The 57,671-nt window shown below is 44.1% G+C and carries 50 protein-coding genes and 3 pseudogenes (1 of these 53 running past the window's edge); 26 read left to right on the top strand and 27 right to left on the bottom strand.

Translation table 11 applies throughout. The annotated features are described in order from the left end of the window. From lon to bolA, 5 genes are all read right to left on the bottom strand, one after another. On the bottom strand, positions 1–376 hold the 5' end (the start) of the coding sequence (gene lon, locus ABLA76_RS05760; protein ID WP_348987208.1) for an endopeptidase La. It extends 1,979 nt beyond the left edge of the window; the window shows 376 of its 2,355 coding nt (coding positions 1–376); the start codon lies at positions 374–376; the stop codon falls past the left edge of the window. A gap of 208 nt (positions 377–584) precedes the next feature. Then, a complete protein-coding gene (clpX, locus tag ABLA76_RS05755; protein ID WP_348987207.1) occupies positions 585–1,856 on the bottom strand; it encodes an ATP-dependent protease ATP-binding subunit ClpX in 1,272 nt (423 codons plus the stop codon). Positions 1,857–1,996: 140 nt separating this feature from the next. Then, a complete protein-coding gene (gene clpP / locus ABLA76_RS05750; protein WP_047766819.1) occupies positions 1,997–2,620 on the bottom strand; it encodes an ATP-dependent Clp endopeptidase proteolytic subunit ClpP in 624 nt (207 codons plus the stop codon). A gap of 271 nt (positions 2,621–2,891) precedes the next feature. Beyond that, on the bottom strand, positions 2,892–4,196 hold the full coding sequence (gene tig, locus ABLA76_RS05745; protein ID WP_348987206.1) for a trigger factor: 1,305 nt from the start codon (positions 4,194–4,196) through the stop codon (positions 2,892–2,894). A gap of 391 nt (positions 4,197–4,587) precedes the next feature. Next, a complete protein-coding gene (gene bolA, locus ABLA76_RS05740; protein ID WP_348987205.1) occupies positions 4,588–4,911 on the bottom strand; it encodes a transcriptional regulator BolA in 324 nt (107 codons plus the stop codon). A gap of 249 nt (positions 4,912–5,160) precedes the next feature. Between bolA and ABLA76_RS05735 the strand changes: the two genes are divergently transcribed. From ABLA76_RS05735 to ABLA76_RS05695, 9 genes are all read left to right on the top strand, one after another. Next, the gene (locus ABLA76_RS05735; protein ID WP_047766825.1) at positions 5,161–5,739 is read left to right on the top strand and encodes a lipoprotein; all 579 of its coding nucleotides are present in this window, start codon (positions 5,161–5,163) and stop codon (positions 5,737–5,739) included. Positions 5,740–5,810: 71 nt separating this feature from the next. Beyond that, entirely contained in the window at positions 5,811–7,340 is a 1,530-nt protein-coding gene (ampG, locus tag ABLA76_RS05730; protein ID WP_348987204.1) for a muropeptide MFS transporter AmpG, read from the top strand. 256 nt (positions 7,341–7,596) lie between these two features. Then, positions 7,597–8,364, top strand: a complete 768-nt coding sequence (locus ABLA76_RS05725; RefSeq protein ID WP_348987203.1) for an outer membrane protein OmpK — start codon at positions 7,597–7,599, stop codon at positions 8,362–8,364. A gap of 350 nt (positions 8,365–8,714) precedes the next feature. Further along, positions 8,715–9,680, top strand: a complete 966-nt coding sequence (gene cyoA / locus ABLA76_RS05720; RefSeq protein WP_348987202.1) for a cytochrome o ubiquinol oxidase subunit II — start codon at positions 8,715–8,717, stop codon at positions 9,678–9,680. A gap of 4 nt (positions 9,681–9,684) precedes the next feature. Next, positions 9,685–11,667 carry a cytochrome o ubiquinol oxidase subunit I gene (gene cyoB, locus ABLA76_RS05715; RefSeq protein WP_047766832.1) on the top strand — a complete coding sequence of 661 codons (1,983 nt, stop codon included), beginning with the start codon at positions 9,685–9,687 and terminating at the stop codon, positions 11,665–11,667. Next, positions 11,667–12,278: a cytochrome o ubiquinol oxidase subunit III gene (locus ABLA76_RS05710; protein WP_047766834.1), complete on the top strand. Its 612-nt coding sequence runs from the start codon at positions 11,667–11,669 to the stop codon at positions 12,276–12,278. Before cyoB ends, ABLA76_RS05710 begins: the two co-directional genes overlap by 1 nt. Continuing rightward, on the top strand, positions 12,278–12,610 hold the full coding sequence (locus ABLA76_RS05705) for a cytochrome o ubiquinol oxidase subunit IV (protein WP_047766836.1): 333 nt from the start codon (positions 12,278–12,280) through the stop codon (positions 12,608–12,610). The genes ABLA76_RS05710 and ABLA76_RS05705 overlap by 1 nt, the downstream gene beginning before the upstream one ends. Positions 12,611–12,622: 12 nt before the next feature. Further along, entirely contained in the window at positions 12,623–13,507 is an 885-nt protein-coding gene (cyoE, locus tag ABLA76_RS05700) for a heme o synthase (protein ID WP_348987201.1), read from the top strand. Positions 13,508–13,649: 142 nt separating this feature from the next. Beyond that, a complete protein-coding gene (locus ABLA76_RS05695; protein ID WP_285809821.1) occupies positions 13,650–15,017 on the top strand; it encodes an MFS transporter in 1,368 nt (455 codons plus the stop codon). A 79-nt stretch (positions 15,018–15,096) separates the two neighbouring features. Here the strand turns inward: ABLA76_RS05695 and ABLA76_RS05690 are convergent, their stop codons facing one another. Next, positions 15,097–15,588: a YajQ family cyclic di-GMP-binding protein gene (locus ABLA76_RS05690; protein WP_348987200.1), complete on the bottom strand. Its 492-nt coding sequence runs from the start codon at positions 15,586–15,588 to the stop codon at positions 15,097–15,099. Positions 15,589–15,714: 126 nt separating this feature from the next. Between ABLA76_RS05690 and panE the strand changes: the two genes are divergently transcribed. Next, positions 15,715–16,656, top strand: a complete 942-nt coding sequence (gene panE, locus ABLA76_RS05685) for a 2-dehydropantoate 2-reductase (RefSeq protein ID WP_348987199.1) — start codon at positions 15,715–15,717, stop codon at positions 16,654–16,656. Continuing rightward, positions 16,607–16,708: pseudogene (locus ABLA76_RS05680) on the top strand (DJ-1 family protein); the annotation flags it as partial. The gene panE and the pseudogene ABLA76_RS05680, both read left to right, overlap by 50 nt. 172 nt (positions 16,709–16,880) lie before the next feature. Here ABLA76_RS05680 and thiI read toward each other — a convergent pair. Beyond that, on the bottom strand, positions 16,881–18,329 hold the full coding sequence (gene thiI / locus ABLA76_RS05675; protein WP_047766846.1) for a tRNA uracil 4-sulfurtransferase ThiI: 1,449 nt from the start codon (positions 18,327–18,329) through the stop codon (positions 16,881–16,883). Positions 18,330–18,581: 252 nt separating this feature from the next. Here thiI and xseB point away from each other — a divergent pair, with 252 nt between their 5' ends. From xseB to dxs, 3 genes are all read left to right on the top strand, one after another. Beyond that, complete coding sequence (gene xseB, locus ABLA76_RS05670; RefSeq protein WP_285809818.1) at positions 18,582–18,839, top strand: exodeoxyribonuclease VII small subunit; 258 nt, start codon at positions 18,582–18,584, stop codon at positions 18,837–18,839. A gap of 4 nt (positions 18,840–18,843) precedes the next feature. Beyond that, the gene (ispA, locus tag ABLA76_RS05665) at positions 18,844–19,761 is read left to right on the top strand and encodes a (2E,6E)-farnesyl diphosphate synthase (protein WP_348987198.1); all 918 of its coding nucleotides are present in this window, start codon (positions 18,844–18,846) and stop codon (positions 19,759–19,761) included. A gap of 108 nt (positions 19,762–19,869) precedes the next feature. After that, the gene (dxs, locus tag ABLA76_RS05660) at positions 19,870–21,735 is read left to right on the top strand and encodes a 1-deoxy-D-xylulose-5-phosphate synthase (protein ID WP_348987197.1); all 1,866 of its coding nucleotides are present in this window, start codon (positions 19,870–19,872) and stop codon (positions 21,733–21,735) included. A gap of 85 nt (positions 21,736–21,820) precedes the next feature. Here the strand turns inward: dxs and ABLA76_RS05655 are convergent. Continuing rightward, positions 21,821–21,913, bottom strand: a pseudogene (locus ABLA76_RS05655) (IS1 family transposase); the annotation flags it as partial. Between the two features lie 314 nt (positions 21,914–22,227). On the opposite strand from ABLA76_RS05655, the gene ABLA76_RS05650 reads away from it, so the two are divergent. From ABLA76_RS05650 to pcp, 3 genes are read left to right on the top strand one after another with little or no spacing between them, the layout of a single operon-like run. Beyond that, positions 22,228–22,956 (top strand): DUF969 domain-containing protein, encoded by a 729-nt coding sequence (locus ABLA76_RS05650; RefSeq protein ID WP_348987196.1) that lies wholly within the window; start codon positions 22,228–22,230, stop codon positions 22,954–22,956. Beyond that, complete coding sequence (locus ABLA76_RS05645) at positions 22,953–23,972, top strand: DUF979 domain-containing protein (protein ID WP_348987256.1); 1,020 nt, start codon at positions 22,953–22,955, stop codon at positions 23,970–23,972. The genes ABLA76_RS05650 and ABLA76_RS05645 overlap by 4 nt, the downstream gene beginning before the upstream one ends. Before the next feature lie 20 nt (positions 23,973–23,992). Beyond that, positions 23,993–24,652 (top strand): pyroglutamyl-peptidase I, encoded by a 660-nt coding sequence (gene pcp, locus ABLA76_RS05640; RefSeq protein ID WP_348987195.1) that lies wholly within the window; start codon positions 23,993–23,995, stop codon positions 24,650–24,652. 47 nt (positions 24,653–24,699) lie between these two features. Here pcp and pgpA read toward each other — a convergent pair whose 3' ends face one another. The 11 genes from pgpA to queA form a co-directional block, all read right to left on the bottom strand. Then, on the bottom strand, positions 24,700–25,191 hold the full coding sequence (gene pgpA / locus ABLA76_RS05635) for a phosphatidylglycerophosphatase A (protein WP_348987194.1): 492 nt from the start codon (positions 25,189–25,191) through the stop codon (positions 24,700–24,702). Then, positions 25,184–26,230: a thiamine-phosphate kinase gene (thiL, locus tag ABLA76_RS05630; protein ID WP_348987193.1), complete on the bottom strand. Its 1,047-nt coding sequence runs from the start codon at positions 26,228–26,230 to the stop codon at positions 25,184–25,186. Before thiL ends, pgpA begins: the two co-directional genes overlap by 8 nt. A 100-nt stretch (positions 26,231–26,330) precedes the next feature. Then, on the bottom strand, positions 26,331–26,747 hold the full coding sequence (gene nusB / locus ABLA76_RS05625; RefSeq protein WP_348987192.1) for a transcription antitermination factor NusB: 417 nt from the start codon (positions 26,745–26,747) through the stop codon (positions 26,331–26,333). A gap of 29 nt (positions 26,748–26,776) precedes the next feature. Continuing rightward, complete coding sequence (gene ribE, locus ABLA76_RS05620; RefSeq protein ID WP_348987191.1) at positions 26,777–27,247, bottom strand: 6,7-dimethyl-8-ribityllumazine synthase; 471 nt, start codon at positions 27,245–27,247, stop codon at positions 26,777–26,779. A gap of 87 nt (positions 27,248–27,334) precedes the next feature. Further along, positions 27,335–28,441, bottom strand: coding sequence for a bifunctional diaminohydroxyphosphoribosylaminopyrimidine deaminase/5-amino-6-(5-phosphoribosylamino)uracil reductase RibD (gene ribD, locus ABLA76_RS05615; protein ID WP_348987190.1), 1,107 nt, complete (start codon positions 28,439–28,441; stop codon positions 27,335–27,337). Between the two features lie 43 nt (positions 28,442–28,484). After that, positions 28,485–28,934, bottom strand: coding sequence for a transcriptional regulator NrdR (gene nrdR / locus ABLA76_RS05610; protein WP_047766864.1), 450 nt, complete (start codon positions 28,932–28,934; stop codon positions 28,485–28,487). Positions 28,935–29,055: 121 nt separating this feature from the next. Then, the gene (secF, locus tag ABLA76_RS05605) at positions 29,056–30,024 is read right to left on the bottom strand and encodes a protein translocase subunit SecF (RefSeq protein ID WP_348987189.1); all 969 of its coding nucleotides are present in this window, start codon (positions 30,022–30,024) and stop codon (positions 29,056–29,058) included. Positions 30,025–30,034: 10 nt separating this feature from the next. Then, positions 30,035–31,882 (bottom strand): protein translocase subunit SecD, encoded by a 1,848-nt coding sequence (secD, locus tag ABLA76_RS05600; protein WP_348987188.1) that lies wholly within the window; start codon positions 31,880–31,882, stop codon positions 30,035–30,037. Positions 31,883–31,910: 28 nt separating this feature from the next. Then, positions 31,911–32,249: a preprotein translocase subunit YajC gene (yajC, locus tag ABLA76_RS05595; protein WP_348987187.1), complete on the bottom strand. Its 339-nt coding sequence runs from the start codon at positions 32,247–32,249 to the stop codon at positions 31,911–31,913. A gap of 123 nt (positions 32,250–32,372) precedes the next feature. Further along, positions 32,373–33,497: a tRNA guanosine(34) transglycosylase Tgt gene (gene tgt / locus ABLA76_RS05590; protein WP_348987186.1), complete on the bottom strand. Its 1,125-nt coding sequence runs from the start codon at positions 33,495–33,497 to the stop codon at positions 32,373–32,375. 143 nt (positions 33,498–33,640) lie between these two features. Then, complete coding sequence (gene queA / locus ABLA76_RS05585) at positions 33,641–34,714, bottom strand: tRNA preQ1(34) S-adenosylmethionine ribosyltransferase-isomerase QueA (protein WP_047766873.1); 1,074 nt, start codon at positions 34,712–34,714, stop codon at positions 33,641–33,643. A gap of 104 nt (positions 34,715–34,818) precedes the next feature. On the opposite strand from queA, the gene ABLA76_RS05580 reads away from it, so the two are divergent. From ABLA76_RS05580 to ggt, 3 genes are all read left to right on the top strand, one after another. Beyond that, positions 34,819–35,406: an ACP phosphodiesterase gene (locus tag ABLA76_RS05580; protein WP_348987185.1), complete on the top strand. Its 588-nt coding sequence runs from the start codon at positions 34,819–34,821 to the stop codon at positions 35,404–35,406. 182 nt (positions 35,407–35,588) lie between these two features. Further along, the gene (locus ABLA76_RS05575; protein WP_285809495.1) at positions 35,589–36,191 is read left to right on the top strand and encodes a peroxiredoxin C; all 603 of its coding nucleotides are present in this window, start codon (positions 35,589–35,591) and stop codon (positions 36,189–36,191) included. Positions 36,192–36,427: 236 nt separating this feature from the next. After that, complete coding sequence (ggt, locus tag ABLA76_RS05570; protein WP_348987184.1) at positions 36,428–38,188, top strand: gamma-glutamyltransferase; 1,761 nt, start codon at positions 36,428–36,430, stop codon at positions 38,186–38,188. 100 nt (positions 38,189–38,288) lie between these two features. On the opposite strand, the gene brnQ is transcribed toward ggt, so the two are convergent. The 3 genes from brnQ to phoB all read right to left on the bottom strand — a co-directional run bounded on the left by brnQ (position 38,289) and on the right by phoB (position 42,019). Continuing rightward, the gene (gene brnQ, locus ABLA76_RS05565; RefSeq protein WP_348987183.1) at positions 38,289–39,629 is read right to left on the bottom strand and encodes a branched-chain amino acid transport system II carrier protein; all 1,341 of its coding nucleotides are present in this window, start codon (positions 39,627–39,629) and stop codon (positions 38,289–38,291) included. A 355-nt stretch (positions 39,630–39,984) separates the two neighbouring features. Further along, a complete protein-coding gene (phoR, locus tag ABLA76_RS05560; RefSeq protein ID WP_348987182.1) occupies positions 39,985–41,310 on the bottom strand; it encodes a phosphate regulon sensor histidine kinase PhoR in 1,326 nt (441 codons plus the stop codon). 19 nt (positions 41,311–41,329) lie between these two features. Further along, positions 41,330–42,019, bottom strand: a complete 690-nt coding sequence (gene phoB, locus ABLA76_RS05555) for a phosphate regulon transcriptional regulator PhoB (RefSeq protein WP_348987181.1) — start codon at positions 42,017–42,019, stop codon at positions 41,330–41,332. Positions 42,020–42,288: 269 nt separating this feature from the next. On the opposite strand from phoB, the gene sbcD reads away from it, so the two are divergent. Then, positions 42,289–43,506 (top strand): exonuclease subunit SbcD, encoded by a 1,218-nt coding sequence (gene sbcD / locus ABLA76_RS05550; protein WP_348987180.1) that lies wholly within the window; start codon positions 42,289–42,291, stop codon positions 43,504–43,506. A gap of 17 nt (positions 43,507–43,523) precedes the next feature. Beyond that, positions 43,524–47,204, top strand: a complete 3,681-nt coding sequence (locus ABLA76_RS05545) for an AAA family ATPase (RefSeq protein ID WP_348987179.1) — start codon at positions 43,524–43,526, stop codon at positions 47,202–47,204. Positions 47,205–47,408: 204 nt separating this feature from the next. Here ABLA76_RS05545 and ABLA76_RS05540 read toward each other — a convergent pair whose 3' ends face one another. The 3 genes from ABLA76_RS05540 to ABLA76_RS05530 all read right to left on the bottom strand — a co-directional run bounded on the left by ABLA76_RS05540 (position 47,409) and on the right by ABLA76_RS05530 (position 53,274). Next, a complete protein-coding gene (locus ABLA76_RS05540) occupies positions 47,409–49,031 on the bottom strand; it encodes an ABC transporter substrate-binding protein (protein WP_348987178.1) in 1,623 nt (540 codons plus the stop codon). Positions 49,032–49,305: 274 nt separating this feature from the next. Continuing rightward, positions 49,306–50,940, bottom strand: a complete 1,635-nt coding sequence (locus ABLA76_RS05535; protein WP_348987177.1) for an ABC transporter substrate-binding protein — start codon at positions 50,938–50,940, stop codon at positions 49,306–49,308. Positions 50,941–51,318: 378 nt separating this feature from the next. After that, a complete protein-coding gene (locus tag ABLA76_RS05530) occupies positions 51,319–53,274 on the bottom strand; it encodes a bifunctional 2',3'-cyclic-nucleotide 2'-phosphodiesterase/3'-nucleotidase (RefSeq protein WP_348987176.1) in 1,956 nt (651 codons plus the stop codon). Between the two features lie 319 nt (positions 53,275–53,593). Between ABLA76_RS05530 and rdgC the strand changes: the two genes are divergently transcribed. After that, positions 53,594–54,505 (top strand): recombination-associated protein RdgC, encoded by a 912-nt coding sequence (gene rdgC / locus ABLA76_RS05525; RefSeq protein WP_348987175.1) that lies wholly within the window; start codon positions 53,594–53,596, stop codon positions 54,503–54,505. 45 nt (positions 54,506–54,550) lie between these two features. Here the strand turns inward: rdgC and ABLA76_RS05520 are convergent, their stop codons facing one another. Further along, the gene (locus ABLA76_RS05520) at positions 54,551–55,699 is read right to left on the bottom strand and encodes a porin (RefSeq protein WP_348987174.1); all 1,149 of its coding nucleotides are present in this window, start codon (positions 55,697–55,699) and stop codon (positions 54,551–54,553) included. Between the two features lie 317 nt (positions 55,700–56,016). Here ABLA76_RS05520 and ABLA76_RS05515 point away from each other — a divergent pair, with 317 nt between their 5' ends. Both ABLA76_RS05515 and ABLA76_RS05510 read left to right on the top strand, forming a co-directional pair. After that, a complete protein-coding gene (locus ABLA76_RS05515) occupies positions 56,017–56,139 on the top strand; it encodes a hypothetical protein (RefSeq protein ID WP_348987173.1) in 123 nt (40 codons plus the stop codon). A gap of 203 nt (positions 56,140–56,342) precedes the next feature. Next, positions 56,343–56,969, top strand: coding sequence for a TetR/AcrR family transcriptional regulator (locus ABLA76_RS05510; RefSeq protein ID WP_348987172.1), 627 nt, complete (start codon positions 56,343–56,345; stop codon positions 56,967–56,969). A gap of 98 nt (positions 56,970–57,067) precedes the next feature. Here the strand turns inward: ABLA76_RS05510 and ABLA76_RS05505 are convergent, their stop codons facing one another. Beyond that, positions 57,068–57,382, bottom strand: coding sequence for a hypothetical protein (locus ABLA76_RS05505; RefSeq protein ID WP_235428273.1), 315 nt, complete (start codon positions 57,380–57,382; stop codon positions 57,068–57,070). Between the two features lie 71 nt (positions 57,383–57,453). Between ABLA76_RS05505 and ABLA76_RS05500 the strand changes: the two are divergent. Continuing rightward, positions 57,454–57,671, top strand: a pseudogene (locus ABLA76_RS05500) (type II toxin-antitoxin system RelE/ParE family toxin); the annotation flags it as partial.

Raw genomic sequence — 57,671 nt, 5'->3', positions numbered from 1 at the left:
CACGTTCATCAACGTCAGGGGATTCAGAGTATTCAACTTGTGCATAGAAATATTCACCATTATCCGTCAACGTGGTAATGCGAGCACGCTGCAAGCCTTCAACCAGAACTTTTACTGTGCCATCTGGTAACTTTAACATCTGTAAAACAGAAGCCACTGTACCTACGGAGAAAAGATCATTGACTCCCGGCTCATCAGTAGATGCTTCTTTTTGCGCGACCAACATGACTTGTTTGTCATGCTCCATTGCTGCTTCCAGGCAATGAATCGACTTCTCACGCCCAACAAACAGAGGGATCACCATATGTGGATAAACCACGACATCGCGCAAAGGCAATACAGGGATTTCTATGCGTTCAGAACGCTCAGGATTCATAGAGCTCTCTCTTCGTTTAGCTTTCGCCAGTTTTAGGAATCTCGTGAAACACGGTTTTCACGAGTTTCACTTCAAAGAATATAAAATATATGGGGACAGGAATCTTACATTCAATAGCCTATATCGGCAAAAAACAAAATGAGGGAGAACCCCTCATTTGTTTTTTTCAATGCGTATTGATAATCGGTGCTTCCTATACCCCATTTCTTCACTCACCAGAAACTTGGGCATCCGGCTTGCTATATATCAATAATGGTGCGGAGTTATCTTCAACAACCGCTTCATCAACGACAACTTTCTCTACATGTTCCATTGATGGCAGATCGTACATTGTATCCAATAAAACATCCTCAACAATTGAACGAAGACCACGAGCACCCGTTTTACGTGCCATTGCTTTTTTCGCTATGGCAGTCAATGCTTCTTTTCTGAATTCCAGTTCAACACCCTCAAGGTTAAACAGGGCCTGATACTGTTTGGTCAGCGCGTTTTTCGGTTCCTGTAGGATCTGGATCAGTGCTTCTTCATTAAGTTCGGTCAGCGTTGCCACAACGGGCAGACGACCAATGAATTCAGGAATTAACCCAAATTTAATCAAATCTTCCGGTTCAACCTCAGACAGCAATTCACCTTCTGTGGCTTTCTCTGATTCACCCCTAACTGTAGCACTAAAACCAATACCTGAACTGACATTCAAACGCTGGCTGACAACTTTATCCAAGCTGGCAAACGCACCGCCGCAGATAAACAGAATTTTGGACGTATCAACTTGCAAGAATTCCTGCTGTGGATGCTTACGACCACCTTGAGGAGGAACCGCTGCTACAGTGCCTTCAATCAGTTTCAACAGGGCCTGCTGAACCCCTTCTCCTGACACATCGCGAGTAATTGATGGGTTATCAGATTTACGGGAAATTTTATCAATTTCATCAATATACACGATACCACGCTGTGCTTTCTGCACATCGTAATCACATTTTTGCAGCAGTTTCTGGATAATATTTTCTACATCTTCCCCGACATAACCCGCTTCGGTTAATGTCGTGGCGTCAGCCATAGTAAACGGAACGTCTAAATAGCGAGCTAATGTCTCTGCTAACAACGTCTTACCACTACCTGTCGGGCCAATCAACAGAATATTACTTTTGCCGAGTTCCACACCGTTCGTGGCGTCACCATTACGCAATCTCTTGTAATGGTTATAGACCGCAACTGCTAACACTTTTTTCGCTGTTTCTTGGCCGATAACATAATCATCCAGATGTTGGCGAATTTCATGAGGAGTCGGCAATGCGCTACGCTCACGATGTGGTACTAGCTCTTTAATTTCTTCGCGAATGATATCGTTACATAAATCGACACATTCATCGCAGATATACACTGACGGGCCGGCTATTAATTTCCGTACTTCATGTTGGCTTTTCCCGCAGAAAGAGCAATACAGCAGCTTTCCTGAACCGTCTTTGCGCTTATCTGTCATCAGTCAACCTCACTTTATGAACTGTTATCCCAGTTTGTCTGGCATAACAGAAAAAACGCTATTACTCCGGCTAGTTTGGCGTCAACATCAAGAAACGCTTAGAGAAAAGGCTAGCATCGGAGTAATAAATTAATTAATAATTAGCTGCGCTGGGTGAATATACTATCAACCAACCCGTATTCTACGGACTCTTCGGCTGACAAGAAACGATCGCGTTCTGTATCCTTAACGATCTTCTCAAGTGGCTGTCCGGTATGTTTCGCCATCAATTCGTTCATCCGCGCTTTCACCTTGATGATTTCCTGCGCATGGATCTCAATATCAGTCGCCTGTCCCTGGAAACCACCTAATGGCTGGTGAATCATAACTCTGGAATTTGGCAGACAGAAACGCTTCCCTTCTGCTCCAGCGGTCAGCAGGAATGCTCCCATTGAACAGGCCTGCCCCATACAAATAGTACTCACATCGGGTTTGATAAACTGCATCGTGTCATAAATAGACATGCCTGCCGTAATAACCCCACCTGGTGAGTTAATATATAAATGAATATCTTTTTCTGGATTTTCTGCTTCCAAGAATAGCATTTGGGCAACGATCAAGTTCGCCATATGATCTTCAACAGGCCCAGTCAGAAAAATAATACGATCCTTTAATAAGCGGGAGAAAATATCAAATGCACGCTCACCACGTGCTGTTTGTTCAACCACCATCGGCACCAAAGACATGTTAGGTGCATATTGATCTTGCTTGCCACTGTATGACATTTCCGTCTCCTAATAGAACTCACGCGGGTGCCATTCATAACTGATTCTACTTGAGATAAGCGATGATGACCATGATCCAAAGTTACCTAACAAGGGGCTTTTCCCCTTCTAAAAAGTAGTAAGCTCTTACATAATAGTAAGAAAGGATATGAGGTTAAATCTGTTTTTTTCAAGAACAATAAAAAAACCCGCAAGCATAGCCTGCGGGTTTACTTCGATTCACTTCATTGAGAGTGAGGTTTCATCATCTCAGGCATTCAATAAATGAAACTTATGCCAATTGATTTTGATTCATCAGTTCATTGAAGCCAGCTTCTTTTTCAGAAACTTTCGCTTTACTCAGAACAAATTCAACAGCCTGCTCTTCCAGAGCAATGTTGCGAATGTTGTTCATCATTTCGTTATTTTTGCTGTAGTATTCTACAACTTCTTTTGGATCTTCATAAGCGGCTGCCGTCTCTTCGATCAACGCAGTAACGCGATCTTCTTCGACTTTCAGCTCATTGCTGCTGATAACTTCGCCTAACAGCAAGCCAACAACAACACGGCGTTTAGCCTGCTCTTCGAACAGTTCACGTGGCAGTTCCAGAGCTTGTGTTTCGCTACCGCCAAAACGTTGAGCAGCCTGACGACGCAGTACATCAATTTCACCATCAACAACCGCCGCAGGAACTTCAATGTCGTTAGCCTTAACCAAACCGTCCAGAATCTGAGTTTTGATGTTGTTACGAACAGCATTTTTCAGTTCACGTTCCATGTTCTTGCGAACTTCGGCACGTAAACCGTCAACAGTACTATCAGCAATACCAAAACGCTTGATGAACTCTTCAGTCAGCTCTGGCAGTTCACGCTGTTCAACTTTTTTCAAGTTGATCACGAACTTTGCAGCTTTACCTTTCAGATTTTCTGCATGGTAATCTTCTGGGAAAGTCACATCGATAGTAAATTCTTCGCCTGCTTTGTGCCCAACGATACCCTCTTCAAAACCTGGGATCATACGGCCCTGGCCCATTGCCAGAACGAAATCAGTTGATTTACCGCCTTCGAATTCTTCACCCTCAACGGAGCCAGTGAAATCAACAGTGACACGATCTTCCGCAGCCGCTGCTTCATCGGTTTCTTTCCAATCTGCCTGCTGTTTACGCAGCGTGTTCAACATGTTGTCAACGTCTGCATCTTTTACTTCAACAACAGGTTTTTCAACTTCAATTTCTTCTAAACCTTTCAGTTCAATTTCTGGATAAACTTCAAATTCAACTGCGTAAGTGAAGTCTTCACCTTCTTTAAACTGTTCAGGTTTGTAGCTTGGTGCGCCTGCCGGAGTGATTTTCTGCTCAATGATCGCATTGATGAAATTGCGCTGCATCAGATCACCCAGAACATCCTGAAGAACAGAAGCGCCATAACGCTGCTTAACGATCTTCATTGGCACTTTGCCCTTACGAAAGCCATCGATACGGACTTTCTTTGCTACATTAACCAGTTCACTGTCAACTGCTTTTTCGATATCGGCAGCAGGAACGGTGATTGACACACGACGCCCAAGGCCTTGAGTGGTTTCAACAGAAACTTGCATCTTGTTACCTCAAAAAAATCATAGTGCTCGGTCAACTTCAGAATGGCTGCAAGGCTTAAAACAAGCGGATTGCAGTACTCTTTAAGAACCGGGGCGGTCGCATTTAAAAACCGAGTATCCCTGTGATCAGAAGCGTCCCGAAACCATTCTAAAAATTTAGACGCAGCATTATAGCGGCGCAGACAGTATGAGTCGAGAATTGCAGACAAAAGCATGCATGATTCGTTAACTTATGTGATAAGCGTTGCTCAATGGCTACGTCATAATATTGTTTATGATGAGACTGTTATGCAATATGCATATAAAAAAATACAGCCCGAAGGCTGCTAGCTAAAATTAAAGCGAGATGAATAAAATAGAGACAAACAAGCTATGAAATTAACTCGAAAAATCACAAGTTTGATGTCGTCGTACTTCCACCGCGACATGCCGGAGAAGCCAGAACAGTGTCTGCTAGTTCTGCCCACTCCTTTTCCGTATAAGTATGAAGTGCCAAAGCATGTACACCTTCCTCTAATTCTTTAGCCAAGACGCTATATATTGAGCGGTGGCGACTCAACATTCTTTGTTCAACAAATTCATTGCTTATGATAATAATTTTAAAATGGCTTTCAGAACCCGCTGGCACATTGTGACGATAACTTTCATCGGTCACTTCCAGATGAGAAGGCTGAAATGCCGCCTGTAACTTTGTTTCTATTTCTTGACGAACCATCCCATTCTCCTAAATCACCAAAGGTTATTTATCAACCATATTATTGATTTTAGATTATTTCCCGTGATTTATAACATCGGGGTAATCAAATCTCCTTAACAGAATTTACGTCAGGTATTTCTCACGATATTTCAAACCATGTTTCAATCATCAGGGATATGCCGCTACCCATGGCGATGCTATGATTACAGCGGTTTAAACTATCAGTATTAATATTGAATATCCGAATCTTGAATTGAGAAAACCCACATGCTAAAGAAAATATTTATTCCATTGATTACGCTTTTCTTTTTATCTGGCTGTGCAGACTCAGGCAACACATTAGCCATTCAACCTAAAATTACTCTGCCACCAGCAGATCCAACCATGAAAGCGATTACCGTCAGTATTAGTGGGGTCGACCATCGTCAATCTCAAGCCCTGGCCCAAATTAATCGTAATGCGCGATTAGTTACCTTGGTTCCTTCCCGTGATGTACGCTTCTTACTACAAGAAGCGCTGGAAAAACAAATGGTGGCTCGCGGCTATATGATTGGCTCTCCCGCTAATGCCAATTTGCAGGTCGTAGTCAATCAACTCTACGCCAATGTGAAAGAAGGCAGTCTTCGTCATGATATTTCAGCCAAAGCTGAAATTTCTATCATTGCTTATGCTCAAGACGGTAGTCAACAAATCAAAAACTATCGTACCAGCTACAATGCTCAGGGACCATTGGCAGCAACAAACACAAAAATTGCTGATGCAGTCAATACTGTCTTATCTGATGTGATCGCAGACATGGCTCAGGATGCGTCAATCAGCACCTTTATCAAACAAAACGTCCACTAACAGGATAATAAACAAACTTTCTGCCTAATTCTGACAAAATTAGATTGTATGCGGAAAGTTTTGGGAGGCCCATGACTAACCACCGTTATTTAAACCTATCTGCGTTACGCAACTATCGAACCCTTCTGTTACTGGGCTTTGCCTCAGGTCTGCCTCTTGCGCTCACGGCTGGAACGTTACAAGCATGGATGACTGTCGAAAATGTCGATATCCGAACTATCGGTTTTTTCACTTTGGTTGGTCAAGCCTATGTTTTTAAGTTTCTCTGGGCACCCGCAATGGATCGGTATACCCCGTCCTTTTTAGGACGCCGACGGGGGTGGATGCTCACAACTCAACTTTTATTGATAGTCAGTATTGCCGCAATGGGGTTTCTTCAACCTTCCCAACACTTATGGTGGCTTGCTGCATTAGCTGTTGCTGTCGCATTCTTCTCCGCTTCCCAAGATACTATTTTTGACGCCTATAAAACCGACTTATTGTCACAAGAAGAACGCGGATCAGGTGCCGCCGTTTCCGTACTGGGTTATCGGTTGGCTATGCTGGCTTCTGGTGGATTTGCCTTACTGCTTGCCACCTATATCGGCTGGCAAAATATGTATTGGGTTATGGCAGGCCTGATGCTGATTAGTGTTTATGCCACGTTTACCGCCAAAGAACCGGAAATTAATACAGCACCGCCAAAAACATTACGTCAGGCAGTACTCGAACCCTTGTTTGACTTTTTCGGCCGCAACAATGCCTGGATTATCCTGCTGCTGATTGTACTGTACAAACTGACAGATGCTTTTGCTCTCTCACTCAGCACCCCTTTCCTGATTCGGGGTGTTGGTTTCAATCCAGTCGAAGTCGGCATGATCAATAAAACCCTCGGACTCACCGCAACCATTATCGGCGCATTGTACGGTGGTTATTTGATGCATAGGATGAGCCTGTTCCGTGCCCTGATGATCTTTGGCATTCTTCAAACCATTTCAAATTTGGGTTATTGGATACTTGCTGTTACACCTAAAGACATCTATGTAATGGGAGCGGCGATTTTTCTGGAAAATATCTGTGGTGGCATGGGAACAGCCGCTTTTGTTGCCCTGCTAATGACCTTGTGTAACAAATCATTTTCAGCAACACAGTTCGCGTTACTTTCTGCATTATCAGCAGTTGGCCGCGTTTATGTTGGCCCTGTAGCGGGATGGTTTGCCGAAGCCTATGGCTGGTCAACGTTCTACTTATTTTCTGTTGTTATCGGATTACCGGGGCTTGTGTTGTTGTTCGCTTGTCGTAAGACACTGGCTTATTCTGAGAAAAATGATAGTTTTATTCCCCGAACACTATTCAAGAATACTTATAAATTTACTTTTATTATCATGGCATTATCTGCTCTGATGTTTGTAACTTGGTTAATTATCAGCAGCATACTGTTTATCATCATTCATTTAGTGTCTCTGATATACACTATATCGCCGGAATATATTCTATATCTGCATAAAATCAGTGAGTGGATATCCCCACTGTTATCCTGGAGCATAATCATAGGAATTTTAGGCCTTCTTTCAGGAGGAATATTGGATTATTTGGCATTAAAGAAAAGTAAGCTCACCTAATCTACTGTCACCACTTAATACCTTTTTTACATCTACCAGCAACAGCAGATTGACAAAATTCAGCCGGTTGTTGCTGGTTTACATAGTGACAAACTTCACAAGAAGAGTAAAAACTCACAATTATGTGGCCTGAACAACATCTTTTTCAGGGTGAAATTATTTATATTTGAACTAACAAATATTATTATTTGGGCGCATATTATTTCGAACTATTCGAAATATCGTTCACCATCTTAAAACCATATAAAGGGAATTTATGAAAAGACGTATTTTGACACTCACCGCAATTGCCGCAACCTTAGTTTCTGCTTCAGCCTGCGCGGAATACCAGTGGGGGTTTGGCAATGTCAGCATGAACTACCTTGATTGGAGCAAACATACTACTCATAAAACCGGACAAACCTCACATAAGGATGATTTTGCTTATTTAGAACTGGAAGGTGGAGCAGGATTTAGCTGGGGCGAACTCTATGGTTTCGCTGATTTAGAAAATCCTTTCAACAGTAAAACAGCCCAACCAGGTGATAACCAACGTTACACTTTCAAGACAACGGGTCGTTTCTATCTAGGCGATACGGGTTTCAACCTTTATGGTCATGTTTATGGAACCTATTCTTTACCAGGCAAAGCGAACGGTGGAAACTTCCATGAAGTTAATACCCTCTATGGATTAGGCTATAATGCTAATATTGCTGGCCTATGGTTCAAACCTTTTGTTGCACTGCACTATGTTGACCAAACTTTCTATTCAGGCAATAACGGTTATGTTGTGGGCTGGGTTGCAGGATACGATTTCAACCTTTGGGAACAAAAATTCAGCGTGACAAACTGGAATGAAATTGAATTGAACCGCAATGAACGCTACGGTAACGGCGGACGCGAGGGTATCAATGGCGCTGTTGCGTTATGGTGGACTCCACATCCTTCTTTTACAACTGGAGTTCAATATCGCTATGCGGATAACAAACTGGGAGAAGATTTCTTGCAGGATGGTATTGTTTATAGTGTGAAATATAACTTCTAATAATTAGTTTAATCGATGAGCAGCTTGGTGTTGCTCATCGAAATCAATAAATCATAGTTATCTCTCCGATAACAAGGCATATTTCCGAATTTTTTCTGTGGTTTTCATCAAGGCTTTTCCTTTTAAAATAGAGAGTTATTTGAAATTAATTGTCTATTTTGATTTCTTAATTAAGATAACTAACCGAAATTAACGTTTTGTTAAATTTAGAATCACATGTGATCCCTCTAACATAAAAAGCCTACAAGCCAACCTGCTTCTATTACAATTGTTTACACTCCGGTAACCTTACCGTAGAATGCCCGCACTGATGAAACGACAATAAAGCTTTTGTTATCTGGGGTCGATCAATGAGACTTATGAAATACAAAAAAACTATTGGGTTATCGTCATTACTCGCAGCCACCTTAATGCTAAGTGGTTGTGATATGGTATTGATGAATCCCAAAGGGGCGATCGGCGTCGAACAAAAAACGCTGATACTAACAGCGTTTGGTTTGATGCTGATCGTTGTTATACCGGCTATTGTAATGGCAGTTATTTTTGCCTTACGTTACCGGGAAGCCAATAAATCTGCAACTTATCGTCCAAACTGGGCACACTCAAATAAAATTGAGCTTGTCGTTTGGACTGTGCCTATCCTGATTATCATCACCCTGGCGACGATTACATGGAAAACAACACATGAACTCGATCCCTATAAGCCATTGGATAGTGATGTCAAACCGGTGACGATTGAAGTTATTTCCCTTGACTGGAAATGGCTGTTCATCTATCCCGATCAGGGTATCGCAACTGTAAACGAAATCGTATTCCCTAAAAATGTTCCAATTAACTTCAAAATCACCTCAGACTCTGTGATGAATTCTTTCTTCATCCCACAGTTAGGTGGGCAGATTTATGCAATGGCGGGCATGCAGACAAAATTGCACCTGATTGCTAACTCTGCGGGTAAATACGATGGATTTTCAGCAAGTTACAGTGGTCATGGCTTCTCAGGCATGAAATTCACTGCAACCGCGACTGATGATCGTGCAGGTTTTGAAGAGTGGGTACAGAAAGTGAAAGCATCACCGAAAACCCTGGATACCGTACAAGCGTTCAATGAGTTGGCTAAACCTAGCCAAAACAATCCCGTTGAATACTTCTCAAGCGTGAAACCAAAACTGTTCCAAGAGACTATCGCCAAATTCATGGGTGACATGGGTCATGGTGGCATGCATGGTATGGCTGCTCACGGCAAAACAGAACATGGTGAAGCTGCGGGTCATAATATGAATATGAGTCAGCCGGCTCATTCAGGTGTTGAGGAATAAAAGCATGTGGGGAAAATTAACACTGGATGCGGTCCCATTACATGAACCCATTATTGTGGTGACATTACTTGGGATCTTGCTTGGGGGACTGGCAGTTGTTGGTTCCTTGACTTATTTCCGTAAATGGAAATGGCTTTGGAGTGAATGGTTAACCAGCGTTGACCATAAAAAAATTGGTGTCATGTACATCGTCGTTGCCATGGTGATGATGCTCCGTGGTTTCGCTGACGCCATCATGATGCGTGGACAGCAAGCCTTAGCTTCCGCTGGTGAAGCCGGTTTCCTGCCCCCGCACCATTATGATCAGATCTTCACCGCTCACGGCGTTATCATGATCTTCTTTATGGCGATGCCTTTCGTTGTCGGTCTGATGAACATTGTTGTTCCTCTGCAAATCGGCGCACGCGACGTTGCATTCCCATTCTTGAACTCTTTGAGCTTCTGGTTATTTGTTGTCGGTGTCGTATTGATCAACCTCTCTCTGGGAGTCGGTGAGTTTGCACAAACCGGTTGGTTGGCATACCCGCCTCTATCTGGTCTGGAGTACAACCCGGGAGTCGGTGTTGATTACTGGATATGGAGCCTTCAGCTCTCTGGTGTCGGTACATTGCTGACCGGTGTCAACTTCTTTGTGACCATCCTGCGTATGCGTGCACCAGGTATGTCCATGATGAAAATGCCCGTCTTCACTTGGGCTTCACTGTGCACCAACATCCTGATTATTGCTGCGTTCCCAATCCTGACAGTCACCATCGCGTTGCTAACCCTGGATCGTTATCTGGGCACCCATTTCTTTACCAACGATATGGGCGGCAACATGATGATGTACATCAACCTGATCTGGGCTTGGGGCCATCCTGAAGTTTACATACTGGTTCTACCTGTCTTCGGTATTTTCTCCGAAGTCACTGCAACCTTCTCGAAAAAACGCCTGTTTGGTTATACCTCACTGGTGTGGGCAACAATCGTTATTACCATCCTGTCGTTCATCGTATGGTTGCACCACTTCTTTACCATGGGTTCCGGCGCGAACGTTAACGCCTTCTTTGGTATCGCCACAATGATTATCTCCATCCCAACCGGGGTTAAGATCTTCAACTGGCTGTTCACTATGTACCGTGGTCGTATTGAATTCAAAACCCCAATGCTATGGACTGTTGGCTTCCTGGTCACCTTCTCTATTGGTGGTATGACAGGTGTTCTGCTGGCCGTACCTGGTGCAAACTTCGTACTGCATAACAGCCTGTTCCTGATCGCTCACTTCCATAACGTTATCATCGGTGGTGTGGTATTCGGCTGCTTCGCCGGTACAACTTACTGGTTCCCGAAAGCATTTGGTTTCACGCTGAATGAAAAATGGGGTGTCCGTGCATTCTGGTTCTGGATCACGGGTTTCTTCGTTGCCTTTATGCCTCTGTATGCACTGGGCTTCATGGGCATGACCCGTCGCTTGAGCCAAGATATCAACCCAGAATTCCATCCTTTGCTGGTGGTTGCAGCAGGCGGTGTTGTTCTTATCGCTCTTGGTATTCTGTGTCAGGTTATCCAGTTCTACGTCAGTATCCGTGACCGTGAGCAGAACCGTGATCTGACCGGTGATCCATGGGGTGCTCGTACTCTGGAATGGTCAACTTCATCTCCGCCGCCGTTCTATAACTTTGCGGAAGTTCCACACATCCAGACTCGTGATGCGTGGTGGGATATGAAAGAAAAAGGGACTGAATATAAGCGTCCTGCTAAATATGAAGAAATTCATATGCCTAAAAATACCGGTGCAGGTGTGATCATCAGTGCTTTCTGTCTGACCTTAGGCTTTGCTTTGATCTGGCATATCTGGTGGATGGCTATTGCAAGTTTCGCGGGCATCATCATCAGTTGCATCGTGAAAAGTTTTGACGAAGACGTTGATTATTACGTTCCTGTAGCTGAAATCGAAAAAGTTGAAAATCAGCGTTATGAAGATCTGAGAAAGGCAGGTGTGAAATAATGTCGACTCAAACCCTTAACAACACAGCCGCCCATGATACTCATGGGCACCACGATACAGGAGCCAACAAAATATTTGGCTTCTGGGTCTACCTGATGAGTGACTTGATTCTGTTTGCAAGTCTGTTCGCTACCTATGCCGTGTTAGTTAACGGCACTGCGGGTGGCCCATCTGGTAAAGATATTTTTGAGCTGCCATTTGTACTGGTAGAAACCTTCTTGCTGCTATTTAGTAGTATCACTTATGGTTTCGCCATGCTGGGCGTGAACAAAGGTAAAGCGGGTCAGGCTAATTTGTGGCTATTCATTACCTTCCTGTTTGGCCTTGGCTTCGTTTCAATGGAAGTTTATGAATTCCATAAACTGATCACAGAAGGCTTTGGCCCTGATCGTAGTGCGTTCCTGTCTGCCTTCTTCGCACTGGTTGCCACTCACGGTCTGCACGTGACCATCGGTCTGATTTGGATCGTTATCATGATGGTTCAAGTTTCACGCCGCGGCCTGACTGATGTGAACCGTGTGCGTCTGAACTGCCTGAGTCTGTTCTGGCACTTCCTTGACGTTGTCTGGATTTGTGTATTCACTGTCGTTTATCTGATGGGAGCTATGTAATGAGTCATCCAAATACTTCTCATTCCGGCGCAAGCCACGGTAGCTTCAAAACCTATCTAATGGGTTTTGTTCTGTCAGTCATACTGACCGTGATCCCATTCTGGATGGTAATGGATGGCACTACTTCACACAGCACAATTCTGGTGACAGTAGTCGCTATGGCTGTTATTCAGATTTTTGTTCATTTCATCTGCTTCCTGCACATGAATACATCATCTGAAGAGCGTTGGAACCTCGTTGCCTTAATATTCACATTACTGGTCATCGCTATCGTTGTTGTTGGCTCCCTGTGGATTATGTACAACCTGAACATCAATATGATGGTTGATTAAGGGTTGATTTGAATGATTAAGCAATACCTGCAAGTGACCAAACCAGGAATTATTTTCGGAAATCTAATTTCTGCGATTGGTGGTTTTCTACTCGCTTCCAAGGGCGTAATAGATTACCCCTTGTTCTTTGCAACGATGGTCGGGGTATCGCTGGTGGTAGCATCAGGTTGTGTATTCAACAACTATATCGACCGCGATATTGACCGTATCATGGAAAGAACGAAAGAAAGAGTCCTTGTGAAAGGGCTTATCGATCCGAAAATCAGCCTGATTTATGCCTCAGTGTTAGGTATTGTTGGCATAGTGCTGCTTTATGTAGCAACCAATGTCTTAGCAATGCAGTTAGCTCTCATCGGGTTTATCGTTTATGTTGGGGTTTATAGCCTCTACATGAAAAGAAAATCTGTTTATGGCACGCTGGTTGGTAGCTTGTCAGGCGCAGCCCCGCCCGTGATTGGTTACTGTGCAGTAACAGGGCATTTTGATACAGGCGCGTTGATCTTATTGCTGATCTTCAGCCTGTGGCAAATGCCCCACTCTTATGCCATTGCTATTTTTCGGTTCAAAGATTATCAGGCGGCCAACATTCCAGTATTACCCGTGATTAAAGGAATTTCCGTCGCGAAAAACCACATCACGCTGTATATTCTGGCCTTTATGGTTGCCACTTTGATGCTGACCATCAGTGGTTATGCGGGTTATAAATATCTTATTGTCGCTGCCGCAGTGAGCATCTGGTGGTTGGGTATGGCATTATCAGGGTATAAAACCTCTAATGACCGTATTTGGGCCCGTAAGTTATTTCTGTTTTCTATCGTCGCTATCATGTCATTAAGCGTCATGATGTCTGTAGATTCAACAGCATCTCCAGAAAACCTACTGACTTACGTCTGGTAATATTTAAGATGGCAGGGTAAACCCTGCCATCTTTTTCCTTTCTTTTATCTCTATTCAATGACAACTTATTCGGTGACAAACGCTTTTTTTTCGTTTGCTCTCACCTAATTGAAATGTCATACCAGATTTTTTTGAGGTATCCATGAACGATAATAAAATGACTCCGCTTGAACTTCGGGCAACATGGGGCTTAGGTTCTGTTTTCTCCCTGCGCATGTTAGGCATGTTCATGGTTCTGCCTGTTCTGACGACCTATGGTTTAGCGTTACGTGATGCGACTGAAGCGCTTATTGGAATTGCCATTGGCATCTACGGCTTAACACAGGCAATATTTCAGATCCCATTCGGGCTTCTTTCAGACAAAATTGGCAGAAAACCTTTAATCATCGGTGGACTTCTTATCTTTGCATTAGGCAGTGTTATTGCCGCTTTAAGCGACTCTATTTGGGGAATTATTATCGGGCGAGCCTTGCAAGGTACGGGAGCAATCTCTGCTGCTATCATGGCATTAATTTCAGACCTGACTCGTGAGCAGAACAGAACAAAAGCAATGGCATTTATCGGCATTAGCTTTGGCATTACATTCGCTTTTGCCATTGTCGTCGGCCCTATTATCACCCACCAAATCGGTTTAAATGGTCTCTTTGGAGCAATTGCAATCTTGGCTTGCTGCGGGATACTTATCACACTATTTGCTGTACCAAATACACATAAGCATTTATTAAATCGTGAGTCAGGTATCGCACGCGGCAGCTTCAAACGTGTACTTTTCGATCCCCAACTCATCAAACTCAATTTTGGTATTCTCTGCCTGCATACCTTATTGATGTCGAGCTTTGTTGCCCTTCCCCTTATTATGGAAAAAGTAGGTTTTCCGCCACAACAACACTGGAAAGTCTATTTAATTACTACACTTATCTCTTTTGTCGCCGTTTTACCTTTCATTATTTACGCAGAAACAAAACGTCGCATGAAGCAGGTATTTTTGCTGTGTATCGCTATGCTATTCATCGCTGAAGCTGTTTTATGGTTTCAGGGATCGCATCTTTGGGGGATCTTTGCAGGCATTCAAATTTTCTTCCTTGCATTTAATATCATGGAAGCTATCTTGCCTTCACTCATCAGCAAAGAAGCCCCTGCGGGTTACAAAGGCACGGCCATGGGCGTTTACTCGACCAGTCAATTCCTTGGCGTGGCTTTGGGCGGTTTCCTTGGGGGAATACTTTACGAATGGCAAGGTGCATCACTCGTCTTTATGGGAGGCATCGCGCTGACCGCACTCTGGTTTATTATCAGCCTGACCTTACAGCAACCCCCCTATGTCAGCAGCATCAGGCTCATTTTGCCAGAACAACTCAGCAACCCTGGGGTTTTGGAGAAAAAGATATTGGCGCAAGCGGGTGTAAAAGAGATTGTCATAGCACCAGAAGAACACAGTGCGTATATCAAAGTCGATACTAAACTAACCAATCGCAACCAGTTAGAACAACTTGTATTATCCCATCAATAGCTGGGGTATTTATAACAAGTACGGTGTTGCCAAACACCGTACTATGATTAATTATTCACGATTAGGATAATGACGGAAACTAATCGCGGAAATTAGTAAACTGGAAAGGCTGCCCCAATTCTGCACCACGAACCAATGCCATGACACTTTGCAAATCATCGCGAGCCTTACCTGTTACCCGCACTTGCTCACCCTGAATTTGGGCCTGTACCTTCAACTTACTGTCTTTAATTAGCTTCACAATCTTTTTCGCTAACGGCGTATCAATACCTTGCAGTAAGGTCGCTTCTACACTGTACGTTTTGCCGCTATGAACCATATTTTCAGGAATATTGATGACAGAACCATCAATTCCGCGTTTAGCAAACTTTTCACGCAGAATATCAACGAGTTGGTTCACCTGAAAATCAGACTCACTGGCAATTTTGATCGATTCATTTTTTTCGTTTAATTCAAAACTCGCGGGGACGTTACGAAAATCCCAACGATTACTTAACTCACGCTGTGCATTTTCCACTGCATTACGCACTTCTTGTATATCAACTTCAGAAACAATATCAAATGATGGCATTACCCGTCACCTCCAGCTAATCAATAAATCGGCATGATAACCGCTTTCCATTATTGGCAAAAGCTCTATACTCGGGAAGCTCAACAATCTTTTTGCGATTATCCTATGTTCAGATCAGGAAGAAATATGAAAATAACTGTTCTTGGCTGTGGTGCTATAGGTAAACTTTGGCTTGCCGCCTTATCCCAACAGAACCATAGTGTTCAGGGATGGCTAAGGGTCCCACAGCCTGTTATTTCCGTCCAGATCGAAAACTTTAATGGTCAGGCTTTTAATCAACAGTTTCCTGCCAATGACGAGAAACACCTTGCTGAAAGCAAACTACTTCTCGTTTGTTTAAAAGCGTGGCAAGTCTCTGACGCAGTCAATCACCTTGCTGACAAACTGTCTCCCCATTGCCCAATCCTGTTATTGCATAATGGTATGGGAACCCAGGAAGAATTTGCACCTCTGCCCAACCCCATTTTACTTGGCGTAACAACACATGGAGCCTATCGAAAAAATAACATCGTGTACTATAAGTCACATGGGATGACTCATATTGGTGCCATCACAGCCAATACCACCAAACTTAGCGCTCTGGCCGATATTTTACACTGCGCCTTGCCCGATGTAGCATGGCACAATGAAATACAGGCTATCAGTTGGATGAAACTTGCCGTCAACTGTGTCATTAATCCTCTCACCGTCATCTATGACTGTAAAAATGGTGACTTGCAGCATCACCGGGCACAAATACAGGCATTATGTGACGAAATTTATCAGGTTATGAAACATGACAATATTCATACCACCAAACAAACCCTGATCGATTACGTCATGAACGTGATCGAGCAAACCGCTGAGAATTATTCATCCATGCTGCAAGATATACGGGCACAGCGACATACAGAAATAGACTACATCACCGGTTATTTAATACGTCGAGCCCATACTCACGGTTTGTCTGTCACCGAAAATACCACTGTTTATCATTATATTAAGCGCAAAGAGGAAGAATATGAGCACCTCAGCCCTTATTTGTCTCGCTCACGGCAGCGAAGAGATCGAAGCTGTTACGACGATTGATTTACTCGTTCGGGCGGGAATTCCTGTTACCGTAGCCAGTGCAGAAACTGATTGAATTGTTGAAAGAAAAAGCTGCAGAAGTTGCTGCGCAACTCGTTTTACCTCCCGGCATTAATCATTACCAAAACATCCAATAATCAGCTCGCCCTATAAAGGGGAAGAAGATACGACATAGGCTGCTTATCGGATCGATTCCGTAAGCAGCCTTGTGCCTTAAGGGCAAATTAAGGTCGATACACCTTAACATTGCCGAAGCCTTGTTCACGCAGATAAAGTGCCTGTAAACGGCTCATCACACCACGCTCACAATACAGCAGATAAGTTTTTTCTTTCGGCAAATCACCAAACTGGGTGCCCAGTTTATAGAAAGGCAATGACTGAATTTCAATACCTTCTATATTTAACGGACGATTATCCTGTTCATCGGGAGAACGGATATCCAATAACACATCATTAGGGGAAAGTGCAGATACCATTTCCACTTCCACCACTTGCTCACTGGATTGCTCTGCAATCTGGCGGATATCCAGATTCTGGGCTTCACTCACCACGCGTTCTAAGATGTCAAAGTCAAAATTGTTTTCTTCTGCTTCAATTTTGGCTTTAACGGCTTTCACTGTCGGGCTTTTCGAGATAACCCCACAAAATTCCGGCATCGTACGGGCAAAATCTTCGGTGCCAATCTCACGAGCCAGCTTAATAATGTGCTCTTTATCATGGGAAATCAGGGGGCGGAGGATCAACGTATCTGAAACATTGTCAATCAATCTTAAATTCGTCAAAGTCTGGCTGGATACCTGCCCCAGGGCTTCACCGGTTACAATTGCCTGCACACCGTAGCGTTCTGCAACTTTGGAAGCCGCTCTGACCATCATTCTTTTCAGCACAACCCCCATCTGTCCGTCATCAACTTTTTCCAGAATTTCAGCCACGACAGGTTCAAAATTCACAGCAACGAAACGGACCTTATGTGAGCTGCCAAACCGGTTCCACAAATAATGGGCAACCTGCTTTACGCCAATTTCATGGGCTGCGCCACCAAGATTAAAGAAACAGTAATGCACACGGCAGCCACGACGCATCAACATATAGCTGGAAACGCCGGAATCAAATCCACCGGAAATCAATGACAGTACATCTTCCTGCGTACCGATAGGAAATCCACCAATCCCTTCATGACGGGCTTTCACCAGAATCAGCTTATCCTGATCAATTTCCAGATTCACGGTGACATCAGGCTTGGTCAGTTTCACCTTGGCTGATTCAATATGCTGGTTCAAGCCGCCACCAACATAGCGCTCAACTTCATTGGAAGTAAAACTGTGTTTACCACGGCGCTTTACGCGAACACAAAATGTTTTACCATTCAGTAAATGCCCGTAAGTTTCGTAGGTTTGTTCAAAGATATGATGCAGATCACGAAAATCCCGCTCTTCTACTTGCAGGATATGGTGAATGCCTGGAATGCGTGTCAGTGCGTCACAAATTTCCGCACCGAGGTTATCATCCTTAACCCGAACTTCGATATTATCCCAATGGCGAACCACAGCAATGCCTTCTCCGAAGGTTTTCAGCACATTGCGGATATTGCTGGCAAGAATTTTAATAAAGCGCAACCGGACAGTCTGGCTCTTAATTGTAATTTCTGGGAATAATTTAATGATAAACTTCATAGTAAGATATAGTAGTCATTCAATGTTGAACTATCATCAACAATAGCAATGATTGTTCTTAAGTGTTCAGTTGGATAGGGCGCAGAGTATAACACCATCTGGCTTATCACCTGTAAAAAATCGACTGCAAAAACCGACTATAAAAAAATAGTGGTAACACATGATTTATTTTTCTTGGTGTAGTAGGGTACTCTGCAATTCTGTAACGAACTTGCTTTGCTAATTCGTTAAATAACCATATGTTAAGTCATTATGTCTAAAGCAAATCAAACATCAACAACCGAACACATGCCAACATTCGAGACCTCTCTTAAAGAGCTGGAGGACATTGTTATTCGGCTGGAATCCGGGGAACTCCCATTAGAAGATGCGTTGAATGAATTTGAACGTGGTATTCAACTTGCAAGACAAGGACAGAAAACGCTTCAACAGGCAGAACAACGAGTGCAAATTTTACTGAACCATGATGCACAGTCGCCTCTTGATGAATTTTCGTCCGATGCTGAGTAAATTTATGTCTGAACAATATAATGTTCCTTTTGAAGAAAGACTGCGCACTTGTCAGCAACATATTAATGACAAACTGATGGCAATATTTTCTTCATTGCCCTTTTTAAACAGCCCATTAGGTACAGCAATGCAATATGGTGCAGTACTGGGTGGAAAACGGCTACGGCCATTTTTAATTTACAGCGTGGGAGAAATGTTTGGTCTCCCTAAAAAGAGTCTGGATGCCGCCGCCCTCTCGATAGAGTGCATTCATGCCTATTCATTGATCCATGATGATTTACCCGCAATGGATAACGACGATTTACGCCGTGGGCAACCTACCTGTCATCTCAAATTTGGTGAAAGTCAGGCGATTTTAGCGGGTGATGCATTACAATCACTGGCCTTTGAAATTCTGGCAAAACAGGATATGCCCAGTGTGTCCCTATCCGATCGCCTTGCGATGATCGCTGAACTGGCAAGTGCCAGTGGCTTTGCCGGCATGTGTGGTGGGCAGTCGCTGGATTTGGCGGCAGAAGGTAAACAGATCGATCTTGCTTCACTGGAACAGATCCACCAACATAAAACCGGTGCATTAATACGTTCAGCCGTCCGATTAGGCGCTTATAGTGCAGGACAACGTGGCCGTGAAGTGCTGCCGTTACTGGAGCTATATGCCCAAGCCATCGGCCTGGCATTTCAGGTACATGACGATATTTTGGATGTCATTGGCAATACTGAAATTATTGGCAAGCGTCAGGGCAACGATCAGCAACTCGGCAAAAATACTTACCCTGTATTATTGGGTTTAGCACAAGCCCAACAAAAAGCCAGAGATCTGTATGAAGAAGCGCTCGACGCCCTTACAGAACTGGAAAAACGGTCATATGACACCGCAACCTTAAAGCAACTGGCTGGTTTTATCATTGAGAGAAACAGCTAAAGAAACCGGTAAAGCGTCTTACGGGGTGAACCTGGACATTACACACGGATAATAACAGGGTTCTTACTATTTAACTTTTACGGATATAGCATTTTACACAGGCATAGCATGAGCATTGATATAGCGAAATATCCAACATTGGCATTGGCTGAGACTCCAGAAGAGCTTCGCCTGCTACCCAAAGAAACCTTGCCAAAGTTATGCGATGAACTGCGTCAATTTTTGCTGAACAGTGTCAGTCGCTCCAGTGGTCACTTTGCTTCCGGCCTTGGCGCTATCGAATTAACCGTCGCACTCCACTATGTTTATAAAACCCCCTTTGACAATTTAGTCTGGGATGTTGGTCACCAAGCCTACCCGCACAAAATTTTGACTGGACGCCGTGATCGCATTGATACCATTCGGCAAAAAAATGGCCTTCATCCCTTCCCGTGGCGGGAAGAAAGCGAATATGACACCTTGTGTGTCGGTCACTCATCCACCTCAATCAGCGCTGGCTTAGGTATGGCGACGGCTGCTAAACACGAGGGCAAAGGCCGCAAGACAGTATGTGTTATTGGGGATGGTGCCATTACGGCGGGCATGGCTTTCGAAGCGATGAACCATGCTGGCGATATCGATCCCGACATGCTGGTTATTCTCAATGACAATGAAATGTCTATCTCTGAAAACGTGGGAGCATTGAATAACCATCTGGCACAGATTCTGTCAGGCAAACTGTATACCACCCTGCGTGAAAGTGGCAAAAAAGTGTTTTCCAACCTGCCTCCAATCAAAGAGTTATTGAAAAAAACGGAAGAACATCTGAAAGGCATGGTGGTTCCCGGAACGCTGTTTGAAGAACTTGGGTTCAACTATATCGGGCCGGTTGATGGTCATGACGTACTGGCGCTAACCCAGACTTTGAAAAACATGCGCGAACTGAAAGGGCCACAATTCCTGCATATCATGACAAAAAAAGGTCGTGGTTATGCCCCAGCGGAAAAAGATCCTATCAGTTGGCATGCCGTCCCCAAATTCGATCCCTCAACGGGTTCTTTGCCCAAAAGCGCAGAGACTCGCCCGACATTTTCCAAGATCTTCGGTGACTGGCTGTGTGAACAAGCCGCTCATGATAAAAAACTGATGGCGATCACCCCAGCCATGCGCGAAGGTTCCGGTATGGTGCGCTTCTCCCGCGAATATCCTGAACAATATTTTGATGTCGCAATTGCCGAGCAGCATTCTGTCACCTTTGCTGCGGGTCTGGCTATCGGCGGCTACAAGCCTATCGTCGCCATTTATTCCACCTTCCTGCAACGCGCTTATGATCAGGTGATCCACGACGTCGCCATCCAAAACCTGCCTGTCTTATTTGCCATCGACCGTGGCGGCATTGTCGGTGCAGATGGTCAAACCCATCAAGGGGCTTTTGATCTTTCTTTCCTGCGCTGTATCCCGAATATGGTGATTATGGCTCCCAGCGATGAAAACGAATGCCGCCAGATGCTGCATACCGGATATCATTATCAAGCAGGTCCTGCTGCTGTTCGTTATCCTCGCGGTACAGGGACAGGCGCTGAACTCCAACCGCTGGAAACATTGCCAATCGGCAAGGGCGTAATCCGCCGTCAGGGAGAGCGCATTGCGATCCTTAACTTTGGCACATTATTAACCTATGCGCTGCAAGCGGCTGACGCCCTGAATGCAACCGTTGTGGATATGCGTTTTGTCAAACCGCTGGACAAAGATCTGGTGCTGGAAATGACAGCCAGCCACGAACTGCTGGTAACCTTGGAAGAAAACGCCATCATGGGTGGTGCAGGCAGTGGGATTAACGAATTGCTGATGCAAGAAAAGGTGTCAGTTCCCGTATTGAATCTGGGTTTACCCGATGACTTTATCCCGCAAGGAACACAACAAGAGCTGCACACTGACTTAGGGCTAGATGCGGCAGGTATTCAAAATAAGATCGAGAAATATCTGGCTAAATAACCTCTAATTATGGATGGGGGTTTAATAAAAACCCCATCCATTTTGCTGCCTATTTTGGGTCACGTATGCGAAATATTAATTTGTCTTAAATATAATATTTCCTTTCGATAAAAGTCCCGATGACTTTGTCATGCATTTCCGGTGACTTAGAATAACCCAATGTTTTACGGTTCAGACGAGGCTCCCAAGCATACCATAACCAACGCTGTTGCTCGGTATTTCACCTCTACCGTTGTCATCTTATTTCCTGAAAAAGTGAGGGGGATACATGAGAAACAACAAATTGAATGCGTGACCTTCTCATCCAATAAACGCTTTTTCATCCAAGAAGTGATCTACATTCCACTTTTACAATCCATTGCGAATTTTATTTGCTTATTTGTTAATCGAAGTTTATTTATTGTTCAACAACGCGCAAACAATGCATTAACAATAAACACAACCTAAACCCACAATAAAACAACAATACATTTATTCACGGGGAAATAAAATATGCAGCAAGCCATCAACTTTTGGCCCCTAATCGGGATCGCCATCATCATCATCGGTTTTGTCATCAGATTTAATCCGGTTCTGGTCGTCACCATTGCTGGACTTGTCACGGGATTGGCTGCTCACATGCCGATAGCTGATATTTTGGAGAAGCTAGGTTCTGGGTTTGTTAATACCCTAAATTTGACACTGACCATCCTGCTTCCTTTAGTCATCATTGGCCTATTGGAAAGACACGGTTTAAAAGAACGGGCCCAGAAATCCATTGCTCATATCAAAATGGCGACAACCGGGCGTCTATTGATTGTCTATCTGTTTATACGGGAAATCTCCGCCGCATTAGGTTTAACCAGTTTAGGCGGGCATCCGCAAATGGTTCGTCCCCTGTTAGCGCCTATGGCAGAAGGGGCGGCTGAAAATCAATATGGAGAATTGCCGGATTCAGTTCGTCATCGCATTCGCGCGATGTCTGCAGCAACGGATAATACCGGTCTGTTCTTTGGGGAGGATATTTTTGTCGCCTTCGGGGCCATTATCTTTATGCACAACTTCATGCTGGAATCAGGGGGCATTCACACCGAACCGTTACATATCGCCCTTTGGGGGATCCCTACCGCCATTTGTGCTTTTCTCATCCATTCAGTTCGGTTATATCGCCTTGATTACCGTATTGCCAACGAATTGAATGCCTTGAATCACACCAAATTGCACAACCAGGAGGAGAAATAATGTTTCAATTACAGTATCTCTACGTGCTGGCTGGAGTGCTCTTGCTGGCTGTCGCTATCATGTCATGGCGGGATATTGCTAACCCTCGCCGTTTAACGACCGGTCTATTCTGGGCACTTTACGGTTTGATCTTCATGATGGGGAAATGGAGTCATCATATAATAGCTATCTGGATTAGCGATGAAGCCCATGCTCAAAGAATTGCCCATATTAGTATCGGTGTGCTGGTCGTTCTTATGGCACTATTGGCAGGGTTTGGTGGAGTTCAGCTGGGAAATTATCATCAACGCACCCCAGAACAACGGCGGGAAGGCGCTGAGCGTCTTGGCAATCAACTATTTTTTCCCGTCTTGCTGATCCCCGTTGTCACAATGATTGGCGTATTGATGTTTAACCACATTCCAGGCTTACAACAAGCCGTCTTTGGTGAGGGAAATCATGCAACTCTGGTGACTCTCTTTTCAATTACTCTCGGCTGTCTGATAGGATTAATTATGGCATTACGCATAAGCCGTGATGTCATAACACAGCCAATACAGGAGACTCGCCGCCTGCTGGACTCCATTGGTTGCGTATTCATCCTGCCACAACTTCTGGCTACGCTCGGATTGCTGTTTACGACTGCCGGTATCGGCACGGTGATTGCCCACCTGACCGAAAGTTATATCGCTGTCGATAATCGCTTTATCGCCGTGGCAGCTTACGTATTGGGTATGGCTCTGCTGACCATGGTTATGGGTAATGCTTTCGCGGCTTTTCCCATCGTGACTGCCGGTATTGGCATTCCCATTTTGGTCTTACAGCACGGTTGCAATCCTGCCGTTATGGCTGCCATTGGTATGTTCTCCGGCTATTGCGGTACGTTGATGACCCCCATGGCGGCAAATTTTAATCTCGTCCCTGCTGCCCTGTTAGAGTTGCCTGACCGCAATGCGGTCATCAAGGCACAAATCCCCACAGGATGTGTCTTATTACTTACCAATGTATTCCTGCTCTATTTTCTACTCTTCTTATAAAACAACAACAAGGAACCGTCATGAAAGCTATCGCCACAAAAACCATTCTCGTCACTGCTTTTGAGCCTTTCTCTGGTGAAACCGTCAATCCATCATGGGAAGCTGTTAGGCTATTGCAGGGATGTCAAATCGCGGGTGCAAATATTGAAGTTCGCCAACTGCCTTGCGTTTTCGATACTTCTCTGGAACAGCTTTATGCGGCAATTGAACACGTTAAACCAGAAGTAGTGATTTCAGTCGGGGAAGCTGGAAACAGATCAAATATCAGCGTAGAACGTGTCGCAATCAATGTTAACGATGCCCGTATTCCTGATAATGCAGGCCAACAACCCATTGATACCCCTGTCATTGTCGACAGTCCTACAGCTTATTTTTCTACCCTACCCATCAAGGCGATAGTCAATGAATTAAATAATGCAGGAATTCCTGCAACAGTATCCCAAACTGCGGGAACCTTCGTTTGTAATCATGTTATGTACGGTTTGCTGCATTATTTAAACCAACGTACTCCTGTGCGTGGTGGTTTTATCCATGTTCCTTATTTACCTGAGCAGGCAATAAAGCATTCTGATGCGCCAAGTATGGCTGTAGAGATGATGACAACAGCCTTGAAAATCGCTATTGAGTCAACATTGAAGCATGAAAAAGACATTACCATCTCTGGCGGAACAACAAGCTGAAAAAACATCCTGAAAAATAGCCACCTGAATTCCAGTGGCTATTTAACTTAGAAAGGTAACAGTTGGTAGAAATTCAGTAACCAGATGACTATAACCGCAAAGATTGCCGCGATAATGTCATCCAGCATGATGCCAATACCCCCTTTCACATAACGGTCAAACCAACGAATCGGCCACGGTTTCCACATATCAAAAATGCGGAATACCACAAAGCCAACCAAAACCCATTGCCAATTGAGCACAGGGATCGCCATCAGGGTGATCCACATTCCGATGAATTCATCCCAAACGACACAACCGGGATCTTCCACCTTCATGGCATCAGCCGCTTTCTGACAAATCACACAACCAATAACAGTGCCCAACACAATAACCAACCAAATTCCCCATGCCGGTAGCTGCGCCAGCAGCAACCAGAAAGGGATCGCCGCAACTGAACCCATAGTGCCCGGGATAATCGGCGATAAGCCACTACCGAATCCCGTAGCCAATAAGTGCCACGGATTACTCATTTTTAAGTGGCGTTTTGCGTCATCCATGCGTTCCCTCCGTTTGATCGTTTTCTTCCTTGTGTGCAGCTGGACAAGGTACTATCAGTTTTTTATCCGTTTTAAAGTGGTCAAAGCCGTTCAGATCCAACTCAATTTCTTCGTTATTGTTAAAATAGCGGATACCTTCTGATTCTGGCCTGATTTGCCCAATACAACAGAAACTTGCCCCCGAGTGGGCCAATGCCATATTTAACGCACCACGGTTAAGCTCAGGTACAGTGAAGCACAACTCATAATCTTCCCCACCACTCAGTGCCCATTTCAACGCCTGTTCCGCAGGAACATATTGCTGCGTCGCTTCTGAATAAGGCAGCGCCTCCAGATTAATACGCGCACCACATTGGCTAGCTGTCAGAATATGGTTGAGATCAGAAATCAGTCCATCGGACAGATCAATTGCGGCAGAAGCAAGATCACGCAGTGCCTGCCCTTGTAAAACACGTGGTTGTGGACGGAGATGGCGCTTAACCAACCAATTGTGGATCGCAGGATCTTCCACGGTCAGATGCTCTTGCAACAAGGCAAGCCCTGCGGCACTGTCACCCAGTGTTCCGGTGACATAAATCCAATCACCGTTCTTCGCACCAGCACGACGCAACGCCCTGCCAACCGGCACCAATCCATGTACGGTTAACGTCAAACTCATGGGACCTTTTGTCGTATCCCCACCAATCAACTGCATACCGTAATAGCTCAATTGTTCAAACAGGCTATCACTAAATCGTTTTAACCAATCCTCATTGACGTCAGGCAACGTTAACGCCAACGATGCCCAAGCAGGATCTGCCCCAACGGCAGCCAAATCACTGATGTTGACAGCCAGTGCCTTATAAGCCAAATCTTCCGGTGAAATATCAGGAAGGAAATGGACACCTGCGACCAACGTATCCGTTGTTACCGCTAATTCCTGCTTATCTGCGACAGTCATCAGTGCACAATCATCACCAATCCCTAGGCTTACATCACGTCGGCGGCTGAGAGGGCGATTGAAATAACGTGCAATGAGGTCAAATTCACCACATGCCATAATAGAATTCCAAAAGTGACCAACGATGAGTACATGAGGCCGGAAATCCGGCCTCATGTGTAAAATCATCGAGTTATAATGGGGAACTCCTGGCAAGCAATCACTTTTTCTTACGTGCTGCTGGGCCAGCTTTATCCAAAACCCCATTCACGAATTTATGACTATCTTCAGCACCAAATGTTTTTGCCAGTTCAATGCCTTCATTAATAACCACTTTGTAGGGAACATCATCACGAAAGCTTAGTTCAAACATCGCAACGCGCAAGATGGCTTTTTCTACCTGACCTAACTCTTCGAGCTGGCGGGAAAGATAAGGCGCCATCAAGGCATCCAATTTTGTAGCATTGACTGCTACCCCGGACAGCAATTCACGAAAATAGGTGACATCAACACCGGTTACATCCTGCTCTGACAAAAACTGCAATTCAACATCAGCAATGCTGTTTTTGGATAATTGCCACGAATAAATTGCCTGAACAGCACATTCACGAGCACGACGACGAGCAGCAGGTTTCACAAAATTCCCCTTAATTAAAACTAAAAAATTCAGCCTTTAATGGCTTTGATTACATTGATCATTTCCAACGCGGTCAAGGCGGCTTCCGCCCCTTTATTGCCCGCTTTAGTCCCGGCGCGTTCAATCGCCTGTTCAATATTTTCTGTTGTCAGAACACCTAATGTGACAGGAATGTTGCTGGACATTGCCACGCTGGACAGACCTGAACTACATTCGCCGGCAACATATTCGAAATGGGCTGTTCCGCCACGGATAACCGTACCCAAAGCGATAACCGCATCATATTTCTGGGACTCCGCCAGCACCTTGACCGTCAATGGCAGTTCATAAGCACCCGGCACCCATACTACGGTGATATTGTCTGAAGAAACCTGGCCGATGCGTTCCAACGCATCAACGGCCCCTTCCAGCAGGCTGTCATTAATGAAGTTGTTAAAGCGAGCAACTGCAATAGCAATGCGGGCTTCAGGAGCTGCAACAACACCTTTGATTACGTTCATAGCCTTCCTTATACTTTATTCATATCCGCAGGGGCGCGGATCTTATCACATTATTTTTGATTTAGGGCTATCCCAAAATCAAAACACTTAACACGGCCGTAAGCGAAGACGCACATCAGGACCAATCTGTTGAACATCAAACAGAGAAAATTCAGGCGCATCCGATAATTTTTGCAATTCAGGGATATCGAACAAGCCACGGGCACCATTTCCCAATACTTTCGGTGCGATATAAAGGATCAATTCATCCACCAATCCTAGCGATAATAAAGCCCCGGCCAAAACAGGGCCGCATTCTGCCCACACAGAATTTACCTGACGCTTTCCAAGTTGCATCATCAGCAACACTAAATCAGCACCAACACCATGTTCTGGCAATAAAATCTGTTCGGTATTATCAGGCCATTTTTGCTGATCTTGCTTAGTACGTGCTAACCAACATTCCCCGGGTTGCCGGACAACTTGGTGCTGTGGCGTCACACGATTTTGGCTATCTGTAATAATACGGATGGGTTGGCGAAGCCATGCTTGCGGATACACCGCTTGGGTTTCCGCATCCAGTTCATTCCAGCGGACAGTCAGGGAAGGATCATCCGCTAATACCGTTGCGCTGGAACTCAAAATGGCGCTGCACTGCGCCCGTAATTTTTGCACATCCTGACGGGCTTCCGGTGAGGTAATCCACTTGCTTTCCCCTGATGCCAACGCAGTTCGGCCATCCAATGATGCGCCCAGTTTCAATTGCAGGTACGGAAACCCTGTACGCATACGTTTAAGAAACCCCTTATTCAAGGATTCCGCCTGTTCCATCATCAAACCATGTTCAACGGCAATTCCGGCCTGCTGCAATTGATACAAACCACGCCCAGCCACCTGAGGGTTGGGATCTTGCATCGCTACCACAACACGGCTTAAGCCTGCGGCAATTAAAGCATCAGCACAAGGGGGGGTTTTACCGTGATGGCTGCATGGTTCAAGGGTAACGTAAGCTGTCGCGCCTTTCGCTTTTTCACCGGCCATACGCAAGGCATGAACTTCTGCGTGAGGCCCGCCCGCTCGTGCATGAAAACCTTCCCCGATGATCTGCCCATCCTTAACGATAACGCAACCTACATTCGGATTTGGGGATGTTGTAAAACGGCCCTGATACGCCAGCTCCAGCGCTCTGGACATATATATTTCATCAAGTGTCATAGCGTTTAATCAATGTTCTGGTTTTTAGTAAGAGTTACAAAGTTTAATCTTGTAGCCTGGCAATCTCTTCACCGAATTCGCGAATATCTTCAAAGCTGCGATAAACAGAGGCAAAACGGATATAGCCCACTTTATCCAGTTTTTTCAGCGCATCCATGACAAAGTTTCCGATCATTTTGGACGGAATTTCACGCTCTCCTGTTGCCCGCACCTGTGACTTAATGTGACTAATTGCGGTTTCCACATCATCAGAGCTGACAGGGCGCTTTTCCAGTGCTTTCTGCATTCCACGACGCAATTTTTCTTCGTCGAAAGGCTCTCGAATGTCATCACTTTTAATCACTCGCGGCATCACCAGTTCCGCAACTTCAAATGTAGTGAAACGTTCATGACATTCCAGGCACTGACGGCGACGGCGCACTTGTGAGCCATCCCCTACCAGACGGGAATCAATAACTTTAGTATCAACGGCTGCGCAAAATGGGCAATGCATATCGTTTCCTGACAGTTAACCGAAGGGATAACAGTGTACCTTGAAGTGATGACGAAAAACACCCTGTCAGTAAGTACTCACAGGGTGTTTAAGCAATACCCGTGCTCGATCATGCAAATAATTAAGGAAGAATAGAGGGCTGATCTGCCCCTTCTTTCTCAACTTTCTGCTGGATCAAATTCTCACGCTTCATACCCAATTTCAAAGCCAGTGCAGAAGCAACATAGATAGAAGAGATTGTACCGATAGAAACACCGATTAACATGACAAGTGAGAAACCTTTCAGCATTTCACCTCCGAAAATGTACAGCATCATTACAACTAACAAGGTGGTTGCAGAAGTCATAATGGTACGGCTCAAGGTCTGAGTCAGGGAAATGTTAGTGATTTCATACGACGTACCACGGCGTATCTTACGGAAGTTCTCACGGATACGATCTGACACCACGATGCTATCGTTCAATGAGTAGCCGATAACGGACATCAACGATGCAACAATAGTCAGGTCAATTTCGATGTGGAACAACGACAGAATACCCAATGTAATAATCACGTCATGCGCCAGTGCAATAACTGCCCCCAATGCCAGACGCCACTCAAAGCGGAAACCGACATAAATCAGGATACAGATCAGTGCAACCAATAACGCCATCGCTCCGGTTTGTGCCAGTTCGTTCCCGACACTTGGACCGACGAATTCGACACGTTTAACCTTGGCATCTTTATCAATATCCAGGTTAATCACCGAGATAATTTTATTGCCGAGCTCTTGCCCTGCGTTACCTTCCACCGGTGGCATACGTACTATCACATCACGGCTGCTACCAAAATTTTGCAACAGTGGATCAGCAAAACCATTCTGGCTCAGACTCTCACGCATCTTGTCCAGATCCGCAGGTTGACTCAGCTTCACCTCAATGACCGTACCACCGGTAAAATCAAGCCCCCAGTTAAACCCACGAACCCCCATCATAATGATGGAAGCGATCAACAGCAGGAACGAAATCCCAAAGGCAACGTTGTCCCAGCGCATAAAGTCGATAACTTTACGCCCATAGTTTAATTGTTCAACACTATAATCCTGTGCCACAACGTGCTCCTTAAATTGACAACTTATTGATACGCTTACCACCGTACAGCAAGTTCACGATTGCACGTGTTCCCACAATAGCAGTGAACATTGAAGTCGCCACACCAATACTGGTGGTGATCGCGAAGCCCTTGATAGAGCCAGTACCTACTGCATACAAAATAATAGCCGTAATCAGCGTAGTCAGGTTTGCATCGATGATACTGGAGAATGCCCCTTTATAGCCTTCGTGAATTGCCTGCTGCACCGTACGGCCATTGCGCAATTCTTCTTTGATACGTTCGTTGATCAATACGTTCGCATCCACGGCGACGGCAAGCGTCAAGACGATACCCGCAATCCCCGGCATGGTCAGGGTCGCCCCCGGCAGCAGGGACATAATACCCACGATCAGCACCAGGTTAGCCAACAACGCAGAACTCGCAATCAGACCAAATTTGCGGTAGTAAATCACCATAAATATGACAGATGCAATCAGGCCCCATAAACACGCTTCAAGGCCCTGCTCAATATTCTGCAAGCCCAGAGTTGGCCCAATCGTACGCTCTTCCACAATCTGGATTGGTGCAATCAACGCCCCTGCCCGCAGTAATAGTGATAACTGACGAGCTTCGGCCGGATTGCTAATACCGGTAATACGGAAACTGTTACCTAAGCGTGACTGAATCGTGGCAATGTTGATAACTTCTTCTTGCTTAACCAAAACCGCACGTCCATTGGCATCTTTCTTGCCACTGTCCTTATATTCCACAAACAGCGTTGCCATTGGCTTTTGCAGATTATCTTTGGTGAAATTAGACATTGCTGTGCCGCCCGCGCTATCCAGGGAAATATTCACCTGTGGATAACCGTTCTCATCAGTACTGGAGGTCGAATCGGTGATATGGTCGCCCGTCAGGATAACGCGCTTATACAGTACAACCGGGTTACCATCACGAGTGTCTTTCACTTCTGAATCAGCCGGAATGCGGCCATACTGCACGACATTTTGATCAACACTGGTATTGACCAGACGGAATTCCAGAGTTGCAGTTGCCCCCAGGATTTCTTTCGCGCGGGCAGTATCCTGAATACCAGGCAGTTCAACCACAATGCGGTCTGCACCTTGACGTTGAACCAGAGGTTCTGCAACCCCCAATTGGTTGACACGATTACGCAAGATAGTGATGTTCTGCTGTACTGCATAAGAACGAGCTTCACGCAGACGTTCATCACTCATCACCACTTTCAGGGTGCTGTTGGCTTCACTGGAGAACACCAAATCACGGTGACGAGGTTCAAGATAGCTTTCTGCTTTAGAACGTGCATCGTTATCACGGAAACGAACTTCGACGCCATAATTATCCGTTTTGCGGATAGTTGAATAAGGGATGCCTTGATCACGCAGTTCAGAGCGCAGGCCATCAATATTCTGTTCCTGCAATTTACTCAGCGCGGTTTCCATATCCACTTCCATCAAGAAATGGACACCGCCACGCAGGTCAAGACCCAGTTTCATCGGTTCAGCACCGACTGCCCTTAACCAGACAGGTGTTGCAGGCGCGAGGTTCAATGCGACAACATATTGTTCACCTAGTGCAGAAACTAACGCTTCACGCGCACGAAGCTGCACATCAGTGTTATTGAAACGAGCAAGAATTGCGCCATTTTCCAATGCAATGGACTTGCTCTTGATTTGATCTTTTTCTAAAACATTACGGACTTGGTCCAGCGTTTTTTCACTGGCGGCGATGCCTCGCACGCCAGTAATTTGTACAGCCGGATCCTCACCATAAAGGTTGGGAAGTGCATAAAGCAAACCGATGAGGATCGCAGCGATCAGCATCAGATACTTCCACAAAGGATAACGGTTCAACACGGCAGTTCCCTTCGGGAAAATCGGAAAATTAAATAGCCTTCATTGTACCTTTCGGCAAAATGGCAGCAACGAAGTCACGTTTGACAGTTATTTCTGTGGTGTCATTCAAGGCAATAACTACATAGCCGGTATCAGACACTTTAGAGACACGACCCACCAAACCACCAGAAGTCAGCACTTCATCCCCTTTGGAGATGGAATCCATCAGTTTTTTATGTTCTTTGGTGCGTTTTTGTTGTGGACGCAAGATCATGAAATAGAAAATCAAACCGAAAACAACCAGCATGATAATCAGAGAATATGGGCTTCCCTGAGTTTGCGCTGGTGCGCCAGCAGCTGCCGCAGCTTCAGAAATAAAAAAACTCATCAAATTTCCCTCATTGTTATCGAAAATATGACTGTCGAAAACATTGCTATTAAAATCGACAGTGGCTCGATCAAAAACCAGCCCAATATGCTACACATATTGAGACTGATTAGTCACGATAAATTATATATTTAACGGCGGAACGGGTTTACCGATCTGCTGATAAAACGCTTCAACAAACTGTTCCAGTTTGCCTTCTTCAATGGCCTGACGAATTCCAGCCATCAAGCGCTGATAATACCTTAAATTATGTATCGTATTCAGCCTTGCACCAAGAATTTCGTTACAACGATCAAGGTGATGGAGGTATGCCCGGCTATAATTTCGGCAAGTATAGCAGTCACAATGCTCATCCAGGGGAGATGTATCTTCTTTATGTTTGGCATTGCGGATTTTGATAACCCCTTCGGTCACAAACAGGTGACCATTGCGGGCATTACGAGTTGGCATCACACAGTCAAACATATCGATACCACGACGAACGCCTTCAACCAAATCCTCTGGCTTGCCGACGCCCATCAAATAGCGAGGCTTATCCTGTGGGATCTGAGGGCAAACATGTTCCAGAATACGGTGCATATCTTCTTTCGGCTCACCGACGGCCAGTCCCCCTACAGCGTAGCCATCAAAGCCGATTTCCACCAGCCCTTTTATGGAGATATCACGCAAATCTTCGTAAACACTCCCCTGAATAATACCAAACAAGGCATTTTTATTATCCAGCTCATCAAAACGTTGACGACTGCGGGCAGCCCAGCGCAATGACATTTCCATGGAACGCTTCGCATAATCCCAATCAGCAGGATAAGGCGTACATTCATCAAAAATCATGACAATGTCAGAACCCAAGTCATATTGGATTTCCATGGATTTTTCTGGGCTGAGGAACACAGGCGTTCCATTAATTGGGTTACGGAAGTGAACGCCTTCTTCCTTGATTTTACGCATGGCACCGAGGCTGAAAACCTGAAAACCGCCAGAGTCAGTCAGAATGGGACCTTGCCACTGCATAAAATCATGCAGGTCACCATGCAATTTCATGATTTCCTGTCCCGGACGCAACCAAAGGTGGAAAGTATTCCCCAACAGGATTTGCGCTCCTGTTTCTTTCACCTCTTCTGGTGTCATACCTTTTACCGTGCCATAAGTTCCCACTGGCATAAATGCCGGTGTTTCCACAACGCCACGATCAAAAATCAAACGACCACGACGGGCATTTCCATCCGTCTTTTGTAACTCAAATTTCACTTAACCTCCAGACATCAGAAAAACAGTCTGATGCTATGTTTAGATATCATTCAAATCAGCGGGGCTGAAATGAAGAATATTTTGATTTTAAACTCTTTTATTACAAAACATTTAATTGATTTCAGCACCGTTTCTTCTGGTACTCACTCTTTTAATACCCGTTCTTTTGCCGCCATTTTATTGCGATTAATAAACATTGCATCACCATAACTGAAAAAGCGATATTCTTTTGCTACCGCTTCTTTGTAGGCATTCATGGTATTCTTATAACCGGCGAACGCAGAAACCAGCATGATAAGGGTGGATTCTGGCAGATGGAAATTGGTGATCAGGGCATCGACAACCTGATATTCAAATCCAGGATAGATAAAAATTTGGGTATCATCAAAAAATGGCGCGATAATCCCATCCTGACAAGCTCTTGCGGCACTTTCCAGCGAACGGACCGATGTTGTCCCTACAGCAATAACCCGATTACCACGCGCTTTACATGCCAGAACTGCATCCACGACATCCTGTGGTACTTCCGCATATTCGGCATGCATCACATGATCTTCAATGGTTTCCACTCGCACAGGCTGAAAAGTACCGGCACCAACGTGCAAGGTGACAAAGGCCATCTCAATGCCTTTTGCACGCAAGGCAGCCAAAAGGGGTTCATCAAAATGCAATCCGGCAGTTGGTGCCGCCACCGCGCCTGGGCGTTCACTATAGACTGTCTGGTACAACTCACGATCCGCATCTTCATCAGGACGAGCGATATAAGGCGGCAGAGGCATATGACCAATTTGATCCAAAATGGTCAATACATCACGCTCATCATCAAAACGGATTTCAAACAAAGTATCATGACGCGCCAGCATCGTTGCCTTAATGCTCTGCGCTTCACCAAGGATAAGTTCAGCACCTTCTTTCGGTGCTTTGGAAGCACGAACGTGAGCAAGCACTCGCTTACTATCCAGCATCCTTTCGACTAAAACTTCCAACTTTCCCCCCGTCGCTTTGCGGCCAAACAGGCGCGCAGGGATAACGCGGGTGTTATTGAAAACCAATAAATCTCCGGCTTCCAGCTTCTCCAGCACATCAGTAAAAACACCGTGTGCCAGCTTGCCTGTTTCACCATCAAGGGAAAGCAGGCGGCAGGCACTTCGCTGTGGCTGGGGATAGTGAGCAATCAGCTCTTCTGGCAGTTCAAATGTAAAATCAGCGACACGCATTTTATCTGTATCATTCAAAAAAACAGGCGGACTAGTCTAGTGCTGCAAGCGCAAGGGTGCAACAAAGAAGCACCTGGTTTAACTATTTACGGTATACTCTCGCTATGAATTTTCTCGCACACCTTCATTTAGCTGCATTAGCGGAAAGTTCCTTACTGGGGAATTTGATGGCAGATTTCGTCCGTGGCTCTCCAGAAGGCGCATTCTGTTCTGATATTGTAGCCGGTATCCGTATGCACCGTCGGGTAGACAGTCTGACGGACAAGCATCCACTTGTCCTGGAAGCTCGCAAATTATTTCGCCCCGAATATCGGCGCGTTGCCCCCATTACCCTTGATATCATCTGGGATCACTTTCTTTCTCGACATTGGGACAAATTTGAAAAAAATTACTCCTTGCCCGAATTTGTCAATCTTGCCCGCAACAATATAGAACCTCATCTCACGTCAACCCCTGAAAAATTTCGGGAATTGAATAACTACCTCTGGTCACAAAACTTATTCATCCGTTATGCCGATATGTCATGCATCGCCAATGTCTTACAGAGCATGGCACGCAGGCGCCCAAAATTATTCGCATTGGCAGGATCGTATCAGGATATTGAAAATCATTACTTTGATTTTGAAACACTATTTTGCCAGTTCTATCCAGAAATGATGTCACTAGCAACAAATAAGCATCTGTTTGAGTAGCCACTATCTTGAACTTTTCACAAATAGTTTTATCTTATGTAGTCTAAAAGGAATTAAAAACAGTTTATTGATAGATAAAACCTATTATAACGATTGGTATTTTATTCTTTATTGCTATAACCTAATTCCTTATGCTGTAACCCGTTTTTACATAACACCTTTTAAAATCACAGGAGTCAATTATGGTTTTAGTCACCCGCCAAGCCCCTGACTTTACAGCTGCCGCAGTTCTCGGCAACGGTGAAATTGTTAATAACTTCAATCTGAAAAAACACCTGAATGGCCGTGCTGCTGTTATTTTCTTCTGGCCAATGGATTTTACTTTCGTTTGTCCTTCTGAGCTGATTGCTTTCGATCATCGCTATGAAGAATTCCAGAAACGTGGTGTTGAAGTTGTTGGTGTATCCTTCGACTCTGAATTCGTTCACAACGCATGGCGTAAAACTTCAATCAACGAAGGTGGCATCGGCGAAGTCAAATATCCAATGGTAGCTGACATCAAACGTGACATCATGAAAGCTTACGGCATTGAGCACCCAGAAGCCGGCGTTGCTCTGCGGGGTTCTTTCTTGATTGACAAAAATGGTGTTGTTCGCCATCAAGTCGTTAACGATCTGCCACTGGGTCGTAACATCGATGAAATGCTGCGTATGGTTGACGCTCTGCAATTCCATGAAGAGCACGGCGAAGTTTGCCCTGCACAATGGGAGAAAGGCCAGGAAGGTATGGGCGCTTCACCGGAAGGCGTAGCAAAATACCTGACCAAAAACGCGGGCAAGCTGTAATATCCCACCAAGCGTTCATCATACTGTGTTATGAAACGCGCCAAACCAGCCGCTCAGTCGGCTGGTTTTTCTAATCTGAAATTTCTTTTTTCACTGACTTCCGCGCGAAAAATCATCTTTTAAAAAACCTGAGCTTTAGATAAGGTGAGTTACGAAGTCGTAACAAAAGCAATATAAACGCCCAAATGACTTAACAGTGGCTAATAACAAGAAGCTTATCCTCAGGAGATCAACACATGTTCAAGGCATGGAAAATAACACTTATCACTATATCCCTATTTATTTCCACCCCACTTTATGCTGCTACTGAGCCTGCTGTTGAAGCTAAACAAGGCATGGTTGTCAGCTCACAACGCCTTGCTTCACAAGCTGGCATAGATATTCTAAAAATGGGCGGGAACGCCATTGATGCGGCGGTTGCCGTTGGATATGCCGAGGCAGTGGTTAATCCCTGCTGTGGCAATATTGGTGGTGGTGGATTTATGACCATCCATCTTGCCAATGGAAAAGATACTTTCATTAATTTCCGTGAAACAGCCCCTGCCGCAGCCAGCGCTGATATGTATCAGGATAAAGATGGAAACGTTATCAAAAGTGCCAGCCTGTATGGTTATAAATCAATTGCTGTACCGGGTACAGTAATGGGATTTGAAGAGGCATTGAAAAAGTATGGCACATTAACTCGTGAACAAGTCATGGCACCCGCCATCAAACTGGCGCGCGAAGGCTATATTCTGACCCGTGGCGATACCAATATTCTGGACACCACAGTTAAGCGTTTTGCTCAAGATCCAGAAGCTGCCCGTATTTTTCTGCGTGAAAATGGTAAGCCATTCGAACCCGGGGACCGGCTCATTCAAACCGATTTAGCCAACACGCTGGAAATGATTGCCAAACACGGGCCTGATGCTTTTTATCACGGCAAAATTCCCCAATTAGTTGCAGAAGCGTCAAAAAAATCAGGCGGAATTATTACCGCAGCGGATTTCGCCAATTATCACATTACAGAAACCGCTCCTGTCACCTGTAGTTACCGAGGCTATAAATTCATCTCTTCTCCGCCGCCCAGCTCTGGTGGTGTTACGTTATGTGAGATATTAAACGTCATTGAAGGCTACGATCTTAAATCCATGGGATTCAACTCTGCTGCTTATATCCACACATTGACAGAAGCCATGCGCCACGCCTATATGGATAGAAATACCTATCTGGGCGATCCAGTCTTTATCAATAATCCGCTTGATCGACTGTTGAGTAAAAGCTATGCCGAATCAATCAGAAAAGAAATTCAACCCAATAAAGCCACCCCATCAGTGAATGTTCAGCCGGATATGGGTCCCCATGAAAAACCAGAGACTACCCACTATTCCGTGGTAGATAAAGAAGGGAACGCAGTATCAACCACTTACACCATCAATGGACGTTTTGGTGCTGTCGTGATTGCCCCAGGAACTGGCTTCTTCCTCAACGATGAAATGGACGACTTCACAACTAAAGTCGGTGAGAAAAACCTGTATGGGTTAGTACAAGGTGCAACCAACTCGATCGCCCCCGGTAAGCGCCCACTATCATCAATGAGTCCAACTCTCGTGACCAAAGATAATAAAATCTTCCTGGTCTTGGGTTCTCCGGGAGGCTCACGCATTATCTCCATTACGCTACAAGCTGCCCTGAATATCCTCGAATTCAACATGCCACCACAAGAAGCTGTCGATAGCCCACGGTTCCACCATCAATGGCTACCTGACGAGGTCTATTATGAGCAACGTGGGCTGTCGAAAGATACCCTGAATTTACTGGAAAAAATGGGTTACAAAATGGTGGAACAGACACCGTGGGGAGCAACAGAGTTAATTATGATTGGATTGCCGGGTGCTGCCGGCGTTGCCCCGGAATCATCAGGTAACGATTCAGCCGTATCAGGTATTGTCCATGAAGGTTACATCTACGGTGCTAACGATGCACGGCGACCTGCCGGTGCCGCTATTGGTTATTAATTCAGCATAAATCAACGAAAAAGGTGGGCTGATTTCAACAGCGCACCTTTACCATCTTATAACATCACTTATCCATGTTTATCATGAATAGACTTCATTCCTACTTCTCTTCAGGCTGCACTTCATACTTTGGGAGCTTTACGCCGCCTACAATGCGGTCATAGATAGCGCACACAACCATCGTCAGTAAAGTAGGCAGTAACCAAGCCAAACCTTGATCCGATAATGGCAGATGCTTCGCCCACTCAGGCAGTAAATGAGTGAGGTACTCAGAAACTTTTATGGCATCCAAAACCCCAAACAGCAAACTGACAGACATGGCAGGAGCCAAAATACGGGTGCAGTTATGCCACCAACGGGTTGTAAAGCTCAGTAATATCAGCACGATACAGGGAGGATAAATGGCCGTCAGTACGGGAAGTGAGAACTTAATCAAGTGACTTAAGCCCATGTTAGAAACCAACATGGAGAATGTGCCTAAAATCAGTACCAGAGTACGGTAGGATAATGGCAAATAACGGCTGAAAAATTCAGAACAAGCACACGTCAAGCCAACAGCAGTCACCATACAAGCAACGAAAATCAGTACCGCGAGGAAGAAACTGCCGTAGTTACCAAAAATGCTTTGGACATAGGCGTGCAAAATCGCAGCCCCATTATCTGCGGTAGGCACTAATGTGCCACTGCCTTCCCCAAGTTTGAACAAAGAGAGGTATACCAGCGTCAAGCCAAGACCGGCAATCACGCCAGCCCACATAGCATAGCGCGTCAACAGGGAAGAAGCCGCAACCCCTCTGGAACGAACAGCGTTAACAATAACAATCCCGAATACCATTGCAGCCAGTGTGTCCATGGTCAAATAGCCATTGACAAAGCCATTTGAGAACGGAGTTTCCCGATAAGTTTCAATAGCAGGAACAGGGCCACCTGCTGGCCACAACACAGCCGCAATTCCTAAAATGGCTAACGCCACGATTTTGATTGGGGCCAATATATGGCCAACACTATCCAGTAGTTTGCCCGGATACAATGAAATCAGCACCACGAGTGCAAAATAGATCACACTATAGATAAATAGAGGAAGATCGCCTGTTCCGGTAAGTGATGCCATACCCACTTCAAAAGAAACCGTTGCAGTCCTGGGGGTTGCAAACAGGGGGCCGACAGCTAAATAGCAAACAGTTGCCAGAATCAGACCTGCCGTTTTCCCAATCGGTGCACTGAGTGCTTCAATGCCCCCACCCACTTTTGCCAACGCAATGACAGTAATGACCGGCATGCCAACAGCAGTTAGCAAAAAGCCAGTGGCTGAGATCCAAACATTCTCTCCTGCCTGCAAGCCAACCATAGGCGGAAAAATAATATTTCCCGCACCAACAAACAAGGCAAAGGTCATAAAACCTAATGCCCAAATATCCTTAGATGATAAACGGTATGCCATAATGATTGCTAATGTATTATTGCCAAAAGAGATGCATTTGCGACAGTTACTATCGCAAGTACTTGAATTTTCACTGGCGAGACCGAATTCTGATTTAACAGTCAGTGATCAACATAATATTCACTGATAATCGCAAGATACAGAATGATAGTAGTAATAACAGCTAGAATCGCCAACAACTGCCCCCAAGTAAAACTTTTATAGCGCTAAAAGGCAAGTGTAAAACCAAAAACCAGAATAATGTACTGAACTGGTTTTTAAAATCAGTTATTATTGTTATCTATCATTGAATACACACTATATGATTTGTTCATTTTCTGCTCGCGCGCATTTTTTGTTCATGCTAACGCATAAATCATTTTGTCGTAAAACGGTTTTTGGCAGAGGCAATAAGCCGAGATGCCAATAAAAAGCTAAACACTGAGCCTTTCCCTAAAGTACTCGCAATATCAAGATGAGTATTATAGTGATGCAATGCATGTTTCACTATCGATAAACCTAACCCATTCCCCCCAGTTTGACGTGAGCGGGCCAGATCGACGCGATAAAAACGTTCTGTCAGACGTGGTAAATGTTCCGCGCTAATTCCACCGCCATTGTCTTCCACTTTGAACTGTGCGCCTTGGGAAACATCTCGCCAGCTCACCTCAATCCTTGTGCCCGGAGGGGTATGTGTAATGGCGTTATAAACAAGGTTGGACATTGCACTGCGTAATTGCTCTTCATTACCAAACACTTTCAGCCTTTCATCAATATCAAACACAATATCGTGCTGCTCATTTCCCAAGGCCAATACTTTTCGTTGCAATACTTCCCGTTGCAATATTTTCAATATGTTGGGAACATCCACGACTTCATTCATGTTCACTTGTGGTCCCCCTTCAATTTTGGAAAGATGCAGCAGTTGTTGCACCAAACCATCCATTCTTCGTATTTGTTCCCGCATTGTACCGATGACTTTCTGGTTTACGTTAGTGTCGAACGCCTGATCCTCCATCATTTCCAGATAACCTTGCAGTACAGTGAGAGGGGTTTTGAGTTCATGACTTACATTGGCAAAAAAATCCCGTCTGGTATTTTCCAACTGTCGTTTTTGGGTGATGTCGCGCGCGACCATCAATAATTGCTTCTCAGAATAAGGCATAATGCGGAACTCTATCATATTGCCATTATTCAATTCGATGGACAGAGGGTGGGAAAAATCATTCGCTGTAATATAACGGCTAAAATCAGGATAGCGAAGCAGGTTGAAAATATGCTGACCGTTATCCTCAGGCCAGCGGAATCCAAGTAAATGCTGAGCCAGACGATTACACCAAAAAATATTGCCCTCCGTGGTCATTATCACAATGGCATCCGGCAATGATTCCGCCCCATTGCGAAAGCGCTTGATGAGTAATGCGAGTTCACGACGTCGTTTGCGATTGCGTTGCTGCAACTGATAAATACCATAAAAGATAGGTTCCCAGCCGCCACGACCGGCGGGCGGTAACATATTGCGATCCAGCCATAACCAATCGGATAATTTCAGTAAATTATAGCCATGCCATATCAGAGCCAAAAATAGTGCAATAACCAGCAACCATGCTAACTGACCGATGAAAAGAGACAAAATGACAGCGGGCAAGCAAAAAAGCACAAGCCCCCATACCAACTTTTTCCAGGATAAACGCTCAAGCACGCGACTTTACTCCGAACAATCAATAGCGGGTAGAAAAGCGATAACCCGTACCACGCACCGTCTGTACCATCCTTGCGTGATCCCCTATCTCCAACGCCCTACGCAAACGGCGAATATGTACATCAACCGTACGATCTTCCACATAAACATTTGTTCCCCACACATAGTTGAGCAGCTGCTCACGACTATAAACACGCTCAGGATGAGTCATAAAAAAGTGGAGAAGTTTGAATTCAGTTGGTCCCATTTCCACATCTTGTCCATGACTGGAAACGCGGTGGGATGACGGATCCAGCGCTAATCCACCCATATCAATAATCTCTTCCGACTCTGTAGGTGAAAGGCGGCGCAAAACAGCCTTAACCCGGGCAATCAATTCCTTGGGTGAAAAAGGCTTTGTTATATAGTCATCGGCACCGACATCTAAGCCATGTACCCTATCTTCTTCTTCCACCCGAGCCGTGACCATAATAATAGGGATCGCCTTAACGTTATTATCCCGTTTCATTTGCCGGATAAGTTGTATTCCCGAACCTCCCGGCAGCATCCAGTCCAATAATACCAAATCAGGATAAGGCTCAGACAAACGTCTTATCGCCGTATCGTAATCTTCCGCTTCAATGGCCTGATAACCGTTTTGTTCCAGAGCAAAACAGACCATTTCACGAATCGGCACTTCATCTTCAACTACCAAAATGCGTTTAACCATGGCTAATTCCGTTAATGTCATTAAGGTCAGTGAGTTCACTACAAAACATTATGAGTCAATTTTATGACACTTTGATGAAACCTCTTACTCCTCAATTAGCAAGAAACAAACTGGCTCTCAAAGAAAATTTTGCAACTTTGTCATATTTCACTGTGGATGCGAAGTAGCTCGAAAATTCAGTAAAGAATGTCGAATTGCACAGGACATCCCTCAAACTGCCATTATAATTAACCCCTGCAACAAGCAAGGAAGTAACGGGCGGGAAAATCATGCGAATTATTCACACATCTGACTGGCATCTTGGCCAATATTTTTTTACTAAAAGCCGCGCTGCTGAACATAAGCATTTTTTGCAGTGGCTGATTGAAAAAATCATTCAATATCAAGTTGATGCACTAATTATTGCCGGCGATATTTTTGATACTGGTTCGCCCCCCAGCTACGCACGTGAACTTTATAACAAATTCATTGTGGCATTACAGCCTACAGGCTGCCAGCTTGTCATTCTTGGTGGAAACCACGATTCTGTTGCCACACTTAACGAATCAAAATCCCTCCTCTCTTACCTGAATACCCTTGTGATTGCCAATGCTGAAACTGAAGATATCACACAGCAGATAAAGCTTCTGAATAACAGAGATGGCAATGCAGGGGCCATTCTCTGTGCCATTCCCTATCTGCGGCCACGGGATATTATGACCAGTCAGGCGGGGCAATCGGGCGTACAAAAGCAACAGGCACTACAGGATGCCATCTCCGGGCATTATCACAAGCTCTACCAACAAGCCTGTGCATTACGAGAACAGCTCGGCCAGCCATTACCGATTATCGCCACGGGTCACCTCACTACGGTGGGCGCTTCCACTACAGATTCCGTTCGAGATATTTACATCGGCACATTAGAGGCCTTCCCCGCACAGTCATTCCCTCCTGCTGACTATATTGCACTAGGGCATATCCACCGCCCGCAAGTCATCGGTAAATCAGCGCATATCCGCTACAGCGGTTCTCCTATTCCACTCAGCTTTGATGAAGTGGGGCAGGAAAAAAGTGTCTGCTTAGTGGACTTTAAATCAGGCAAACTCGATAACATCACACTGTTACCAATCCCACATTATCAGCCTATGCAGCTTATTCGTGGTAATTTGAAACAAATCGAAGAGCAATTACACGTTTTCAAGGAACATCAGGGAGAGCGCCCGGTTTGGCTGGATATTGAAGTTGCAACCCAGGATTATCTGCACGACATCCAAAAACGCATTCAGGCCCTAAGTGAAGGGTTGCCTGTTGAGATTATCCTGCTACGCCGCAGCAAAAGCGCTCGCCAACGGTCACTGTCAGAACAACATAAAGAAACGCTTACCGAGCTAAGTGTAGATGAAGTCTTTGAGCGACGTTTAGCGCTGGCAGAAATCGATGATCTTGCCCAAAAACAACGCCTGACCACTCTATTTAAACAGACGCTGGATGATATTTCTCAGCAATAACCTGAAGAGAACATGCCATGAAAATTCTTAGCTTACGGCTGAAAAATATCAATTCCCTGCAAGGTGAGTGGAAAATTGACTTTACGGCAGAACCCTTTGCCAGCAATGGATTGTTTGCCATTATCGGCCCAACGGGTGCAGGGAAAACATCTTTATTGGATGCCATTTGCCTCGCCCTTTATCATGAAACACCAAGGCTCAACACTATTTCTGCCTCGCAAAATGAACTTATGACCCGTCATACCGCAGAGTGTCTTGCTGAAGTAGAATTTGAAGTCAAAGGCGTCGCTTATCGGGCATTTTGGAGTCAGCGTCGTGCTCGTAACCAGGTAAATGGCAAACTCCAGCCCCCAAAAGGAGAATTAGCCCTCAAAAAAGAGGGAAAAATCCTGTCTGATAAAATTCCAGAGAAAAAAGAAAAAATAGCCGAAATAACTGGGCTGGATTTTAGCCGTTTTACCAAATCCATGCTTTTGTCACAGGGGAATTTTGCCGCATTTTTGAATGCACAGGATAAAGACAGAGCCGATCTACTGGAAGAGCTAACCGGTACAGAAATTTACGGCATGCTGTCCCAGGAAATTTATCAACGCCATAAAGAGGTGCAATCTGAGCTGAATATCCAACAAGCCAAAGCCGCTTCCATTGAGTTACTCACGCCAGAACAACAACAGACATACCAAAACCAACAACAGCAGCTCATTACAGAAGAAACCCAACTCAGCCAACAAATGAAAGCCTTGCAAACAGCTGAACAGTGGCTTTTGCGACAGGATGAGCTACAGCAATCACTGGTCAGCAGTGCTTCACTTTTACAACAAACTGAACAAGACATTCAGGAAGCACAACCTCAATTGCAACAACTTGCTGCTGGCGAACCAGCAGAGAAAATCCGTCCATTATGGGATGCCCAAAACCGAGCCATCCATGAAAAACAGCGGATCATAGAACAACGCACAAAAATAGAGTATGAGCGCCAACAACAACTGGCAATGCTGCAACCTGCCGAACAGCAACTGACACAACTGGAAAAACAGCGGGAAGAACATCAACAGCATCAAAACCAACAAGAAACGCTCATCTCAGCGCAAATTATGCCGCTCGATCATAAAATTGATATCCAATCCAAAGATCTGCTGAAACTTGAGCAAGAGATTGCAGGACAAAACCGTGACCTCACAGACATCTTATCCCAACACCAAGCGACACAGGACCGAACAGCAGCTTTAAATAGCGAACAAAAGGCGTTGGAATCCTATGATGAGCAGCACCCTTATTACCGCAGTTTGGACAGCAAACTGCCTGAATGGAAACAACTATTCACCCGCCAGAAAGAGCGACAAGAAAAAATAGATCAGCTTACCCAAAGCACCCAACAAATTGCCTCAGAGCTTGCCCGCACAACCGATGATTTACATACCTTGAATGCAGAGTTAGCCAAACAACAAGAACAGAGCCAAATACTGCGCAACAGCCTTGCCACTGCGGCAAGCCAACTCACAACTTTGCAGCAAAAGCATCCACTAGAACAATTACAAAAAAATTTAGAAAATTATCAGAAACAATTAGTATCACAAAACCAACTGGAGATCTTACTTCCCCAGATCCAGCAGTTACATACCACGATCTCAGCCGATCAAAACCAATTGATCCAATCTCAAGCATTGGTAAAAGCCTTACCTGATCAGATCGCAATCCTCAATCAACAATTGGCAGATAAGCAGCAACATTATGACGATCTCACCAATCGAATTCGTTTAGAACAACAAATAGTTAGCCTAGAAAAAGAACGGGCACAATTAAAAGCAGGTAAATCTTGCCCGCTGTGTGGTTCAACTCATCATCCTTTAATCAACGAATACCAGAATATTGCCCTACCACATTCAGAAGAGCGTTTGAAAACGCTGCGCCAACAGATTGAGCAATTGCAAGAAAATCGTGCAACCCTACAGCAAAAACAACAGATTCAACAGCAGCACTGCGAGCAATTGCAGCAAAATATTGCACAATACAATATTAAATTAGCAGCATTGGTTAAACAGTGGGAACACCATTGCCAGCAGTTACAAGCTACAGAATTACCGATGAAAGCAGAGACGGTTAATCACTTTATCAGTCAGCGACAATCTACTTATCACCAATACCAAGCTCAACAAGAAGCACTTTCACAGGCAGAGAAAAACTATCAAGCAGCCGAAAAAGCACTTGCTGCCAATCGGGAGCAATACCAGGCTTGTGAAAAGAATATTGAATTGGAAAAATTCAAACAGGATTCAGCCCAAAAACAATTGGCAGAAAAGGCGGAAGAAGTTCAACTAATAGAAGCTCACTACGCAGCGACAGCACAACAGTTAAACACACAATTACAGCCAACACCTTTCACACTCCCTGCCCCCTATGAAACAGAAAACTGGCTGCAACAGCGTGAACAGGAATTAAAAAACTACCACAATTCACGAGAAAAGTGGCAGCAGCTACAAAAAGAGCAAGCAGCCTTGCAAAGCAAACTGGGTGAACTAGACAAACAAAAAAATAAGCTCTCCACTCATCTTCATGCTTTGAATGAACAGCAGAAACAACAAATACAGTTATTGGAACAAACACGCCAGGAACGTCATCGTTTATTTGGCGAACAATCCATCATTGCCGTTCGTCAGGCTTTGCAACAAAAAACCAATGAACTGGAAACGAGCCACAAACAAGCAACTTTCCATCTGCAAACACTGCAAAATAAAATGAGTCAATTAATCGGTGCTGCCAGTGAAATAGAAAAAAGCCACCTCGCCGCCGAAGCAAACTACAAACGTGCTGCCAGCCATTTCCAAACAGGCTTAGAACAGCAAGGCTTTCCTGATCAATCATCCTTTGAACGTGCTTTATTGGAACCGGAACAGCGGGAAAAATTACAACAATTACAAGAAAAACTTGAACAGCAACAATTGCAGGCCAAAACACGCCACCATGAATCAGAAGTGGCCTTACAACGACATACAAAAACACAGCCGCAATTACTTAACCAGTATGAACCTCAACAATTAGCCGCCCTATTGACCGACGTTACGGCTCAGTTGAAACACAACAACCAACAACAAGGGGAAGTCAGAACCCTATTGAGCAGTGATGCAACTCGCCGCCAACACCAACAGGAGTTACTGGCACAGATCGCACTTTTACAGCAAACATATGATGACTGGAGCTATCTCAATAATCTTATTGGCTCCGCCGATGGCGCTAAATTCCGCCGTTTTGCTCAAGGCCTGACATTGGATCATCTCGTGCATCTGGCTAATATTCGATTGGAAAAATTACATGGCCGCTACTACTTGCAACGCAAGGATGACGGTGGGCTGGAATTACAAGTCGTTGACACCTGGCAAGCGGAAGCCATGAGGGATACTAAAACGCTTTCTGGAGGTGAAAGTTTCCTTGTCAGCCTGGCTCTTGCCCTCGCCTTGTCTGATCTAGTGAGTAACAAAACACAAATAGAATCCCTGTTCCTTGATGAAGGCTTTGGCACGCTTGATCCTGAAACCCTGGATATCGCTTTGGATGCACTGGATCACCTTAATGCATCAGGAAAAACTATCGGGGTAATTAGCCATGTAGAAGCCTTAAAAGAGCGAATTCCTGTTCAGATCAAAGTGGAAAAAAAGAATGGATTGGGCTTCAGCCAATTAGCCGCAGAATTTCGGGTTTAAACATGGAAATCAAATAGTGACAACCGCCTGAGCAATGTGTTTGATGTGTATATAAAGCCTTGCAATATACCAATCCAACTTCAAGATGCGTGTTATATTTCCCCGCGAAGCGGGGAAATATAAGGCCTCGCGTCGTCTTGCGGATTGCAACTTGAAGTTTATCGCGTATAGATGATGGAGAGCCTGCTTTAGCAGGCTCTTAATTTAGTGCTTAATGACATAAAGATCTTTCGTTGATATTCTCCCCAAAAGATCGGCGTAATAGCCACCAATATAAGGCTTCACCAATATCGAAGTAACATAGTAATAAACGGGGATAACAGGAGTGTCTTTTGTCATAATATCGAGTGCCTGTTGAAAATCCTCTTGTTTATTCGTTTCTCCTGCTTGACGAATCCAATTATCGAAGTCTTTATTAGAATAAAAAGAGGTATTATTGGTTTGATTTGTTGTAAATATATTAAAAAAAGCTATCGGATTATTATAATCGCCAATCCACCCGCCTCTAACGACATCGAATTTCCCTTGATGTTCGTTCTCCAGCATAACTTTCCACTCTTCAATTTGTATATTAGCAATAACACCGAGATTCTTTTTCCACATCGAGGTTGCCGCAATAGCCACTTTTTTATGTAAATTTGATGAGTTGTAAACCAAATTAAATTTAAGAGGATGATTTTTATTAAAGCCCGCTTCATTCAATAATTGTTTAGCTTTTTCATTACGTTGAGCTTGTGTCCATGAGATATAATCAGGCTGTTTAAATTTAAAACCACCAATTCCTGGTGGCAGGATGGTATAAGCGGGTATTTGCCCTTGAGCAACAACTTTATCAGCAATAATATTTCTATCCAAAGCAAGATCTAGTGCTTGCCGGATTCTAATATCTTTAAACAGCGGTTTTTTATTGTTAAATTCATAGTAATATGTGCTAAGTATCGGTGAAATATGAACCTGTGAGTTCATGTTTTTCTTTAATGAGGCAAAAGATCCTAATGGGATCGTAAATGTAATATCTATTTCTCCGGCCAGATAACGGTTTAAATCTGAGGTATCTGATGAAAGTGGGAGATAAGTGACCTTATTAATAACGGTGTCTTTATTATCCCAATAATAAGGATTTCTTACTCCAACAATTTTTTCATTCACTTTCCACTCTGCTAACTTAAATGCGCCACTGGAAACAAAAAAATCAGGTTGAGTCCATTTGTCTCCATATTTTTCAACGGCTTTCTCGCTAATCGGAGACGCAATATTGAACGCTAGCATCTGTAAAAAGTATCCAACAGGTTTTTCTAGCCTGACCTCCAATGTCGAATCATCCAGGGCTTTGACACCAAGCTCTTCCGCTTGTTTCTTTCCGGCTAAAATCTCTTTGGCATTCACCACGGAAGCATCCGCAAAATAGCTGCCATATGGAGAAAGCGTTTTAGGATTTGTTAACCGCCGCCAGCTAAATACCACATCATGCGCAGTAATTGGCGTACCATCAGACCATTTGATTCCTTTCCTCAGATGAAAAATCCAGGTTTTATTATCCTTCGTTTCCCAGCTTGCGGCCAGTTTGGGTATGATCTGGCCCTGTTTATCCGTGCCTACTAACGTATCAAAAAAATCATTGATAATGTTTAATGCAATATTACCTTCAACTTTATCGACATCCAATGAAGCAGGCTCTGCACCATTATTGCGGACAATTTCTTGTTTTTCTGCTAATTGTGTACCTGATGGAATAACTGTGGCATAAGACAATGTTGTACTACCCAATATAATACTGATAGAAAAAACTAATGTTTTAACCGTTTTTTTGCTGATTTGATTTAACATGTCATGTCTCCCCATAGCTGTGCTGTAATTATTTATTTTTATCCTTTATTTTATTTTCAATCCATATTTCAGCATGACACGCTATTTATTACCCAATAAATTATTTAATGCAATAATAATAAATTTTTTAAATACTGTATTTATAGCTATGTATTTATAGTTATGTATTTATACACAATAGTTTTCAAATTTCAGCACAGAGGAAAAAGTTATCCTGAAAGGAAAAGCAATTCTTGCTTTTCCTTTGAACAGGTATCATGAACCACTATGGTTATCAGTGTTTAATAATATAGAGATCTTTTGTCGGGATATTTCCCATTGAGTCAACGTAAAATCCACCAACATAGGGCCTGACTAGTTTTACACGGACATAATAATAAACGGGGATGGCAGGTATTTCCTGATTGAGAATATCAATGGCTTGTTGATAATCGGCGGGTTCATTAGTTTCATCTGCTTTTAAAACCCATTGATCGAATTCCTTATTTTGATATCTCATATGGTTATTGGTATTCCCTGACGTGAAAATATCTAAAAAGCTAGTCGGGCTACTATAATCAGCATTCCATGCGTATCTTGTCAGCTCAAAATTGCCTTGCGTCATACTGTCATTTTGTGTTTTGGTTTCCTGATTTTGTAAGATAACTTCCACACCTAGATTCTTTTTCCACGCCGAGCTGGCAGCAATGGCAATTTTTTTATGACCATCAGAGGTATTATATAATAAGGTAAACTTAAGTAGGTTCTTTTCATTAAAACCAGCCTCATTCAGTAACGTTTTGGCTCTGGCGACGCGCTGTTCCTGTGTCCATGAGGCATATTCTGGCTGTTTTAAATAAATACCCCCAGCCCCCGGAGACACCACATCATAAGCGGGCTTTTGACCATTGCCTAATACCTTGTCAGTGATAATATTTCTATCCAATGCTAAAGCCAGCGCTTGTCTGACTCGAACATCATTAAATGGCGGCTTTTGCATATTAAAGAGATAATAATAAACACTCATCATGGGTTTAACATGTAATTGATCACCAAACTTCCTCTTAACGGTTGGCAAGAATTCCAGTGGCCCTCCGTTAGAGATATCAATCTCGCCTGTCATATAGCGGTTTAGATCCGCTTTATAATCCGATAATGGCAAGTAAGTGACTTTATTAATTACGGTATTTTTATTATCCCAATAATAGGGATTTCTGATACCGACAATTTTTTCATTCACTACCCATTCAGAAAGTTTAAAAGGCCCATTGCTGACAAAATGTTGGGGCAGAGTCCATTTACTGCCATATTTTTTAATAACCTGTTCACTAACAGGAGACATGGCGGGATGCGCCAGCATTTGCAGAAAACCCGCTTTTGGCCTTTCCAGTGTAATTTCTACCGTTGCATCATCCAGGGCCTTCACACCGAGTTCTTGCGGTTTTTTCTTACCAGACAGTACCTCACGGGCATTCACGACAGTCGCCTGAATCAGGTAACTCCCGTAAGGAGAAATCGTGTCAGGTGTCACCAATCGCCGTAATGAAAAAACCACATCATGGGCAGTCATCGGTGTACCGTCAGACCATTTAACCCCTTTTCTTAAATGGAAGATCCACGTTTTATTATCTTTGGTTTCCCAGCGTTCAGCCAAAGCGGGGATAATATGCTCTTCTTTATCTGTATCAACTAAGCGCTCAAAAAAATCCCTCAAAATATCAAATTCACTGCTACCCTCAGATTTATGCGGATCTAATGAACCTGGTTCGGAAAAATTGTTGCGGGTAATTTCTTGCTTATCCGCCAATTGTACATTGGGAGGAACAATCGCAGCATATGAGAAAGTGATATTTCCCAGCATCAGACTGACAGAACAGATAAATATTTTAGCTATCTTATTTTTTATTATTCTTACCCGAATTTTTTGCATATTAATGCTCTCCATACTCGATAAACTTCAAGCTTCAATCCGCAAGACGACGCGAGGCCTTATATTTCCCCGCGCGGCGGGGAAATATAACACGCATCTTGAAGTTGGATTGGTATATATTGAATAATACCTTCGCGTAATTTGACATTTATTCTCATACCAAAGTGCAACGCATAATAACTCACGTTACACTATCTTTGATCTATGGGTTTTATCTACGCTTATCTGCGTTATCTTTTATCTCTGTCACACTATCTCTTAATATTCTGACCCTAAGCAACCCATCACTGCAAAATTCTTGCTATCACACATAAATAACTTGCCTGCCCTTTAGCCAGGCAGAAGAGCAGGCATTAAGACGACCAAATTCAGTCAGTTTTATTTTTTCTCTGTTAAATCAATTTGATAGATAGAAAAACCAGTATCATCATTTTTTAAGTACTTCATCGGGTATTGGGCGTGTTCCTTAACGAATGTCGCCGCTTTTTCTGTTGGAGAAGTTTCGAAACGGATATCTAATTTTTTATCTGTTTTGATTGGCAAGAATGACCAGTTGTTTTCAGCCTGAGTTGATACAACCCCCTTCTCTTTGGTCATTCTGGCAATGTAAGAAGCCAAAATGGTGCGGTTTTCATCCGGTGAAGCAAATGCAATGTGATCTTCTCCGGTTCCGGCGAATTTGCCACCGTAACCACGGTAGTTATTGGTGGCGATCAGGAAAATGGCTGTTGGATCAATTGGCTTACCCTGATAGGTAACATCTTTGATGCGGTTCGCCCCTTTATTGATAAGCTGGCAATCAGTGTCGTATTTAGCAGGTTGAGTCAGGTCTATCTTATAGTTAACCCCTGTGATGGTATCGAAGTTATACGTGCGGAAACCCTCCCAGTTCAGCAATTCTTGTGGTTTGGTGGAGTTTGCATCAATCTGGTTAAACATGCCCGCCGCGCATTCCAGCCACTCAACCACATCCGCCCCCGTTGCTTTTACCACCACCAGTGTATTTGGGTAGAGATATAAATCTGCGGCGTTACGGAAAGTCAGATCACCTTTTTCCACTTCCACAAAGTCAGCCGGTGAATTTTTACGCCCGCCAGCTTTGAAAGGGGCCGCCGCCGCTAAAACAGGAAGGCCATCCAGATTAGGATCACCCTGAATAAAGCGTTTGGTGTAATCTACCTGCGCATCATTGACGATCTGCACAGTGGGATCACTCTGGATCAGCGCCAGATAGCTGTACATGTTGTCAGAGGCTTTACCGATAAATTTACCGACGAATTCACGGGTTCCCTTGTGATCTTTTTCGATGATGGCAGCCAGTTGATTATCGCGTTCAACCAGGGCTTTTTTATGGGCTTTATCATAGATAGGACGGGCTTGTGCTTTGGCAGATTCAACTTTCCACTCACCACTGTTGTTATTGATCACCATATCAACAACCCCCAGATGATCCCCCCACTGCCCCGGCATAACGGCAGGAATGCCATTAATCGTGCCATCAGCGACATTAACACCTTTGATACCCGCATATTCTTTGCTCGGGAATACACCGTGAGCATGACCAAACATAATGGCATTAATGCCGGGGACGTCACTCAGATAGTAAACCGAGTTTTCTGCCATCGCTTTATAAGGATCTTGAGAAAAACCGGAATGAGGAATGGCGATAACCAGCTCTGCACCCTCTTTCTTCATCTGAGGGACGAATTTTTTTGCGGTCGCAGTGATGTCATTAACAACCACTTTGCCATTGAGATTGGCTTTATCCCAAATGGTGATTTGAGGTGGCACAAAACCGATATAACCGATCTTAATCGAATGCGCTTTGCCTTCGCGATCTTTCACTGGAGTCTCAACGATAATATAAGGCGTAAAGTAGTTTTTACCGGTTTTGGCATCGATGATATTCGCATTGATATAAGGAAATTTGGCACCGGCAATAGCCTGTTTCAGATAATCCAAGCCAAAGTTGAATTCATGGTTACCAAAGTTACCGACGGTATAATCCAGCGTATTCATCAACTTGTAGGCTGGATGAACCTCCCCTTGTTTCAATCCTTTTGCCACCACATAATCCGCAAGCGGGCTGCCTTGAATCAAGTCACCGTTATCGACCAAGATCGCATTGGTTGCTTCCGCTTTGGCCGCCTTAATTAAGTTCACAGTACGAACCAGACCAAATTGCTCCGTGGATTTATCTTTAAAGTAATCGAAATCCATCAGATTGCCGTGAATATCCGAGGTTTCCATCACCCGTAAATCAACGGTTGCTGCGTTCACATTGAATGCCACCAACATTGCCAGAGTGGATATTTTCACCATGTTCTTCATCATGCTATTCCCCTTTATAGAATAATACGGGAGAACTCAAACCCGCTTCTCCCTATGAAATTTTACTTAAAAAGACAAACGTGCGCAGGTTAGGGTGGTGAGTAGCCACCTGGCTGCACTTTTAACATTGCCTGCTCTCGTTGGCGATGCACATAGCCCACTTTTCCTATTGAGCAGGGCGACGCTGTTTATTATATGAAAATGAGGAAGTGATTATAGGAAACTCTAGAAGTTCTAGGGCTTCGTCACATGATTCGTTATCATGCCCCCTTATATTTTAAGATGACCTTTGTCACGACGCGCAACAATATGGGGTAACTATATGTTATGGTTCAAAAATTTAATGATTTACCGTTTAAACCGAGAGATTTCCCTTTCGGCGGATGAACTGGAAAAACAATTAAGCCCATTGGCATTCACCCCATGCGGCAGCCAGGATATGATGAAAACTGGCTGGATTTCGCCAATGGGTTCCCACGGTGAAGCATTAACCCATGCTTCCGGCAATCAAATTCTGATCTGCGCGCGCAAAGAAGAAAAAATACTGCCTTCTCCGGTGATTAAGCAGGAATTACAGGACAAAATAGCCCGTCTGGAAGGTGAACAACACCGCAAGCTGAAAAAGACGGAGAAAGATTCACTGAAAGATGAAGTCATTCATACGCTACTGCCAAGAGCATTCAGCCGTTTCAGCCAAACCTATATTTGGATCGATACCGTCAATCATGTGATCATCGTTGATGCCGCCAGCGCAAAACGGGCTGAAGATAATCTGGCACTGTTGAGAAAGACATTGGGATCACTGCCCGTTGTGCCTCTTACTTTCACCAATCCCATTGAATTGACGCTAACCGAGTGGGTACGTTCAGGTGATCTTCCTGCCGGTTATGCCCTGATGGATGAAGCCGAGCTAAAAGCCATTCTGGAAGAAGGCGGGGTGATCCGCTGTAAGAAACAGGATTTGGTCTCAGACGAAATTGCGGCGCATATTGAATCCGGCAAATATGTCACTAAGTTGGCCCTGGATTGGGAAGAGCGTATTCAGTTTATGCTGTCAGACGATGGCGCTTTCAAGCGCATTAAATTCAGCGAAACTTTACGTGATCAAAATGATGATATCGATCGTGAAGATGTGGCCCAACGATTCGATGCTGATTTTACCTTAATGACAGGGGAACTTGGTGCACTAATCAAAAATACGATTGATGCGCTGGGTGGCGAAGCCGAAAGGTAATCACAAAAGAACTGCCTCAATGGGTTTGAGGCAGTTCGATAACCATTAAAAGCGATAAACCAAACCAACACCAAAGACATCGTCAGTACTGATCTTCGCTTTCTTGGTAAAATCATTGTCTTTCAATAAGTTGAATTGATATTCAGCATACGTGCCCATGTTTTTGTTGAAATTATAGAAGGCACCGACTGAAACATATTTCACCAAATCTTCAGATCCCTCGTTTGTCAATATGCCCCTGTCAGCTAGGTCATTACCCAGATCTTTACCTTTGGAATAAACAAAAGCGACAGAGGGGCGCAAACCAGAATCAAACTGATACTGAGCCGTCAACTCAATATTTTGGGTTTTATTGGCAAACATCGTGTAGTTATTCACAGAGCTGCCAAACCGGGTCATATTACGGGTTTCACCATACATGGCGGCCAGATAGACGTTATCTTTGTCATACTTGGCAGAAACGATCCACGCTTCGGCTTTATTGCCTTTTGCCAGAACGTTAGCGGCATCAGCCCCCCGTTTCTGTACCGAAGTACGGTCAGAGTTGCCGTATGACGCCCCAATATTGAAACCATTACCAAAGTCATAGGTGCTGGAAAGGCCAAAACCATCGCCATTTTGCCTTGCAACATCGCTACGGCTATTTTTAGTACCCTCATCATTTTTAGCCTGATACTGCAAGGCAAAATTCAGGCCATTGACCAAACCAAAAAAGTCAGTGTTACGATAAGTTAATAACCCTGTTGAACGCCCCATCAGGAAGTTATCGGTTGCGGCCATGGAATCACCACCAAATACCGGCAATACATCTGTCCATGCGTTGGCATCATAAACCACACCATAATTACGCCCATAATCCAGCGACCCGTATTCACCAAATTTCAACCCAGCGAAAGCTAAACGTGTTCTGGTATTTGCCCCACTTTCGACTTCTGTACCATTGGCACCCATATTGAATTCCCAGCGCCCGAAACCAGTGAGTGTCTCCGTAATTTGGGTTGAGCCTTTAATACCGATACGACCGACAGAACCATCACCCGACTGGCTATCTGATTTGGAGAAAGTTCTTTGCACATCGGCTTTTCCATATAAATCTATTTTATTGCCATCTTTATTATAAATTTCAGCCGCATTTGCGCCCCCCGTAATGAGAAGTACCGGAATTGCCATTGCTAGTGCGTTGCGTTTTATCATTGTCATCATCCTCATTCGTCTTGTTATTATTTAGCCACCGCCAAAAGATCGCTATCCCAAGAACACGTTGCTCTGGAATAGTCAATAATCAGATGGGCGGAGTATTTCACCTGCTTTGGTTAATTTAATGTTAAATTTGTAACAAGTAATGACGATACTAAGATCTAAACAACCTTTTTGCTAACAAAAATTAGCAAAAAGTGCCATCTTGTGAAGAATGTCACATTGTAGGGATATTTTCTATAATTCAACCCGATCAATTATGATAATAGTTTATTAAAAACAGTAAGTTATAAATAATAACCGGGTAATAAAAAATGCCAGAAGAGCAGCCCAAACGCAAATTAGGCTTCCTTAAAAGCAAGGGTAGCATTCCCGCCAATTTTGACGATATGAACAGCGCCGAAATTATTGATATGTTCGAAGGGAAATATTCATAGTGAAATTCCTGTCAGATACCAACATATTACTGTTTTTCATGAATGGGTAATCACGTTTTGATAGGGTTGACAAGCCTCTGCGAATTCTGTAATTGATGAAATGTAATTTAATTCTTCCATTTAAACTTAAATCAAGCGGTTCTGTTTATTAATGGGATCACGCCAGCGCGATACAAATATTAATAACTTATTAAGGTGCTAAAATGGCAGAAAATCATCCGCGTCCACGAGGCCGCCCCACCATTCCAGAGCAAGTCATACGCCAAAAAATTCACGACGTCACTTTTCTACTTCTGATTAATCAAGGTTATAACAAAACAACCTTGGATGAGGTTGCCAAAAAAGCCGGCATTGCTAAGAAAACGCTCTACCGTTTTGTCAAAAACCGAGAAGATCTGCTTGAACAGGTAGTGATGAGTTGGGAAGATAATTTTATTCCCGATTTTAAGAAGGAAGCCAATAATTTTCAGCAATTGATGAAGTCATTGAAAATATTTCTAACTGAAATAGCGGAGAAATATTTATCTATGGAAGCGGTAGGATTATTTAAATTATTACAATCTGATTTTCCTTATCGTGAAATATTATTGAGTAAATATCAACAAAGTGAAATTGAAAAAAGCAGAAATATATTGACTAACTGGCTTGAAAGCCAGTATCAAAAAGGATTACTGAAAAAAATGGATTTTCATATTATCAGTGAACTTGTCATCTCGATGGTAATTGCAGAACCACTCAGACAAATGGCGCTGGGCATTCTTCCATCTTTGCCAGAAACAGATATTACACCTCGTATTAGTGCAGCGGTTAGTTTGCTTGAGCGTGAGTAATGTTTATTATTAAGGCTGAGAAATAAATTTCCAGCCTTTTATTTATTAGAATATCCATTTTAATATATTACACAACCTTATTATCATTCTATATGTTACTAACACCATAAGGTTGAAATAAATAGATAAAATATGATGATGCCATATTTCACAGCATAATTGTTGGGTACTCTACTCCACATACTCTGGTATAACGTGCCAACGTATTTATCGTTTGATTCCATTACGCTTACTGTAGAAGGGTTAACTCCCATAATTTTGGCGATCTCTTGATGTGTTAAGCCAGCATATTCCTGCCATTTTTGCAAAGTTTCTTGCAAACGTTCTTTTCTTGTTTCTTCTTTGTAATCCACTCTATATTCTGGATCTTTCATCCATTTTTCGTGCAGTTCTTTATGAGTTGTTAATTTCATTAAGCACCTCTTGTAACAACTGGATACACAGTACCCCATCATGCTTGTATGGATAACAATCAGAGGTTCAGATGAATTATTTGGAGTTTATCGAAACCACTGCATTCAGTAAGAGGCGAGCCAAATTCATGGAAGATGATGAGTTTCAGGAACTCCAGAGCTATTTACTGAAACACCATGATAGTGGCGATACGATTAGTCAAACTGGTGGATGTAAAAAAATTCGCTGGAGTCGCAAGGGAATGGGAAAACATGGTGGGGTACGGTTATCTATAGCAAAATCATACTA

Source organism: Xenorhabdus sp. SGI240 (assembly GCF_040081915.1).
Lineage (GTDB): Bacteria > Pseudomonadota > Gammaproteobacteria > Enterobacterales > Enterobacteriaceae > Xenorhabdus > Xenorhabdus bakwenae.
Note: the sequence above shows the minus strand (reverse complement) of the source record. Positions and strands in the feature narration are given on the sequence as shown.

Bases quoted from the DNA above. Each gene is read 5' to 3' on its own strand.
- thiI (WP_047766846.1), bottom strand. From the start codon at position 18,329: ATGAAGTTTATCATTAAATTATTCCCAGAAATTACAATTAAGAGCCAG.
- yajC (WP_348987187.1), bottom strand. From the start codon at position 32,249: ATGAGTTTTTTTATTTCTGAAGCTGCGGCAGCTGCTGGCGCACCAGCG.
- ispA (WP_348987198.1), top strand. From the start codon at position 18,844: ATGTCTGAACAATATAATGTTCCTTTTGAAGAAAGACTGCGCACTTGT.
- ABLA76_RS05540 (WP_348987178.1), bottom strand. From the start codon at position 49,031: ATGTTAAATCAAATCAGCAAAAAAACGGTTAAAACATTAGTTTTTTCT.
- brnQ (WP_348987183.1), bottom strand. From the start codon at position 39,629: ATGGCATACCGTTTATCATCTAAGGATATTTGGGCATTAGGTTTTATG.
- cyoE (WP_348987201.1), top strand. From the start codon at position 12,623: ATGATTAAGCAATACCTGCAAGTGACCAAACCAGGAATTATTTTCGGA.
- ABLA76_RS05530 (WP_348987176.1), bottom strand. From the start codon at position 53,274: ATGATGAAGAACATGGTGAAAATATCCACTCTGGCAATGTTGGTGGCA.
- cyoB (WP_047766832.1), top strand. From the start codon at position 9,685: ATGTGGGGAAAATTAACACTGGATGCGGTCCCATTACATGAACCCATT.
- pcp (WP_348987195.1), top strand. From the start codon at position 23,993: ATGAAAGCTATCGCCACAAAAACCATTCTCGTCACTGCTTTTGAGCCT.
- ABLA76_RS05535 (WP_348987177.1), bottom strand. From the start codon at position 50,940: ATGCAAAAAATTCGGGTAAGAATAATAAAAAATAAGATAGCTAAAATA.
- thiL (WP_348987193.1), bottom strand. From the start codon at position 26,230: ATGGCATGTGGTGAATTTGACCTCATTGCACGTTATTTCAATCGCCCT.
- ABLA76_RS05690 (WP_348987200.1), bottom strand. From the start codon at position 15,588: ATGCCATCATTTGATATTGTTTCTGAAGTTGATATACAAGAAGTGCGT.
- rdgC (WP_348987175.1), top strand. From the start codon at position 53,594: ATGTTATGGTTCAAAAATTTAATGATTTACCGTTTAAACCGAGAGATT.
- ABLA76_RS05695 (WP_285809821.1), top strand. From the start codon at position 13,650: ATGAACGATAATAAAATGACTCCGCTTGAACTTCGGGCAACATGGGGC.
- ABLA76_RS05580 (WP_348987185.1), top strand. From the start codon at position 34,819: ATGAATTTTCTCGCACACCTTCATTTAGCTGCATTAGCGGAAAGTTCC.
- bolA (WP_348987205.1), bottom strand. From the start codon at position 4,911: ATGGTTCGTCAAGAAATAGAAACAAAGTTACAGGCGGCATTTCAGCCT.
- ABLA76_RS05515 (WP_348987173.1), top strand. From the start codon at position 56,017: ATGCCAGAAGAGCAGCCCAAACGCAAATTAGGCTTCCTTAAAAGCAAG.
- ribD (WP_348987190.1), bottom strand. From the start codon at position 28,441: ATGACACTTGATGAAATATATATGTCCAGAGCGCTGGAGCTGGCGTAT.
- phoB (WP_348987181.1), bottom strand. From the start codon at position 42,019: ATGGTTAAACGCATTTTGGTAGTTGAAGATGAAGTGCCGATTCGTGAA.
- pgpA (WP_348987194.1), bottom strand. From the start codon at position 25,191: ATGGATGACGCAAAACGCCACTTAAAAATGAGTAATCCGTGGCACTTA.
- ABLA76_RS05575 (WP_285809495.1), top strand. From the start codon at position 35,589: ATGGTTTTAGTCACCCGCCAAGCCCCTGACTTTACAGCTGCCGCAGTT.
- ABLA76_RS05735 (WP_047766825.1), top strand. From the start codon at position 5,161: ATGCTAAAGAAAATATTTATTCCATTGATTACGCTTTTCTTTTTATCT.
- nrdR (WP_047766864.1), bottom strand. From the start codon at position 28,934: ATGCATTGCCCATTTTGCGCAGCCGTTGATACTAAAGTTATTGATTCC.
- ampG (WP_348987204.1), top strand. From the start codon at position 5,811: ATGACTAACCACCGTTATTTAAACCTATCTGCGTTACGCAACTATCGA.
- ggt (WP_348987184.1), top strand. From the start codon at position 36,428: ATGTTCAAGGCATGGAAAATAACACTTATCACTATATCCCTATTTATT.
- xseB (WP_285809818.1), top strand. From the start codon at position 18,582: ATGTCTAAAGCAAATCAAACATCAACAACCGAACACATGCCAACATTC.
- sbcD (WP_348987180.1), top strand. From the start codon at position 42,289: ATGCGAATTATTCACACATCTGACTGGCATCTTGGCCAATATTTTTTT.
- clpP (WP_047766819.1), bottom strand. From the start codon at position 2,620: ATGTCATACAGTGGCAAGCAAGATCAATATGCACCTAACATGTCTTTG.
- ABLA76_RS05710 (WP_047766834.1), top strand. From the start codon at position 11,667: ATGTCGACTCAAACCCTTAACAACACAGCCGCCCATGATACTCATGGG.
- ABLA76_RS05505 (WP_235428273.1), bottom strand. From the start codon at position 57,382: ATGAAATTAACAACTCATAAAGAACTGCACGAAAAATGGATGAAAGAT.
- tig (WP_348987206.1), bottom strand. From the start codon at position 4,196: ATGCAAGTTTCTGTTGAAACCACTCAAGGCCTTGGGCGTCGTGTGTCA.
- ABLA76_RS05725 (WP_348987203.1), top strand. From the start codon at position 7,597: ATGAAAAGACGTATTTTGACACTCACCGCAATTGCCGCAACCTTAGTT.
- ABLA76_RS05545 (WP_348987179.1), top strand. From the start codon at position 43,524: ATGAAAATTCTTAGCTTACGGCTGAAAAATATCAATTCCCTGCAAGGT.
- queA (WP_047766873.1), bottom strand. From the start codon at position 34,714: ATGCGTGTCGCTGATTTTACATTTGAACTGCCAGAAGAGCTGATTGCT.
- ABLA76_RS05705 (WP_047766836.1), top strand. From the start codon at position 12,278: ATGAGTCATCCAAATACTTCTCATTCCGGCGCAAGCCACGGTAGCTTC.
- panE (WP_348987199.1), top strand. From the start codon at position 15,715: ATGAAAATAACTGTTCTTGGCTGTGGTGCTATAGGTAAACTTTGGCTT.
- ribE (WP_348987191.1), bottom strand. From the start codon at position 27,247: ATGAACGTAATCAAAGGTGTTGTTGCAGCTCCTGAAGCCCGCATTGCT.
- ABLA76_RS05650 (WP_348987196.1), top strand. From the start codon at position 22,228: ATGCAGCAAGCCATCAACTTTTGGCCCCTAATCGGGATCGCCATCATC.
- ABLA76_RS05520 (WP_348987174.1), bottom strand. From the start codon at position 55,699: ATGATAAAACGCAACGCACTAGCAATGGCAATTCCGGTACTTCTCATT.
- cyoA (WP_348987202.1), top strand. From the start codon at position 8,715: ATGAGACTTATGAAATACAAAAAAACTATTGGGTTATCGTCATTACTC.
- dxs (WP_348987197.1), top strand. From the start codon at position 19,870: ATGAGCATTGATATAGCGAAATATCCAACATTGGCATTGGCTGAGACT.
- clpX (WP_348987207.1), bottom strand. From the start codon at position 1,856: ATGACAGATAAGCGCAAAGACGGTTCAGGAAAGCTGCTGTATTGCTCT.
- ABLA76_RS05510 (WP_348987172.1), top strand. From the start codon at position 56,343: ATGGCAGAAAATCATCCGCGTCCACGAGGCCGCCCCACCATTCCAGAG.